Raw genomic sequence first — 53906 nt, 5'->3', positions numbered from 1 at the left:
ATCTGTCACCTTCTTGAGAATTGCCGAAGGGGAATGACATGACCGTATTCCGGGGAAGCTGCTTGTGCGGCGATGTCGCCTTCGAGGTCGAGGCTCCGTTCGACCGTTTCCTCAACTGCCATTGTTCGCGCTGCCGCAAGGCCACCGGCACGGCTCATTCATGTGAGGTGATCGTCAAGGCGGGCGCACTGCGCTGGCTCCGCGGCGAAGAATTGGTGGCGCGCTTCGATTTGCCGAATGCGAAAAGCTTTGCCTCCGCATTCTGCAAGACGTGCGGCAGCCCGATGCCACATCTGACGCGCAGCGGGCGCGAGGCGATCATCCATGCCGGCGCCTTCGACGAGCCGCTGGGCGCGACGCCCGACCGGCATGTGCAGTGGACGTCACGCGCAGCGTGGTATGTGCACGGGGACGGGATACCGGTGGAGGATTAAGACCCAGCTTCATGCATCGACGCCGTGGTGACGGTGATACGCACTCGGCATCGGCCAGGTCCAGTCCTTCAGCGTCGTTCGATCCGGCTCGAAGATTTCGATCTTGAGCGGATGGCACGCCGCGGCATCGCTGGAATGGGTTGCGCTGCAGTCCCCACCGGGACAGGCCGACAACGCTCCGAGCAGGTCGATCTCCGCGAAGAACTCGATGAAGTCGCCGGGGCGGACCGGACTTGCCTTCATGAAATACTGATGCGTGTCCCGCGTGAAGCCGGTGCACATGAAGACATTGAGCACATCGTGGACGTGATGCTCCACTGCAGCGGGATCGAGCTTCAATTCGGCGGCGAGCGCGCGGGACAGGTTGGAGTGACAGCAGAAATCGTAAGTCGTGCCGTTCAACAGGAGATTGGTATAGGGATCGCAGCGGGTGCCGATGACATCATGAATGCCGGCGCCATCGGCGTCGAAACCGTACCAGCCGAGCGTATCGTGGCTGATGGTCGCCATGGGCCGGAGATAAGGCATCGTGCTCCAGAGCCTGTTACCGAGGCCAACATGCGTGCCGTGGAGCGCCCGCGTCTTGCCGCTGAAGAAGTGCTCGGCGAGATCGGCTGCGTTCCAGAGATTGAGATCGCCGACCTGGGGGCCGTCAATGCTGACGATGCGGACAAACTGGCCGCGCGCCACACGAAAGGCTCGTGCATCGCGAGGCGGCACGATGAGCTCGTGCGTCTTGACCAGCGTCTGCCGCGCGGATTCGAGCGTGGCCATGTCAGGCCCTGGCATCGACCCGGCCGGATAGACGATGACCGGCTTGGCCGCGCGGCGCGAGGCTGCGTCAGTGGGGGCGGATGAGGTATTCAGGGACATCTCTGGCCTCGGATCGACACGGCAAGACAACAAGCGGCCGACATTGGACGCGATCGACTCTATCGCGGCACGTCAACCTGGAGCAACACAGCCGTCCATCAGCGCGTCGATCTCCGGCTTGGAGAGCACGCCGAGTTCGGCGATGAAGACGATTCGCGCGCGGGGCACGCCCGGTGCGGGCGCTTCGCCCGGCGCAAGCGTCGCGCGGCCGCCGGCGAACTGGAACACCATCTGGCGGCCGGGCTGCTCGATTGTCTCGAACAAACCTTTCGCGCGCGCGAGTTTCGGCGCCAGCTTGCCGATCGCCTGCTGCAGCCGCGGCAGCGAGAGCGGCCGGTCGGAGGTCCAGCTCAACGTCTCGAAGCGATCTTCTGCCGGGCGTTTCGGCCCCGGTTGGCGCGGCGCGGGCGCGCGATCGCTTGCGGGAAACAGCAGCGCGGACGGAATCCCGCCCTGCTTCGCATCGACCACCACGGCGGCAACGCGCTGCGCGCGGATGGCCTCGCGGATGCGCACACCGGCGCCTTCGCCCGCCAGGTCCAGCTTGCTCAATGCCACGATGTCGGCGACGCGCAGCTGCGAACGCTGAAGCGCATCGTTGAGCGCCGCCGGCGGCGTCGCGGCGTCCAGCACGCAGAGCACGGTTTCCAGCGGCGCCTCGCGCAGGATCACGGGATCCATCAGGTTGCGGACGATATCGGCGGGATCGGCGACACCGGAGGTCTCGATGACGATGGTGTCAGGCTTCGGATCACGCCGCAGCAGCGTCGCGAGCGTGCGCAGCAGATCACCTTCAAGCGAGCAGCAGATGCAGCCGTTACTGAGGCTCACCACTCCGTCGCTCGCGCCCGCGATCAACTCGGCATCGATGTTGATCGCGCCGAAATCGTTGACGACAGCGGCGATCCGCCGCCCGTCCGCGTTTGCCAGCAGATGGTTGACGACCGTGGTCTTGCCCGCCCCCAGAAAGCCCGTCACCAGGAGAATGGGGACCGGCATGGTCATCCTCCGACGACCGGGCGGCGTACGGGGCGGCCGGGCCGTGCCGCGACGTCGAGCACGCCGTCGCTGATCAGTACCTGACCGCTGACGACGAGATGCCGCACGCCTTCCGACGGGCGGTTCATCGCCGCGAACGTCGCGCGGTCCGAAAGCTTCTCATAGTCGAACACGACGATGTCGGCATCGGCGTCCTTGGCGAGCCGGCCCTTGGCGCGCATCGCGGGCGTGCTTTGCGACAGGATGTCTGCGGGGATCAGGGCGCATTTGCGCACGCCTTCGAGCAGCGACACCGCTTTGCGCTCGCGCACCCATTCGCGGATGAACTTCGTGAAGCAGCCGGCCGAGCGCGGATGCGAGGTGGCGTCATCAGGCAGCGGCCAGGCATCACCCTTGTAGGTGGTGCCGTCCGACAGGGTCCATGGCATCGCGTCGGACGCGATCGCGCCGCCGGGATAGAGCACCGACATGTCGAGAAGGTCGCGATGATGCGCATTGTTCTCGGTATCGAGGATGTGCCAGAGCACCAGCGAGGATGGCTCCTCGGCCTGCGCCTTCAAGAGCTCCTCGCGGTCGTGAAAGCGATAGCCGTCGGTCACGCGCTGCACGGAATCATAACCGGTGCCGTTGCGCTCGACGAACTGGGGATCGCTGAAGAACGCCGCCGCCAGCACCGTCGAGCCGGTGCCGTAAGGGTAGGCCTCGACCGTGATGGGAAGCCCTTGCGCCTGCGCCTTCTCGACCAGCACGCGGCAGCGTTCGACGTCGGTCTTGCTCGAGGAGTTGAAATGGCAAATGTGCATATGTGCGCCGGTGGCGCCGGCATAGCCGATCAGGCGGATATAGGCCTCCGCGGCGCTTTCCGGGTCGATGCGCGACATGTAGGCGACGTGGGTGAAGGTCGGCACGTTCTGCCTGGCCGCGAGCTGGCATACCGCGGTCAGCTCCTGCACGCCGGCTCCCGGCGCATAGGCGTTGAGGATGCCGATGCCGATGCCGCCCTCGTTCAGTCCGCGCGCCAGGCGCTCGAGGATGCCGGCGACCTCCGTATCGGTCGCGACGTTGTCCATCCAGCGGCGGTCGCGCATGGCATTGCCGAACGCCTCCAGCGAACTCTCGGCATTGGAGCCCGTCATCGCGCCGATGCGCGCGAAGGCCCAATTGGTGGCGGCGCCGTAGTTCAGCACGCGGCCTTTCCTGGCCTGACGCTCATACCAGGACGCGACCGGCAGCACGCCGGCCTCGAGGTCGAGCGTCGTCGTTACGCCGTCAAAGGCCTGCATGCGGTCAGCGGGAATGGATTGGCCGTGTGCGTGCAGATCGATAAAGCCGGGCGCGACCACGAGCCCGGTCGCATCGATCACGCGCTCGGCGCCGCCCAGCGAGGCGCCGACGGCGGCGATCTTGCCGTCGACCACCGCCACGTCGCCAGCGGCGTCCATGCCGCTCGCCGGATCCACCACCCGGCCGCCAGAGATCACCAAACCGCTCATATCGTCACTCCGCCAAGCTATTTCCAAAGTCTCCAAAGGTCCGGCAGCTACTTCGGAGGCAGAGACCGGCCGCATCGCTCAACCGTCCCGGCGCGCATCAAGGCAGATTTTTTGATGAACCACCACCGCCACTGAAGCCGACGAAGTATGCAGATTGCTGCACGCATCACGGCGGACGCGCAGGTGGGATGCAGTCCCCGGTTGCATCTCGGCCACGTCCAAGCTATCGGGTGCGCGCATTTTCATTTTGGAGGCGACCATGTCGACGACTGCACGCTTCCCGGGTTCGCCGCATTGCGAACCTGTTGTCATGACTTCCATCGTCTGCCGCCAGCGAAGCGATTGTCGATCACGACGGTAACCGCCGCTCTGCGAGGATCCGCACCGGCGGAAAGGAAACGCAATCGACTGTATCGAAGGTCACTTCGAAGCTGCGATCGAACCCTCGTGCATAGGCAATGGCATCACCGCACCGTTCGCCGGCGACGGCGGTGCCGAGCGTACAATGCGGAATCCATGCGCCGGGGCGGTAGTGAGGACGACAATGGGCCGGATCGATTGCGGCGCTGACGGCGCTGTGGATGCGGGCCAGCGCCCTGTCGACCACCGGCTCCGCCCAGAGCACAAGCGGAGAGCCTTCGAACCAGCGAATTCGCCTGAATTCGATGCGCAGCTGCGTTTCGCCAGCCACGGCTGCCAGCATGGCGTTCCACGCGACCTGTTGGTCGACCGCAGGCCCGTCGTAGATCGCAAATGTGAAATGCGGACGGTAGCCGAGCGCACGCATCGATGGCTTGGCCTCGAACGCGCCGACCTGATCCCACAACCGCTCGATCTCGCCTGCCGGATCGTTGTCGGCTCGGATGTTGATTGCCAATGACATAGGCTCACCAAAGTGTGGGACAGCCGTCTCCCTCGCAAGCCACCCGCGAAGAACATGAATTCTCGCGAAAATCAAGTTCTCCCATCGATTGGGCGGCGGATGCTTGATCGTCTGCTGAGGTGTAACGAATGAACTTTCATCACGAGAGCAGAACGATGTCCGGCAAGCAGACGCTCGATGGGCGACTGACAATTACAGCTTGAGAACAACCCGCCAACCGCTTCCGGAGTAGCGTCGGCGCTAATGCGTTCACCCGCGCCCATCGTTTCCATGCCTCGGCCGGTAGAGGATGTAAGGATGCGGAAAGCGGGAGGCGTTATTGGCCGACGGGGCGTCGGTTCATGCCCTCCAGGAGCTCGCGCATCGCATCGAATTGCGTGCCGAAGCCTTTCCAATCCCCTGCCTTCAATCGCTCCACTGCCTGGTTGTAGCGATCAAGCGCCTCCCTGGACTGATTTTCGGTACGGCTTGCCAGGGGCGCTTCCCCCGTCCTGCTCGAGGCGACCGGCGCCGAACCGGATTCCGTGAACAGAGCCGACAACGCCTCGGCGAGCGTTTCCTTCATCACGACGCGCTCACCATAAGCTGCGATCACGCGCTTCAGCTCCGGCAGGTGTCCGTGCTCCGCCCGCAAATAAAGTGGCGACACATAAAGGATCGAGTTGTCGATCGGAATCGCAAGCAAATTCGCGCCGCGGATCACCCGCGAGCCCATTTGATTCCATAGCGTGAGCTGTTGCGAGATCTCGGTAGTCTGATTGATCCTCGCCTCGATCTGGAACGGCCCGTAGACGAGCTTGTCCTTCGGGAACTCGTAGACGATCAATTTGCCGTAGTCGGGCGCGTCGCAACGAGCGGCGAGCCACGCGATCATGTTGTCGCGGCGGCTCGGAACCATGGGAAGCATGAGGAAGAACTCAGCCTGCGCTTCGCCGGGCAACCGCATGATGATGTAATAGGGGGTCATGGTCGAGATGCCGTCGCCGCCCGGCTGACGCGGGAATTGCCAGAGATCCTCGCGGTTGTAGAAAACGTCGGCCGACTCCATGTGATAGGCTTGGTACAGCCGGGCCTGGATCAGGAACAGGTCTTCCGGATAGCGAACGTGCTTGCGCAAATCCGGCGGCATCGTCGTGAACGGCTTGAACAGGCTCGGAAAGATGCGCTGGTAGGTCGCCGCAATCGGGTCGCGGGAATCAATCAGGTAGAAGTCGACAGTCCCATTATAGGCATCGACGACGACCTTCGCCGAATTGCGAATGTAGTTGAGATCGAGACCCTGTGCGGGCTGTGCATACGGGAAATGGGCGTTCGTCGTGTAGACGTCCTGTATCCAGAACAGGCGCCCATTGCTGACGACCAGATAGGGATCATGATCGAGCTTCAGGAACGGAGCGATCGCGCTGACCCGCTCCTGGATATTGCGCCGGATCATGATCCGGCTGTTGCTCGTGATGTAGTCTGAAAGAATGAGGTTCGGGTCGTTGAAATAGTAGGCAAACAGCGTTCGCGTGGCCATTCCTCCGATCGGAATGCCGCCTGCGCCGGCATAGGTCGCGTAGGCGTTCTCCTTCCCCTTCGGGTAATCGAACTCCGGCGTGGAGCCCTTGACGATGACGTAGTCGTCGGTCTGCTCGCCGAAGTAGATGCGCGGCTCGTCGATCCTGGGACCGACGTCTGCGACGGGAGGGATGTCCCGCAGATAGAACAGCGGCAGTCCTTCGGCACTCTTGCGTGTGACCGGACTCATCACCGCGCCATTGCCGTGGGTGAACAGCACGTGGCGATTGACCCAGGTCTGGGCGTTCGGCGGCAGCAGCGAGGAGCGCAGTTCGCGGGCCGAGAGCATCACGCTCTGGTAGGAGCCGTCGAGCCAGTAACGATCGACGTCGAGGTCGTGGAATTTGTAGTAGGTGCGGATTTCCTGCAATTGCGCGTAGGTATCCGACAGAGGCAGCCAGTCCCACAGCCTGATATTCTCAATGGTCGCCTTGTTGGCGTCGAGCACCTCGGGGGTCAGCTTCTGCTCGGCGGCAAACGGCTTGGCTGTGATCTGATCGAGATTATAGGCCTGCCGGGTGAGCGCGATGTTGTATTCAAGGTAGGGCCTCTCCAGTTCCAGCTCGCTTGGCTTGACGAAGAACTGCCGGAACAGCCCAGGGACGACGCCGGACAGCACGAACACGCCGACGCTAACGAGCGCGATCGCCACGACCGGAAGCCGGTAAGTGCGAACGGAGATGTTCGCCCAGGCGACAAGCGCCGCGATGATGGAAAGTCCGATCATCAGCCACAACGCCGGCAGCCCTACATGCACGTCGGTGTAACTTGCGCCGACGACGACGCCGTTGTCGCCGTAGAGCAGCAGATAGCGGTCGAGACCATAGGACCAGGCTTTTGTCGCGAACAGAAAACCAAGCAGGGCGGAGCCGTGAGCGATCGCTGCCGGCGACATTGACCGGCGATGAGCGTCGTATTCGATGTCGCCATGCATCCAGTAGATCGCCGCAGCGAAAAGCCCGCTCAGGACGAGTACGAGCATCATCCAGTTCTTGATGATGAGATAGGCGGGCAGCGAGAACAGGTAGAAGCCGATATCCTTGTTGTAGAGCGGATCGTCCGCGCCGTATGGCACCTGATAGACAAATCGCAGGAAGACGCCCCAGTTGCCGGCTTCGGCCGCGGCGACAAGAAGAGCGAGCAAGACCACACCGCCTGTAATCAACCAGGGCCACGACAGTTGATCGCGCACAAGCGCAAGCAGATCCGGCGGCGCGTTGCCCGCAGCACTCCACGGCGGAGCGGCGGCTGGCTGCGTCGGGTGCCGTCCGGCAAAGTGCAATGCGAGCCATCCGTTCAACCAAAGGACGACGGTGGTCCCGGTCCAGACTGCAAGAAATACAACGAGTTCAGTGCCGATTGTCGTCCAGAAAACCTGGAGATAACCGATCGAGGAAAACCACAGCCAGTCGACCAGGAGGTCGCTCGCGAGCGCGAGCAGGATGAGGCAAGTCCCGATGACGGCGGCCGCAACGAGGAGCCTGACCGCGGCACTTTGCCTTGGTATCTTTCGTTTGGGTCCGGCAATCCGGATCGTCATGGTGCCATTATAGCGGAAATGAGAGACGCCCGCCCGCTCGATTCCGGATTAGCACCTCGAGGCGAGGACACGGGTGTGTCAGAACCGGCAGCGCGGAACAGGCGCACAGCCGCCAGATCGGCCGATACAGCTAGCGCTGCCAGTCAGTCGTCATGCGGCATCGCGCTCTCGAAGCAAAGCCGCACTGCATCATATCATGGAACATGACGCGCCATGCTGAATAAAACTGCGAACCCGCATATAATTGCGGATGGAAGACGATGTTGGGTCTATAATCAGCGAGTGCCCACCGTATGGCGAGAGTCTGCCGGGGAAGCCACTACGGTGGATGATCTGCATCTTGCATCGGAGGTCATGTCATGGCCATTGCTCCCACCCTCCAGAAATACCTAGCCGCTGAAAACATCCAGTACGAGGTGATCCCGCACGAACTCAGCATGACGTCCGCTCGAACGGCTGAGGCTTGCCACATCTCGGGCGACCGCCTCGCCAAAGGCATCGTGTTGCGGCGCGACGACGGATACATGCTGGCGGTCTTGCCCGCATCGCATCACCTCCGCCTTTCGGATCTGAGGTCAAACCTCGGCGACAATGTCCACATGGCCGATGAAGCCGAGATCAATCAGCTGTTCCGCGACTGTGTACACGGTGCGGTTCCTGCCGTCGGCAAGTGCTACGGGCTCGAAATCATCGTCGACGACAGCATCGAGGCACAGCCGGACATCTATATGGAAGCCGGCGATCACGAGACGCTGCTTCATATGGGTCACGCGCAGTTTTCGCGCTTGACGGCCGACGCGCCACACGGGCGCTTTAGCGGGCACGATTGAGAATCTTGTGCACACGGTGGGACGTCACGCCAGGCCCGAAAAGGTCATTCCCGACTCACGTGTCAGGGCTAAAACCGCGAGGCACTCAAAGGCCCGGTCATCACCAGACGAGGCGCCGCGCGTCATCTGCCCGGCGTCGAATCGTCGTAGCCCCGATGCATTCGCGCATGGGTGCCCCTTCCCATTTGCCCGAGCGACCCAAGCGTGTTCATCTGACAGCGATCGCGCCACGCGGGATACTACCACAAGTCACGCTAAGCGACTCGCACGCATCCGACAACGCGCATCCGTCATCTCCACCACAGAAAAGGCGAAATGTGTTGCCGACGCAACGTTAGCACGAGGGAGTTAACATGGGGCCGCTCCACCACGCGCAACGGATATACGCCCGGCGCGCGTTTCGGCGCGGCGCATCACCCGAACGGCCTCAGCAAGATTTTCGCGAGAACGAGAAATCGGAAAATGGCGCGCCAATCAGAACAAAAATGCGAACTCGTAGATAATTGAAATTGCTGTATAATCCAGACGTAACCGACGGACGGTCAAGGGTGCCGGCTCCTAATCGAAGCGACCTGAGACCGCTTGCTCAGCTTAAGAGGAGGAGTGAAGGGAGGTTCGCATCATGGTTGCCAAGGATCTGAAATTCGCGACCGAAGCGCGCGAACGGATGCTGCGGGGCATTGATACGCTGGCGAGTGCCGTCAAGGTCACGCTCGGTCCCAAAGGGCGCAATGTGGTGATCGAAAGATCGTTCGGCGCGCCGCGTATCACCAAGGACGGTATCACCGTCGCCAAGGAGATCGAGCTTGAGGACAGGTTCGAGAACATGGGCGCCCAGATGGTGCGCGAGGTGGCGTCCAGGACCAGCGATATCGCAGGCGACGGCACCACGACCGCAACCGTGCTCGCAGAAGCGATCGTCAAGGAAGGCGCCAAGTCGGTCGCCGCAGGCATGAATCCGATGGACCTCAAGCGCGGCATCGATCTTGCGGTGGACGCGATCGTGCATGACCTGAAGTCTCATGCCAGGAAGGTGACGGCTAACGAGGAGATCGCTCAGGTCGCCACCATCTCGGCGAATGGCGACGCCGAGATAGGCAAGTTCCTTGCCGACGCCATGAAGAAGGTCGGCCATGAGGGCGTCATTACGGTGGAGGAGGCAAAGAGCCTCAGCACCGAGCTCGAAATCGTCGAAGGCATGCAGTTCGACCGCGGCTACATCTCGCCCTATTTCGCCACCAATGCCGAAAAGATGCGCGTCGAGCTTGAGGACGTCTATCTGCTGATCCACGAGAAGAAGCTGTCTGCACTGCAGTCCCTGCTTCCGCTCCTGGAGGCGGTGGCGCAATCGGGCAAGCCGCTTCTGATCGTCGCGGAGGATGTGGAAGGCGAAGCGCTCGCAACGCTCCTGGTCAACAAGCTGCGTGGCGGCTTGAAGGTCGCCGCGGTGAAGGCGCCGGGTTTTGGCGAGCGCCGCAAGGCGATGCTGGAAGACATTGCGATCCTGACCGGCGGCACCGCGATCTCCGAAGATATCGGCATCAAGCTCGAGAATGTCACGCTCGACATGCTCGGGCGCGCCAAGAAGGTCGTGGTTGATAAGGAGAGCACGACCATCGTCGACGGCGCCGGCGCGAAAAAGGACATTGAAGCGCGCACGACGCAGATCAAGGTGCAGATCGAGGAGACCACCTCTGACTACGACCGCGAGAAACTCCAGGAGCGTTTGGCGAAGCTTGTCGGCGGGGTCGCGGTGATCCGCGTCGGCGGCGCAACCGAGGTCGAGGTCAAGGAGCGCAAGGACCGCGTCGACGACGCGCATCATGCAACGCGCGCAGCGGTCGAGGAAGGCATCCTTCCCGGCGGCGGCGTCGCCCTGCTGCGAGCGCAGAAGACGCTCAAGGGCATGAGGACGGCCAATGCCGATCAGAAGGCAGGCGTCGAGATCGTACGTCGCGCGCTGCGGATGCCAGCATGCCAGATCGCGGAGAACGCGGGTGAAGAGGGCTCGCTGGTCGTCAACAAGGTGCTTGAGAACGACAACTACAATTGGGGGTTCAATGCTGCGACCGGCGAATATCAGGACATGGTGAAGGCCGGCGTGATCGACCCCGCCAAGGTCGTGCGTACCGCGTTGCAGGATGCCTCCTCCATCGCCGCGCTCCTGATCACGACGGAAGCGCTGGTCGCCGAAAAGCCGAAGAAGGCCGAGACGCATGCGCCGAACATGCCGCCAGTGGATTTCTGACGGCAACCAGCCGCTCTCTTCCGGGCGCGATCAAGCGCGCATCAGGCTTGCTCTTGCAATACTGCGGCACCGAGTTCGTCGAAACGAAACAGCTGAAAGATCCGCTGGCCATTGAAATCGAGGACCCTCAAGTCGTCTGTTTCGTGCAAATCGCTCTCGACCGCGTGGAAATGCCCGCCATAGCGCTCCTTCGCGAGATCAAGCGGCACATCGAAGGCGACAAACTTGTCGATTCCCTTGGCTTTGAGCCTGCCCAGGAACTTCGGATCGTGCAGCGTTCCGTGGGACGTGAGGACCAGCAACGGACCACTGGCCGTCAGCAGCAGAAAAGACCTCATCGATCAACTCCCTGGTCGTTGGTTTCATCAGCACCTATGCGGCGAATAAGGCCGCGGCAATCGTCGTGCTGGTGCGTATCGATGGATACATAAGAGCGAGCCGGCTCGACTGCACGGTTGCGATTGTTCAGAGAAAGGGGGCGGCATCGTCTTCGGCATGCTCAATCTGCGACACGACCGCACCTGCGCTTCGGCGAACCGGACCGCGGCAGCCGAGTGTGTCGTCGAGAGGTGTGCGCCGCGTGTCCTGATCCCAAGAGGGCGCCTTGTTTTCGAAGGCACGTCGGCGATGACGACCAGGCCTTTACCGGGCCTTTCGCGCAATCTGCCAGTCGAAGTTATTGCGGGGGGCCTAAGGCTGGCTGCGGTACCGCAACGGAAGGCAATGGCGCGCCACCGAGGATAAATCGACGAACACGTATATTGTTGAAATTACAATGTAATTCTTGATTGCCAAGCTGGATTGTATCCCGGCCTTGAGGGAGCAAGACTCCTCCGGAGCTGGGCTGGGACGGCGGCTGGATCGCCTGAATGGTGCGGCGGGGCGCCCGGCAGAACCGACGCTGTCCTGGTTTGGCGCCGGCTCGGGCGAGCTTCCGTCCTCTGCGCCTCCATCACGGAAATTGCGCGGGCGCGCTTGTATCTGAAGTCGTTCACGCCCAAGTCTTTCAGGTTACGTCCACGTCTGGGAAGGAGACTCAACCTACAAGATAACAGGGAGGACAGATCATGGCTCGCATAAGTCGGCGTAAGCTCCTTAAGCTTTCCGGCGGCGGCGCTGTCGCGGCAAGGACCGGAGGGATAGCGTCAATTCTTGCGCTGAAGCAGGCCCCCGCCTACGCACAAGGAACGACAGTTCACTGGCTGCGCTGGAACGATTTCGTTCCTGCCTCAGACCAAGTGCTCCGCAACGCGATCATACCCGATTGCGCAAAGGCGCTTGGCATCAAGCTCAACATTGAGATGATCAACGGGAACGACATCCAGGCACGCACGACCTCGGCGATTCAGTCTGGCACCGGACCTGACGTGATCTGCGCCCTCAACAACTGGCCGCAGCTCTACCCCGAAAGCGTCGTCGACGTGAGCGACGTGGCCGACGAAATAGGCAAGGCACAAGGCGGCTTCTACGAGGAATCACGCGTCGTCGCCAATGACGGCAAGAAATGGATCGCCGTCCCCTGGTGCGTGCTCGGCGCGCAGTTGGCATACCGCAAGTCCTGGTTCGCGGAGATCGGCTACGACGCGCCAAAGTTCCCGCAGACCTGGGAGGAATATCGCGAGGCGGGCAAGAAGCTCAAGGCGAAGGGCCGGCCCCTGGGGCAGGCGGTCAGCCACAGCTTCGGCGATCCGCCGACTTATGCCTATCCGTATCTTTGGTCATGGGGCGGCAAGGAGGTCGAAGCGGACGGCAAGACGGTGGTGCTGAACTCCAAGGCGACGGTCGATTCCGTCAACTTCGCCGTTGGCTTCTGGAAGGACGCTTATGACGATGGTGGGCTCGCCTGGGACGACAGCAGCAATAACCGGGCCTTCCTCGCTGGCACGATCAGCTCCACGTTAAACGGCGCCTCGATCTATATCGAGGCCAAGCGCAAGCCCGAGGTCTATCTTACCGAAACCGGCACCCCGCTCTGGAAGGACATCCTGCACGCGCCGCTGCCCAAGGGCGTCGCCGGCCAGTTCGGCTATCACCTGCCGATGTCGAACATGCTGATGAAGTATGTGAAAGACCCAAAGGCCGGCAAGGAGTTCCTGCGCTGGATCACCTCGAAACCGGTCTATCAAACATGGTTCGATTCGCAGCAGGGCTATTCCGTCGGGGCGACCACGATTTGGGAGCAGGATAAGCTCTGGGAAAAGGACCCCGTCATGCTGCCCTTCCGGACGGCGGCGCGGGCCGGACGTTTCCCCGGCTACGCCGGACCGGCCGACCGGCACGCAGCCGAGGTGCTGAGCAAGTACATCGTGGTCGACATGACTGCAAAGGCGATACAAGGCATGCCGGTCCAGGACGCCGTGAAATGGGCGCACGATGAGGTCGCAGGAATCCATGCCGCTTGAAGCGCCTGCCTTGGCGCACTAGCCTAGTGCTCGCCCCGGCGCTGCGGCCCGCGGCCGCAGCGCTCCGGCAGTTGTCCGGAGATGAGCTCGATGGTCGTCGACTCCGTTGCCGCCGTCAAATCTGCCAAATCCTACGTGGCCGCGCCACGGCGCGGGCCGGTCACGCGAATTCTCGAGAACGAGGGCTGGTTCGCTTTCTTCCTTCTGCTGCCGACCGCGGTGCTGCTCGGCCTCTTCATGGCCTATCCCTTCATCGAGGGCGTGCTGCTGGCCCTGAGCGACGCCAAGGTCGGCGTGCCCGGAAACTTCGTCGGACTGCAGAACTTCGCAGTCCTGCTGAACGACAGCATCTTCCGGATCGCAGTCTGGAATACCGTCCTCTACACGGCGGTGACGACCGTCTTCAAGCTGGCGCTCGGCTTGTGGCTTGCTCTGCTGCTCAACCGCCATTTCAGGGGAAAGGCCGTAACCCGCGCCTTCGTCCTGCTGCCATTCATCATCCCGACCGTGCTCTCGACCTTTGCGTGGAAGTGGATGTTCGATCCGACCTTCAGCGTCATCAACTGGACGCTCTTTCACCTCGGTATCATCCGCACTCGCATCAATTGGCTGAGCGATCCCGGACTTGCGCTCGTCTCGGTGATCATCGTCAATATCTGGCGCGGCGTGCCGTTCTACGCGATCAGCCTGTTGGCTGGATTGCAGACCATCAACCCGGAGCTGGCCGAGGCGGCGGCGATCGATGGAGCGCGACCCTGGCAGCGCTTCCGCTACATCACCTGGCCGCTGCTGCTGCCGGTCACCATGGTCGTCGTGCTGTTCTCAGTGATCCAAACCTTCGCCGATTTCCAGCTCGTCTATGTGTTGACCGGCGGCGGACCGGCCAACGCCACGCAGCTCTTCGCCACATACGCCTATCAGATCGGCGTCGGCACGGGTCTGCTGGGTCAGGGCGCGGCGATATCGCTCGCCATGTTCCCGGTGCTGCTGGTCGTCGTCGTCGTGCAGCTCCTCTATATCCGCCGAGTGGAGATACACTAATGATCGAGGGCGCGCGCTGGCGACGTTGGATCTTCTTCAATCTCCCGCTCACGCTGTTCGTGATCGGGCTGCTCTTCCCATTCTATTGGATGGTGGTGACGACGGTGCGGCCGGACGCCGAGCTCTATCGGCCATGGATGGCGCCGAACTACACGCCCTTCTGGACCCTCCATCCTACCCTCGACCATATCCGATACCTGCTCGACGAGACGCTGTTCAGCAGGTGGATGCTGAACACCTTCTTCATCTCCGTGCTTGCCACCGCGATCTCGCTTTTCTGCGGGCTCCTTGCCGGCTACGCGCTCTCCCGGCTCAAATTTCCGTTCGCCGGCAGTCTCGGCACCGGAATCTTCATCACCTATCTCGTGCCGCAGACGCTGCTGTTCATTCCGCTCGCCGATGTCATCCGCAACTTTCGCCTCGGCGATACGCCATGGGCGCTCATACTGACATACCCCACCTTCCTCATCCCGTTCTGTACGTGGCTGCTGATGGGCTACTTCAAGGCGATCCCACGCGAGCTCGAGGAATGCGCGCGCATCGACGGCGCGACGCGCTGGCAAGCGATGGTCTACATCGTTTTTCCGGTCGCCGTGCCGGGCATCCTCTCAGCCGGAATCTTCGCGTTCACCTTGTCGTGGAACGAGTTCATCTATGCCCTCGTCTTCCTGTCCTCGCCAGAGCAGAAGACAGTTTCCGTCGGCATAACCTCGGAGCTTGTCCGAGGTGACGTGTTCTACTGGGGCTCGCTGATGGCCGGCGCGCTGCTCGGTTCAGTGCCGGTGGCGCTGATCTATTCCTTCTTCGTGGAGTACTACGTCGCCGGCATCACAGGGTCCGTCAAGGGCTGACCGCAAATCCGCCGAAGGGTGAACCATGGCCCGGGTCATCATACGGAACTTGAACAAGAAGTTTGACGGTGTCCATGCCGTCAAGGACGTGAACCTTGAAATTCACGACAAGGAATTCGTGGTTCTGGTCGGTCCCTCGGGCTGCGGCAAAACCACGACGCTCCGCATGGTGGCTGGGCTCGAATCGATCACATCGGGCGAGGTCCTGATCGGCGACCGGGTGGTCAACGAGCTGCCTCCGATGGACCGCGACATCGCCATGGTGTTCCAGAACTACGCCCTTTATCCGCACATGAACGTCTATGACAACATGGCCTTCGGCCTGAAGATGCGCGGGTTCGATCGCGTCGAGATCACCAGCCGCGTGCAGGCCGCGGCCGAAATCCTCGGCATTCACGAACAGCTGAATCGCAAGCCGCGGCAGCTGTCCGGCGGTCAGCGGCAGCGCGTCGCGTTGGGGCGCGCCATCGTGCGACATCCGCAGGTGTTCCTGTTCGACGAGCCGCTATCGAACCTCGACGCCAAGCTGCGCATCCAGATGCGGGTGGAGATCAAGAAGATCCACGTCCGCCTCGGCACCACCGCGATCTACGTGACCCACGATCAGGTCGAAGCGATGACGCTCGGCGATCGCGTGGTCGTCATGAAGGATGGTGTGGTTCAGCAGGTGGGCGAGCCGCTCGAGCTCTACAACGAGCCTGCCAACCGCTTCGTCGCAGGCTTCATCGGCTCCCCAGCCATGAACTTCGCGACGGTGGAGATGGCCGACGCGGACGGCGCCCTCTGGGCACGCCATGAGGGCATCCGCATTAAGGTGCCGGAGGGGATCGCAGGCCGGCTCAGGCGGCATGCCGGAGAGAATGTCACGCTTGGGATCCGGCCGGAGGATTTGCGCGTCGCATCCGACGGCGACACGGCGGACCAAAGCTTCGATGCCGTGGTCGAGGTCATCGAGAAGCTCGGCTCCCAGATTCTCCTGGACGTGAAGGTGGGCCCGAACACGATGGTGGCGGCAGTGGAGCCGACCGTCAAAGCGAAAGTTCATGACCACCTTCGCCTCGCGCTGAATCCCGACCGGCTGCACTTCTTCGACGGTGTCTCGCAAGCGGCAATCTGACGTATTTTTTTACAATAGCCTGCTCGGGATCGCGCGACGTGTTCGCACGCCTTTGGATAACTACAAAACGTCAACGGTGGCGGCGGAGCGTCGATCGGGTCAGCATGACGACGCATCCGCAAACCGCTTGATAGACAAATTACTTGATACAAAGGGCTCTTCGGCGGCTCGCCGTCCGGCATGCATTGGTCCGAGGGGCGGAATCGAACCATCCGGTTTCGCCCCTTCGGGGCTACGCCGGGACGAGGCTTGGTGTGAAGGGAAAGTCCGTCTTCGCTCTCGCTTCGCTCGGCTTCGCCGCCGGACACGCGTTGCCCTTCAGTCCCGCATCGCTGCGCCACGCGAAGCCCGAAGTCTGGCGCTCCCTAGGGGAGGCAAAGCCCGACACTGTAAGCCCAAGGAAAATCAACGCAAATTAGCTTGGCTGCTTTGTCTTTGCTACCATGTACTGCTACCACCAGCAAGCCTGCCCCTAATCCTTGAGTGTCGTCAGGGCGCGGGTCTTCAGGCGGGCCGAAAGCAGCACCGTCCCATCTCGTCCCATCGGACCCTTTTTGAACATCATTGACGATGCGGTTTCAAGTTCCTTCGGTTAAAGGCTGCTGCCGCCGCCGAGCTTACGGCTGCAATGTGTGCCACGGGGGTGCGCCGCGCCTCGGCCGACAACATATCCGGGACGGTCGCATCCGATTTCGTGAAGCGAAGAACGAGCACCGCAACCCCATCAACATTGATATTCCCGTGCACCCGGCGCTGGCAGAGAGTATCGGGGCTGCGAACGTCAGCAACAACATGACGTTCCTGCTCACCGAATTCGGCAAGCCGTTTACGGCGAACGGGTTCGGAAACAAGTTCAAGGACTGGTGCTGCCAAGCCGATCCTCCGCACTGCTCGGCCCATGGTGTGCGTAAGGCGACCGCGACGGCGCTCGCCGAGGCTGAAGCAACACCATACGAGATCATGGCAATTACAGGCCACCAAACCTTGGCAGAGGTGGAGCGGTACACCAAGGCTGTGCGGCGAAGGAAAACGGCGGATGCCGGGATGCGCAAGTTGATCGTTTGACAGCGGGCGGGCGCCTCAAAATAGCCGATTCCGAATGCACTCTAAGGTAGTCGTTATCCACCACCGTTTCTTGAGCTTCATATTGCGCAAGGCATCTTTTCGAAGCGAAACTCCCCTGTAGTAAGAAATGGGGAGGTTGGAAGTGGAGGGAGCATTCAGCGGCAAGGATGGCTGGGATTTCGTTTTTAAGACGGTCACCATCATTCTGTCTTTGGCCGCTTTCTCAGTGGCTTTGTATACGACCACACTTGGTCCCAAAAATACGCTGCACGCTGAGCGCATAAAACTCGTCTCTAGAGCGCTCGAGTCGACGAATGCGTACGGCTGGGAGCTGGGAGCTTTTGTCGGGGTACCCGATCGCGAAGCGTTCACCGACGGTGAGCTTCATTCCGGCGAAGCCGACAAGATAGTCAGGCTGTTCAACCTAGCCGATGCCGACTTGGTTTCGCTCGAACTGATTTTGCCGGATCGTTTTACCGAGCAGATCAAAGAGACGAAGTCGCTACTTCTGGATGTTCAGTTGGCGTTCCAAGGTGGAAAGTTCTCTGAACTGGCTACAAAATTTGGAGCTTACCGAACGAAGGCCGATAACCTCCGCAGCACGCTTCGCGTATTCTTGGTGATAGATGGTGGGTGAACTTCCATCGAACAGACCGTGTCCCACCAGTTCTAGGGGTGGGACAAATCGACGAATTTAATTAGCAGATTCAATGGCTATTCTTGCGAATGGCGCGCCATTCAGAACAAAACTGCGAACTCATATATCATTGAAGTTATTATATAAAATGAACATGCCTGACAAGTGGTCGAGTTTAGGAAGCGAGTGCTTCCCGAACAAGTACCGGGGCTTGTGAGCGGGGCGGAGCCCAATTTGGGCAGCTGTTGAGTTGCACAATTGTCGGCCGAGGGACCGAAATGTGGACACGGACATTGTGTGGTGTCCAGGGCAGCTTTTCCGAATGCCGCGAGATTTCCAGATTGTGGCCCGCGGGGGAAGCCGGTCCATCCTAATTGCGGTCCCCGGCCAAGCCCACCTTAGCGCTACGCGCCTAGATATTTCCGAAATGGGGGAACGCCGGTCTGGGGGGACTATTGCCTCTGCGGCGGCGGAAATTTTGCGAGGAGCAGGACAGTCACCATCGCGGCCGGAGCGGCGTAATGCCCGCTTAGTCGCGATCAAGCCACCCCTCCAAGCAAGAGAAATATCATGAACAGGTCGAAGCCAACCCATTTCCGCAACTCGTTGAATTTGAGAGACAAGGTGCAGGTCAAGATCCTGCGCAAGCGGCTCAAGCTGACGGATGAGCAGTTTAGCAGCGTCCTTCGCAAATCGGGCATTTCAATCTCGGCTATCGCCAAGGAAGCCGCTACTTTGAAGTGACGAACAGCAGCGACGGGCATGAAGATAGTCTTGTCTCCATTGTCTTGCGACGCGATTGATTGTCTTTTCGATTGTCCCAGTAGCTCAATCGCGACAGATGCTTCCAGATTCGTCGGCGTATCGCCAACGATATAGCGCCCGGGCAACCGGATCACGCGGCGCGAACATGGCTGGGTTACTGACTGCCGGCCGGTCATCACTCATTGAACACCAGCCGTCCGCCTTAATGCAGATCTCGACTCGAGCGTCCCTTTGCGCTCGATACGGATTATTTGTCCCACCGTTGTGAGCTTCCGTCCATTTTGCCGCGTCGGAGGCCGTTAACTTGTCTGCATCATTCTCGCACTGCTTTGCGATCTGAATCAGACGGTCGCGGGGAAAAGCATAGTATCTCACGGCATGGGGAATCAGCGCGAGCGCAATGGCTGCTGCCAACGTGAGCTTGATCAATCTCAGCAAATGGCGCCCCAACCGACAAACAAAACAGTAGAAGAATGCTCGACAGGCTTCACCTCGGGGCCGCACGCTGCGCCAAGGTATTTCACCGCTTCACAGGCTCAGTCGGTTTCGCGGTATCCCATGGGCGTTTGCCGGACGCGTCACGATCCCATGGGCGCGCAACCGATGCTGATTTCTCTTCCAATACATCTTTAGCGCGTGCCGCCTTGATCTGGTCGCGAATTGACATTTCTGTTGCAGCAGGCGCTTGCTCGGCCGCTCGAACGTTAGCACTGGATGACAAGAAGAGGATCGCGCCGACCACCAAGATCTTTTCCATCAATGCCGATAGCACGATCACCCGTTGTTGTCCGATCTATCTTCGACCCCAGCGCGGAGCTAACAACAACGATCGCCTTCCACGCAACGCAGTCGACGCAGTGATAGTCAGCCGAAGGCTGCCGTGCAGCTTATGCAGGTGTGCCAGGCTAGACAGCGGACTTTGAGATCCTCGTGCGGGCCGCCGGACCAGCAACCATTTTCTGCCACATCTCTTGTCCTCCATCACCGATCGAGGCTGCACAAGGGGCATCGGTCGCTGGCACATGGAACTTCCGTCTGTCTCCGGAGTGCGTCATGACCCGGTACTATTTCGATCTCGTCGACGATGACGGCCTGTTCCTTGACGAGGAAGGTCTGGAACTTGCTGACTTTCGGGCGGCGCAGGTTGAGGCGGCAAAGTCATTGGCCGACATGGCACGGGATGCGACGTATGAATCTGGCAGTTCTTCAAAGCGCCATATGGCAATTGCGGTACGGGACGACGCCGGTCCCGTGATGCATGTGGGGTTCGAATTTGGCGACGGAGGGCGGCAACAGTGACAGGGCCTATGGGTGCCGGCGTTGCTCCTCGATCCACCTTCGAGCATCCATGAGGTGGCCCCTCGTCGCGCCGCAATAGCGGTCAAGCGTCCGCCTCACGCTTGACTGCGCCGCCTACCTCTTTTTTGCCGACCCGAAATCCGGCTGCCAGGCGACCTCTTTCCGGCTGGGCTGTGCTGCGATCACCTTGGCTTTTTCCTTCTTCGGCTTCTTGGCTTCGCGATTGCCGCGTTGCTGTCCCTTGCCCATGACGTCCATCTCCTGTTGGGGTTCAAGTTCTTTCAGTTCGTCCGACTGCAGGATGCGCCCGCGAGGCGTGCAGACGCGGACATCCATGTAACCGTCGCGCAGCAGCTTTCGCGCGAGCCGCAGTGCAACGATCGCGCTGCCACGGCCGAGATTGGCGCTGCCATATTCGTTGGTCCCCATGACCAGGTAAGGCACGCGCGTTGCCTTAGCCATTGAGGATGGCCGCAGCACACACCAGAAGCAAAAGGAACAACGGAACGATCACCGGCGGGACCATCCATTCCGAGGCGCGAAAACGCGACATCGAGCGCTCCTGCAACTCTGTCGGCGGGAGCGCACGTGACCCTCAGTCACCGGTCGATGCCGTTGAGAAGTGCGGTGATGCGACAACCCTACGCCTGCGAGGCGCCAATAGCGAGTGCTAAAACGCAGTTCGGGCAAGGCTGCACTGCGACGTCAGCGCGCGGCAATGGCGAATGTGCTGGCTATTGCTCAATGACGGGCGCATGGTCGTCGCTGTCGGTCGGTTAGGGCCCCTCTTGCAAAAAGGCAGGCGTGCATGACCATCCGCTCACGGCGAGAGACCGTCACGTTCAGACATCCGTTCCGAATCCGCGGCATCGAGCGGCTGCTGCCCGCCGGCGCCTACGAGGTCATCACTGATGAAGAAACGATCGAGGGTCTCACCTTCTCGGCCTATCGCCGCATCGCCACGATGATTATGGTGCCGGCGGAAGGCGTTCGCGACTCAATGGAGATGCTCTCGATCGGCTCAGTCGATCTCGCCAATGCGCAGGCTGCGGATGCGAGCGCCGCATGACTGACCATCCCGTAGATCTCGACAAGCATCGCGGCATGGCTGCGCAGAAGGCTACCGATCTGCGCCGCGCGCTGGCAGACGTCGAGGCCCGTGTCAGGGAATTGCGTGAGCGGGAGGCCGAACTTGAACACCGCATGATGACGGTGCCCGCCGCTTCCTGGCCGGAGGCTGCGGTCAAGGCGCGGCACCTGCTCAACCTCTATGCCGCGAGCCTGCCCGCCGAGGATACGAGGCGCTGGTCGCGTCGTTGCTCGACGACTTCGTCCGGCTCTCGGGCGAGGACTGACGGCAGAGCAACTCTCCGAACGCGCGAACGTGCCAGCAACGGTCACTTAAAGGAGGAAGCCATGACGCTCACGAGCGGTCGCTACATCGGCCACGAATATGACCGGATGATCGTGCTGTTCTCGATGCAGGACGGCGGTAAGGAAATTCCCTGCGCGATCTCGACCACCGCGATGGACTATCTTGAGCGCGGCCCGCAGGTCCGCCCCGAGCAGCGCGAAGCCCAATTCGTCCGCCTACGCGACCGCATCGAGGCCCGCGCGGCCAGCAAGTATCGAGCGACGGAACTTGAAGGAGATCCTCGGGGTATCGTGCTGCGCGGCATCGATTTCAGAACCTAACAACATGCCATGTCGTGATCTGGGAATCGCTTAGGCGAATTCTTCACAAGTTGGCCCCGGCGCCCGATAACTCGCCCGGCAGAGACGGACAGGCCGATGCTCAAGACAACGTCAATGCGTTCTGGACGTCGCAAGGAACCCGTAAGCGACTGAAGGCCAGTTAACGATCAATAGTTTTTCTTGAACGATCGACGCGGACGGCCCTGAACTCCGATGGTCCCTCGATCAAACCTTCGCATCGCTTGATCATCGCCCTTCGCAGAATTGTCCGCCCTCTCGTCTATAACTTTGCCAGCCAGGTGAGCGGCACGCGCGCGTTGGGTCAGAATGCGATGATCACTCGTGCCCGTCTTCGTCATCTCGATCTCCTGGATTACAGACCGCGACTGAAATCTGGCAGCTACGCACCCCCGCTTTTGCTGCGTCGAACTCGGCGCAACCACCATGGCAATCTATGGCAATAACGTTCCTCTACGCGCATTCCCGTTACGCGCGCTCCTTGCCGGCGATCTGCGGCAAGGGAGGCTTGCGCTCGGGAAGCTTCTTTTTCGGGGGCGCCGGCAGCAAACCTTCCCTGATGGCCTGCTTCCGAGCGAGCTTACGGGCCCGGCGAATAGCCTCGGATTTTTCGCGCGTCTTTCTTTCGGAAGGCTTTTCGTATGAGCGCCGCTGCTTCATTTCGCGAAAGACACCCTCGCGTTGCATCTTCTTCTTCAGAACACGAAGGGCCTGGTCGACATTGTTGTCGCGAACAAGTACCTGCAATTGACATTCCTCGCTGGGCTGCGAATGCGCAAGTCCTGCATGCAGCCAATTGCGCAGGAGTCTCGTGGCGATTGCGATGATGGGAGTGACGGCGTCTTCTTCCGCCGGCCTCGAACAAGCCGGTCTATGCGTCACGGCAATCAAGTTCGGTAGAGCAACGTGACCACTGTCAGCCGCGCTGTCAATGGATAGAGCCGTTCCCACACGTCGTTTGGAGCCCTCGATCGCAAAGGAACGTTCGCCCACACGCGCTCGTGTAGCAGCGCTCTCGGAAACAATTTTGAGTGTTGCCTTGCAAAAAGCCGAAAATGATATATATTAAAGAAATTCGATTAGCCGCTGTGCCTTGTTGAACGCGCCCGCGGGCTCCTTTTCCAAAGACATCGACGAAGTTGAAGTAATCGCGTGCTCGTCACGCGATACGCGCTCGCGCGCTTTGGAGAATGAAAATGACGACAGGTACTGTTAAGTGGTTCAACGGCCAAAAAGGCTTTGGATTTATCCAGCCGACCGACGGCAGCAATGATGTGTTCGTTCACGTCAGCGCGGTCGAACGGGCTGGCCTTGCGGGTCTCGCCGAGGGCCAAAAGGTTAACTTTGAGGCCAAGACCGACAAGATGCGCGGCAAAGTGAGCGCCGAAAACCTCTCGCTGGCTTGATTTGTCGACGCCGCTTTCACGGATGTACTGAAACGGCAGGCTGCCCGCTCGATCTTCGGATGGAGCGGGTTTTGTTTTTCATAATGCGGGTTGAGGATGATCGCCAGGAAATCGGCAGAGCCGTCGCCCGAAGGTATCGCGCGCTCGAACCGCAAGCGATTGGCTGCTGAAGACGGCGCGCGGGCATTGGCTGACGCGGAACGGCAGGCCATCGAGGTGCGAAAGAACATGGCGCGCCTCCGCGAGCTGCGTGAGGCCAAGGAAGTTGCCGACATCGCGTTTCGGGCATCGCTGCCTGCGCCCGCACCGACGAAGCGCAAAAACAGGTCGGCGCGATAGTCGAACTCGCGATCGCACGGCATCATCGTGAAACCGAATTGCACGGGCTGGGTGGATGCCTAGAGTCAAAGCAGACGGCGGGGGAACGATCACTTTCATGCTTGCGCTTGGCGCAGCACGGCAGATGTGCAGGCTTACAACGACGTTTCAGACCGACAAGCAGGCCTTCAGTTATCTTCACAAATATCGAAAAGAATTCGAGCATATAGCCCGTGCGCGGCTCGCCTCCGGCGAGCTCGAAAACGGAATCGTCGTGCTCTCGATGCTCTAAATCGAGAGCGACGATTATGCCCGGGAGTCTTTCGGCTTGGCTTCACGCGCCAATCGGGCCGCCTTCAGACGCTCGTGATTATCGTGCAGGGATTGCTGATCTTTCGCGTAATCGGTCATTGGTTTTTCTGTTCGCACCAATTTGAACGCGTTGTTCGCCTCCCGCAGATGCCGGGCAGCCTTCGCTTCGTTTTTCATCATTTTGATCTCCAGGAATTGGATCAGCGCCGGTCTGGGGCTCGGATATTCGCCATGACAGCCCAAGCGATATTTGCCGGGAGCGGATCAGCGTGAACGCTCCGCTTTGCGCCAGATCTTTCGCGAGGTCTCAGCGCGTTGTCGAACAACGGCAAGCGGACGCTGCCTATGGTTATCAACGCTTTCGCGGGACGCATGTTCCCGAGGGGCGAGCCGAAGCCCACGCCGCCGCTCGTCTGCCAGACGTTCAGCTAAAATCGCAACCAGTGGGGCGCCGCTCACGAGCTAAGCGCTTCCACCAGAACTCAGGTTAGCACATCATCGGCGTTGTGTGCGCGTTTCCTTGCCGATTCCTGAAGGCGGTAATCGCCATATGCACCAAGTGCAGTTTGCCCTCGACTGCGGGTGAAATGTCGAACGGGTACGCGTCGGCAAGACCAAGTGAGCGGTTGAGGCGGTTGATCGTCAGAGCGAGTGGGGTCCACAACTCAAGGAGCGCACCGAAATCGCTTTCTAGATACGGGTCATTCAGCGTGTGCGTTCCGCGCGCGTCCAACGACAACGGAAGTCCTGCCAGGGAATCCAGGGTCGAGACGATGTGCAGGAAGTGAGCGAAAGTCTCTGCCCAATCCTCCCAGGGATGAGACGTCGCATACATGCTAATGTGACTCGCCGGATCGCAAGACCAATCCTGACGGGCATAATAATAGGCAAGCGCTGCCTGGTAGTTCTCTGTCTCGTCGCCAAACACCAGCCGAAACGGCGCTCGAAAACCCGCTTCGTGGATCAGGGCATTCCAGTAAAAGTGCCCTATCTCGTGTCGAAAGTGACCAAGCAGGGTGCGATAGGGTTCGCGAAAGGAAACACGCCTGATCTCGCGTTGTACATCATCGGCCTCCGCAAGGTTGAGTGTTATCAGGCCGGATTCGTGACCTGTCAGGACCGGCCCATGCTCGTCCGAGAGAATCTCGAATGCCAGGCGAAATCCACCCGCGAACGCGATCGGCACGCGAAGCCGTCTCAGGTCGTAGATCAGCCTGCGCTTGGCTTCCTCCACGCGCTTCCAAAGGGCTACGTTACGGGGATTCTGTGTGGCGGGAATGACATGGGTCAGGGAGCAGGACATGCAGTAGGAAGTCGTGGAAACCGCGCACCAGTTGCAACCGATGATATTCCGATTGACGCATTCAAGGGCACTTTCCGCACCGATCATCGCCATATTCTCGGGATCGAAGATCAACGGCTGCATGCAGCCGTTGCATTTGGAGAGCTCGAAGGCCGATAGTTGCCCGCAATGAGGACATTTGAAATCTCTCATGATGGCGCACGACCATTGAGGGTGTCGATCAACGCACGCTGCTTCTTCAACGCGCGCTTCCTCAGAATATCAGCATCAACCTCGCTCACGGTTCGACGCGCGCCCTGGTAAGAGGCCTTCTCAGATACAGGCCGCGCCCCCCAGTCTGGCGTGGGTTGAATCGACATGGGCGTGACTCCGGATCGCATTTTCATCTTCAACAAAGCCTTCAGTTTGAAACGGGTTCCGGTCAGGCGCTGGGCGGATGTTCTCCACTCAATCGAGCATACGGCTGGCGGTCGGGACAGCGATGGCATACTGTTCACACCCGAGCGCTCGCAGCCTTCATCGGTGACGATGCCCAAATGGGGGTTCGTAACGGTCGCAATCATCTCTTTGGAGCTACTTCCATGAAGATCCGCGTCGGCTTCGAGATGATCTACGACTTTCCGCAACCGACCCCTCTTATCGCAGTTGTCGGCACTCACTTCACACGGGCATCCGACATTGTCCTGCCCGATCATCTTGTCAGCGAGCCGTCGGTGCCGATCACGCCCTACCGCGACGGTTTCGGGAATTGGTGCAGTCGTCTTGTCGCGCCAGCCGGCCGCATGCGCCTCTCAGCGGACGGCACAGTCCGAGACAGCGGTCTACCCGACGTGATCGTACCATCGGCCCAACAGCACGCAGTGGAAGATCTTCCGTCGGACACCATCGTATATTTGCTCGGCAGTCGGTATGTCGAGACTGACCGACTTACCGACGTGGCGTGGAAGTTGTTCGAGAAGACCGCGCCCGGTTGGGCACGGGTCAAGGCGATCTGCGACTTCGTGCATAACCACATTGCTTTCGGCTACGAGCACGCCCGCCCGACCAAGACCGCCTGGGAAGTGTTCAACGAAGGCAAAGGCGTTTGCCGGGACTATGCACATCTGGCTATAGCGTTCTGCCGCTGCATGAACATTCCTGCGCGCTACTGCACCGGCTATCTCGGTGACATCGGCATGGCGCCTCCATATGCCGCCGGCGATTTCGCGGGCTGGTGCGAAGCCTATATCGGTGGTCGCTGGTACACGTTCGATCCACGTAACAACATTCCGCGGATTGGTCGCGTCCTGATCGCGCAGGGCCGCGATGCCGCCGACGTTCCGATCACCCAGACATTCGGACCCAACACGTTGCTAAGTTTCAAGGTTTGGGCCGACGAACTCACCGGCTGATCGCAAAAGCGCTGCAATGCGACGGTCCATATCGAATCCCCGGAACCGCGAAAGACAGAACTATTGCCCGGCCTTATTCGCTTCGAAGGTCAACGCGGCTTGAAATACGTGCCCGGCTTCCGTTCGAACCTCGATAGCAACGTCCGGCCGGTTTTCCTCACCGGCCAAATCGCGGGCCAGTCCCGCCAATGTGTGAGCCGCCTCCATCTCAGCCTCACGTTGCGTTGAAAACTCTATTCCGTCTTCGTCCGGATACAGTTCCCGATCGTCTCTGATATCGAAGAAATATCGGATCATCATGAGCGCCTGTTGGAAAGATGTCTGCGCCAGCGCGAGAGGTCCGCAAGCCGATCCAGGATTCGAATTACATTGGCGGCTGAAGTCCCGGAGAACTGAGCCACCTGTTCACCTCCAGGGCAACATCGATCTGCCGGGCCTTCTGAAGTAGTTCGGCGCGCCGGACGCAAACAGGCATCTCTTGAGCCTGCTGGCGCAAATTGATCGCCTCTTGAGTGAGACGGTATTCGAATGTCGAAGATTGAGACTCGCTACGAACCTGCACGGCTTTCTCCCTTGAATGGGCGGGAGCGCGACAGGCGTTCTCATCACCGATGGTTGCCTCGGGTGGGGCGGTGACGACCTTGATATATGTGCTCCAAGGCGCTCCGACCAGACATGATTGAAGAAATGTTTTTGGACAGCCTTACGGCTAGTCGAGTACTCCAACTGGAGCCGGAGACCCAGTCGAGATGGAGGCGTCTGTTCTCACAGGCAGCCTCAATGTTTCGTGCTCTCACTTCGATAGACGATCGATACGCAGAAAAGCCGTTCAGTCATCGAGCGCACTTCAACCGCCAAATCTGGACGACTGCCTTTGAACACGGACTCTCTGGCGATCCCCGTCAGCGTTTGCATCGCTTCAACTTCAGCAGCCTTCTGATTGGGCAGTCGTAGTCCTTCCTCGTCGGCGAAAAACTCGCGGCCACTCTGGATGTCAAAGAAATAGCGTTCCATAAGAGCACTCCACTTCCGTGCAGGCGGGAGCGCTCTCGGTCTCTCAGTCACCGACGCCTACGGGACAAGCCTCGGCCGGTGATCGGAAGACAATACGCCAGCTCTAACTTGGTTGCCAGAGATTCCGGGGCCAGCCGGGTCTAAGCAGCGGCAACTTGGACAGACTGCCTCCGTAAGCGCCTCAGAATCGAATTCGAGCCATCGGGCATCGACCACCATCACCTGACTTGGTCAACGGATTGTTCCGACGACAAGACTATCAGACCGGTAGCTGCAATTCCGGCGAATGCGACCATTCATCCAGGTGGCAGGCGACATCGGCCTGACGGGCCTTCTTGATCAGCGCATCCCTTTCTGGTCCCGGCGGGAGCTTGGCGGCCTGGTCAAGAACTTCTTTGGACCACGCTGTTAGTCGCTCCTGCAACGTGAGTTGTTGTTTGAAACGACGTCGCTTCTGCATGGCGTTCATTTCCAAGTTGATGGCGACAACCGGCGATCTGCTCCGGGCAAAGCCGCGGGCTCACGGTGAACATAACGCTACAAAACAGACAGGTTCAAACCATAACAAAGATCAATGCGACCGAAAAAATCTGGCGCAGGCCGCACACAGCAGCTCTCCGTCCTAATGCATCCAGATTCGGCTGGCCGACAGGCCGATACAGAGAGCTTCTTGGTGTCTTGAGCTACTTACTCAATCTACTCTATCTACCCGCAGGAGCGACCTTACCCATAAACCCGGCGACGTGAGGTGACTAAGCAATGTCTGCTTTGCCCCTATAGCGACCGACTTCGGGCGGCAGCGCAATATGTCGCGATGGGCCAACTCCGGATCTACGTAACCGGCCCACAACTCCAGCGCACGTGCACACGAAGTCCGAGCAAGGGTCGGGTAGAGAGACCCCCGGCTCGGCGAACTGTGCGCCGCCGCTGGCTCTGGGCCGCAAGCTGGACGTATCTCCGCCAAGTGATTTCGGAACGAAGTGCCTCGGGGCGACTTGGCTCGGTGAGACCGTCGCTCGCCGCCAACCAAACGGCGCATGTCGCGGATAGCCAAAGGTCCACCACCGGACCTGCCGTTCTCCGAGCGCTCGCGCAGACAGCCAACAGTGGCTGTCTCCAGTTCCATAGATTGGGCAGCCGTGCCCGCACACGGAAAGCTGCGGAGGAGCAGGCGCTATTTCTGAATCTCGGCGCCGCGTTGGCCGAAGGAGGCTTCGCTATGCCCCATCCCAAGGACATAGACCGCAGCCACAGTCGAGCAATTATGAAAGTGATTGGCCAGCAACTGCGTGCGTCGCTGAAGCTTGAGCCGGAACAACCGGAAAGCTTTAGAGGCCAAATCGAACGGCTGCGGGAATTGGAGGAGCGGTCACCAGCAATTGTTCCCGCTGACGAGGATGGGCAACAACGCGGCTGAGGTCGGCTCTGTTTGAGTTGCTGCCGGCGCGACGGACACCGAAATTACGTGTTTCATGAAGCCGGGGTAAGCTGGAAATTTACTTGCGCTAATGCAGACCAGCCAAAGCGGTGACAGAATGGCTGTGCTGATTTTGGAACCTTGGATGACCATCGTTAGAGGCCGATCCAATCTGCGACGGAGCCAGCATGCCGCGCTACTTCTTCCATATCTCTGATAGCTCTTCGCTGGATGATGCCGGCACTGAGCTCCCCGACATTGCAGCCGCACGAGCTGAAGCCGTGCAAATGAGTGGCCAAATCATCAAACAAGGCTCAATGGGAAATCTGTGGAAGGACATTCCGTGGGAGATGAAGGTAACCGACGGTCCATTACCACACGGCCGGACGCTCTTCGTTCTGCGGTTTACCGCACTTCAATCTGAGCCTCCCTCCTAAGGGCGTGGTTTGCTGCCGAGAATGCTAACAGCTCCGAGGTCATGTTCCCCCCGGAGTTTTGTGTTAGCGTATCAGCATTGCTGGCGTTAATGCAGGGTAGCTGGCAACTGAGAGTGTTGTGCTCCCGCCCCAGAACTCGGGTGCTGCAATGCCAAGCAAAATCTTGATCAAACGGCTGCAAGCCGTTGTTGGACTCTCCGACGAGGACCGGACCAAGCTCGCGAACATGCCCCATACGGTGAAGGAATTCACTGACGGCGAATACATCGTGCGTGAAGGAGACAGAGCGTCCCGGTGCGCCATCGTGATGAGCGGGTTTGTGTTTCGTCATAAGGTCGTCGGCACCCGAGCCCAGATCCTGTCGATCTACCTGGCTGGCGATATGCCCGATCTGCACACTTTGCAGCTACCCGTCATGGACCACAATATTTGCAGTGCGGGTCCATCGACCGTTGGCTTTGTGCCGCACACCTATCTCAATGATATCCTGAGTAGCTCTCCCGGACTGGTTCACGCCCTCTGGCGCGAGACCCTTGTCGATGCCGCGATTTACCGCGAATGGATTGCAGGCCTTGCCCGCGACGCGCGCTCACGAGTGGGGCACCTCATCTGCGAGCTTGCGGCGCGACTCGAAGTCGTCGGATTGCTGGAGAACGCCAGCTTTTATCTTCCTTTCACCCAGCAGAACATCGCGGATGCCTGCGGTTTGTCCGTCGTGCACATCAATCGGACTATACAGGAGCTAAGACAACTGCGACTCATTGAGTGGGAGAGGCGCACGTTGACGCTGCTCCGACGGAAGGAGCTGGAGGAGCTGGCGGACTTCACGCCAGAGTATCTCCATCTCAGGGATGAAAAACTTTGACAGCCCAACCTGCGCAATTAGGGGTATTGAACCTTGAACTGAAGCCCTTCCGAGCACATGCGTACTATGCAGCTCGACGCGAGACACGTCTGGACGACACGGCGTTCGGCCCCTACAGGCCCCCTAACGCTAACAGCATAACGAGTCAGTCTGGGTCAATCGCGATGCTTTAGCCCCGTTAAGTTAGGTCGATAGCCGACATATCCTCGGCCGTGGATCGCGGCAGCGATGGGCCCAGGCTGTGTGAAAACGCAGCGCAGAGCAAATTGCAGAGAAAAGCATTCCTTCGGAAGCCCGCTCTGGGAGCTTGAGGAGCATACTAAACTGCGGCGCAGCGGCATCTGAGAAGCAGATTCTCTGGCCTTCGCGAGATTTCGCGTTTTCACACAACCTGGGCCATAAGCGGAAGCCAGCGTTGAGAGCCCCCAACTGAAGCAGCATTACTCGTCCCATATCAGCTGGTGGCATGCTTGGCAGCGATAGACGTAAGTCATGGTGCCTTTGGCAGTGTTGGGAAGCGTCAGGTAAAGTCGCGGAACCCCATCACAGCGGGGACAATGGCTGGGTGGTTCTCGCAGAGGCTGTTGAATCGGAGCCACGATCTTCTCCCAGTCAGAAGGCGGCGGGAGCACTCGTGTCTCTCTCGTCACCGACGCCTGGGCAACCTCGGCCGGTGATGTGGTACCTAACCCGAGCCGATCCTAGTTGGTTGCTAAGCTCTGGATTCGCGTGGAGGTACAAGCAGCCCGACCAACGATGCAGATTTTACTTTCCTTCAGATTTCACGATATCTGCAAGGTTTTCAAGCTGGTGCCCCAGTGCTACCCAGCTCCTTGAAATGCTCATGAGTACCGCAGAGCGCCTTGCTGAATTTTTCGAATCGGCTCCTTGGATTTTAAAGTCAGCCGCATACGCTCTGCATTGTTCAATGGATGGCATTTGCGCTCCTCCGCATAGATGTGGAAAGTCTCGCCGATAGGTGGCTTTATTGCTTGTATCGTTCGGTCTCAAACGAGAAACCGGCTGTTAGCACTGGTCCGACCGCGTCGCGGACTTCTACTGCCATCTGATGGCCTAGCTGAGATTTCGCTTTCGTCCATATCGTTTGCTTAGTCATACTTCCCAATGCCCGTGCGGCCTCGATCTGCACTGCTTTGAGATTGGATAGTTCCAGCCCCTCCTCATCGGGATAGAGGTCTGCGCCATCGCGCATGTCGAAGAAGTAAATTGTCATCTTGGCGCTCCCAATTTTAGGCGGGAGCACACGCGGTCTCTCAGCCACCGACGCCTCGGACTCGGTCGGTGATGCGAATGCAATTCAGGGAGCCTCGGTTGGTTGCTTGCTAACTGAATATAGGTGCACAGAGGTCAGACTTTACGATGGCGGCTGCAGTCCCGGTGAGGTCAGCCATTTGTTCATCTCTCCAGCAACGTCGATCTGCTTGGCCTTCCGTAAAAGTTCCGTCCGCCGGACTCCAAGGGGCATTCCCTTGGCCTGTGCGCGCAGACTGTTTGCCTCTTGCGCGAGACGATACTCGAAGGTCGATGAGTGTGCCGGGGATCGTTGAGTCGACATACTTATGCTCCGCTGCGGGTTGAGCGGGAGCGCAATACAATGCGTTCACATCACCGATAGATGCTAAGGGCCGCTCGGTGGTGGCGAGAGAGTGCGCTCTTTTCGGATAGATAGCCACCGCATTGTTTTAATCTGCGACCGGAACCATGCGGAAGGTTCCGCTTTTTGGTCGCCTCCGACTGCTCAAGATTATCTCCCGCCAGACACCCTTGGAAGCCTGTCGGACCTGATGATGTAGCGAAAACCACCCCTCCGTTGGCCGCAGGCATGGTCATTCGCGTCGATTTGTGTGATTACTGACAGCGGCGAGCGCCAGATATGGCTTGCGGCCACGGGGCGCAACGAAGCCGTTGACCATGTGCTTGATGCCATTCCCGAAGGCTGGACCGCCTCCTTAGTTCAGCGGGAGCTGGGGCGGACGACGCCGCAGCGTTGAACATGACGCCAGGAGAGGTCCGACAGCATAAAGTGTCCTGAAATCGTAACTGCGGGCTAGGTCGAAAGCATGGGCCTATTGAGGTGTCGGAAATGATTGCGACCGGTCGTGTGACTTGGTTCAGATTGGAGAAGAAGTTTGGTTTTGTAACTCTGGACTCGGGGGAAGACGCCTTTCTGCATATAGCTGTCCTAAAGACCGCAGGGTATGTGACGCTTCCGGCGGGGACCACTGTGCAAGTTAGGGTCGCTAGGGACGGGTCTAAGCTCCGGATTGCCGAGCTTGTATCGGTGGATACCAGCACTGCTGATGGCGGTGAGCCGCAGCCTGTGATGCGAAAGCGTGGAAGGGAGCCCACCGCTGAGGGATAGACGTCAACGCAACCACCTAGCTCCTGCTAGCGGCTTTACGCGATCTACCTCTTGGTACGAGCCTACATCCGCGCTGAGTCCGCTGCGGGTCATTTTCGACGCATTTGGCAGGGATTGAGGACTGGTTGATGTCCGCTCCTGTCCGTAAGCGCCGTACCAAGAGCGGGCCAGGAGAGTTGCGTTTGGCCGGACTGCCGTGATTCAAGGTCCCGAACTGGGGACTCGAATCATGCGCTACGAACTCGCCGACCATGAATGGACCGCCATCAAGCCGATGCTGCCGAACAAGCCGCGTGGCGTTCCTCGGGTGAACGACAGTCGGGTCCTGAATGGCATTTTCTGGGTCCTCCGATCAGGAGCACCCTGGCGTGATCTGCCGACGGCGTTTGGCCCATACACCACTTGCTACAACCGTTTCGTTAGGTGGCGGCGGGCCAACGTTTGGGGCCGCATCATAGAAGCGCTTGCCACTGCCCATGATGCCGCTGTCCAAATGATCGACACCTCCATTGTCCGCGTGCATCAGCATGGAGCCTGCATCAAAAGGAACCAGCGCCAATCGATGGGAAGGTCCCGCGGCGGCTTGACGAGCAAAATCCATGCGATGGTCGATGGCAATGGTCTGCCGGTACGGCTGGCGCTGAGCCCGGGTGAGGCCCATGACGTTCGACTCGCCGGAAAACTGCTGTCTCGTCTGAAATCCGGGTCGATGCTGCTTGCTGACCGTGGGTATGATGCGGACTGGGATCAGGGAGCTTGCCATGAAGAAGGGCGCGTGGGCAAACATCTCGCCGAAAAGCAATCGCAGCGATCCGATTTGCTTCAGCCCTTATCTCTCTCGTGCTCGCAACCAGGTCGAGCGGTTCTTCAACAGGATCAAACAATGTCGTCGGGTGGCGACGCGCTACGATAGGCTCGCCGCCAACTACCTCGCATTCATTCAACTCGCGTCAATCCGGCTATGGCTGCGCCTTAATGAGTCCGCGTCCTAAGTCGTTGCAGGCATGCTGAACTCAAAAATTGTCTCTTTGCCGCTCGAGACGACCTTAAGCGTCCCGTCATGGGCTCGCGCAATCTCGGATGCGATGTAGAGGCCGAGACCTAAACCTTGCTGGCTGGGACGGTCGCCGCGGGTGTAAGGCAGAAACAGGCTTTGCATCGCCTTGTCCGAGATCGGCGTACCGTAATTTGTCACCCTGAGGGTAAAACTTCCATCGCTCGTCCTTGCCGAAACAATGATTGGCTTGTCGATGTCGCCATAGGTGACCGCATTCCCGAGTAAATTGGAGAACAATTGGCTGATTTTGATGCGATCGCATCGAACCGGCTCGTTTAGGGCAATATCGGTCTCGATGTTAAGGCTTGGCCACGCCAGACGCATTTCGTTGATGACGTGTTCGATCACGGGGGTCAGTGGCTCGTTTGCGTCGGGCCTGATCGTCAATCCGCCGCCGAGGCGGCCGCGGGCAAAATCCATGATGTTGTCCACCAGACCCGCCATTCGCATCACGGATTTCTGGATTGATGCGACGATGTCGGGCGCTCGCTCGCTATTCGCATTCTTGAGGAGAACACGCATGCCGCCGGCTATTGACGCCAGCGGATTGCGGAGGTCGTGTCCCAGCACGCCGATAAATTGCTCGCGCAGCTCCGACGTCTTCCGTTCGTCAAGAAGATCGGCTCGGGTGCTTTTCAGGTCCGCTTCGGCAGACTGCCGCCCCACCTCACTGGCCAGCAGGCTTTCTGATCTCTTGGCAAGGTCGGCCTGAGATTGCTCGAAGCGCTCGTTGAGATCCAAATGCGCAGCGATCAATTCCCCAAAAAGCCGCAAGCTTTCGACGATCTCAGGTCGATTTAACTCACGCGGTCGCGGATCGATCGCGCAGAGCGTGCCCCAGATGTCTCCGTTCGCACGCTTGATCGGAGCTGAGATGTAGCTCCTGAAGCCATACATGCGTGGCGTCGGGTGATTGCAAAATCTGGAATCCGTCTCGACGTCATCGATGACAACCAGTTCGCCGTGGCCGCGAATTTCATTGCAGATCGTTGTTTCGACGTGAAGCTCGCTCCCTTCCACGAGGCCGAAATCTATGCTGTCGCGAACAGCACAGCACAACCAGCGATCGCTGGTCACCCTGGCGACCGCTACGAAGCCCATGCCCGTTAAGCGGGTTACGGCATCCAAAATTTTCGGAACAGCATTGATTTGCTGAACGGCGGTGATTTCGCCGCTAAGTTCGGTTATCATTGAACTATACTCAGGGGAGCATCTGGGTTCCTGACCCAACTCTGGAAGAGATAGAATGTTCTCGGAACAACGCGAGGCGGGAGCCGTTGCGTGTTGACCTCTAGAGTAAAGTACCCCTATTCGGTGGCTCACAAATCTGTTGTTTTGATAGTCGAGGACGAGTTCCTCATTCGTCTGAATGCGGCTGAGATGGTACGCGAGCTGGGCTACGAGGTCATAGAGGCCGCCGATGCGGATCACGCAATCGAGCTCCTGGAGAACACCGCCGATATAGCGATCGTATTTACCGATATCCAGATGCCCGGCTCGATGGATGGCCTGGGACTTCTAGCCACCGTTCGCGACCGTTGGCCTCCGATCGCACTGCTGGTCACTTCGGGCCAGGTAGAACCTGCCGTCGACGATCTTCCCGCCGGAGCCCGCTTCCTGGCCAAGCCCTATGTGCAGAGGCAGCTCGGCCAGCATCTCCATGCTCTCACCGGATGATGGCCAGCCGCCCGTCCCCTGTGTTTTGATTTCGATGCGGGCCTGCGAAGGTTTGGAAAATGGTCAATCATGCAGCGTGCTTAAAGCGTCTATCTGGGTCAGAAGGACAGCTTACACTCTTGCCTTGGCGGGAGTTCCCAATGCCTGGCGAAATTGGCTTCCGCATAGGCGTGACCGTACTCGGGACTATCCCGGTCGTGTTGGTGATCGCCGCCGTTTTTTGGAAGTGAGCCGCCCGATCCGGAGACGCAATCGACTGCCAATCTACTTTCGGCAGCAATGGACCAAGATTGATCTGGCTCGGTGGTAAGAAGACTGCTATAGGATTGGTATCACCGCGCGCTTCGTGGCTGTTATCGGTGACTGAGAGCTTTGCGCTCCCGCCTCAACCCAGTGAAGGCGGTAAGATGTCAAAATCCGACAAATTCGAAATCCGTGAGTGGCTTGTGCCGCCGCTGTTGGTGCCGGTCTTCCTCGCACTGCTGATCGCGGTTGTGGCTATTCTATAGCTGCAAGCGGTTCAGCAACCATGCGTTCAAAATGCAAATCGAATGCCTGGAGCAAGTTTGGGCCAATGGGAGCCGATAATGGCAAACACCGCAATCATCAGGGATGCCTACGGCGTTCCGGCAATTTTCGTTGGCTCGAAAACAGGCCGGGACGATGCGCCTTTTGTTTTCGTGAGCGTCGGGGGTGAGGAGCGCCGGATGCGCTGCTCTGAGTGGGATGCTCTTCCAATCTGGACCGGCCAGCGTCCTTCTTGGGTCAACAAAGGTGGATCATGACGGGACCTTCGGTGTGAGCAGAACTCGATCCGGTATGCGGACGGCGGCGCTCCTGCTCGCGTCGGGATTAAGCACATCTGCGTTATCCGCTTCCGTAGCGGAACCGAATTGCAGCGCGATCGAGAGCACCAGTGCCCGGCTCTCTTGTTACGATGCGGCGTTTCCGCCAAAGGCCAAGAAGCCCGCCGAAACCGATAGTGCCCCATCGTCAGGGTACAAGGACCCATTCGTTGCGGAAGAGGCTCGAACCGCCGCAAAGCTGAAGAACATTTGCCGCGGTTGCTGAGCTTCGCCGACCGAGCGGGCGTATCCGATCATGTACGCTCCTATTTGAGGGTTCAATTTGATGACGAACGAGGATGCAAGAGGTCGTCGGACGGGCTGCCAACGAAGGCGAGCCCTTCGTTTGGCGGGTGCGGTGTTGGATGACAGGGCCGACAGCTCCGCGAGTTCGCAGGAGCACCAGATGCGCAAGCAGCGTCTTCTCGACGGGCCCGCGGAGTTTCGGGAAGTTCGAGTCGATCGTTCAGAGAAGACTTCAAGCGACGCTGATTGATCAGCGTTTCTCGCTGCCTACGTGTTGTTTCGTCGCGGAGCGATGACGGTGCATGGAACATCAGGGTATTGAGTATACGGTGGTTCAAACGATCAATCCACCTGGCTGGAAATGGTCGTTTGAGCGAGCCGGTCGGTCATCGAAAACAGGCATCGGCTTCAATCGAGCAGAGGCTATCATCGCAGCTCAACGTGCCATCATCCAATGGCTCAGGGAAAAGCAGCTTCGATCAAATACGCTCGGTCTGCGACCTACCGATTCTTGAATTATCTTTGACCTCGGGCGTTGCCACTCGATGCCGATGAACCTTAGGGCGACACGTCGGGACTAACCTTTGTCGGGATTTTACCCTCACCCTCCCGGGGCTGGTGATCCGCCGCCTGCGCTTTATTTAAGCGGGTGGCGTTTTTTGTTCCCTTTGTCCCAAGCGATGACTCTCTGACAGATGTTTGGGTTTGCTATCGGCGCATCGCCATATATTGCGCTGCCGGCGCGCCTCCACCGGCACAGGCTGACGTCGCTCGTATCATCGTCGTTCAAGGTCAGCGACCGATCCGTTTCAAGCCACGGGTAAAGCACCTCATGGTGCACAGGTGTGGTCTGGTCTCCGCAAACTTCTGCATTTTTCTGCTCGGCAGGCAACCGGCTTCAGGGCTTTGTAGAAGTGATGGGGGCCGAGAGGTCGAGCTGTCTTTCTATTCTAAATTCCGAGCCCGCGTTTTCGGCCAAATTGCCAGGAAATGTCATCGCCACGCATGATGCCGACGACCTCTCGGCCGATTTCCTTCTCAATAGCCGGGCGCCACGGTACGAGGCTGAAGCCGAGTCCGCCATCGATCATGGCGAAGCGGCCGCTGGCGAGTTGGGTGGATCCGATCAACTTGCCGCGAATGGTTTGACCATCTTCGATCGCTTGGAAAGCAAGGCCTCGTTCAGCGGCGAGCTTCCGTCCAACTCGCTCGACCTCTCGACGTTCGAGCGTGGGCAGAAGGTCGGCTCTCGCACGGACGCCACCATCGGGCATGCGCCGGGCGTGGCCCCGCCGGATCAATTCGTCCTTCCGCCGTTCCAAGGCGTCCCGCACCTCAGCGCCGAAGCCTCCCTCGGCCAGCATACCGCGGTTGGGATTGACTAATTGCCGGTCGAGCCAAGTAGCGCCGTCGCTGGTCACCTGGCGATCAAGATCGAAGGCCGAGTGGACCCGCAGACTCGTCCGCCGGCCAACGCCGGCCTCATAGGCCTGTGCGCGGGCTTCGAGATCGTCCGGTATAATCCAACGGTCGGGACCTGCCCGCTCGACGATACCGGCCCGGCGCAACGCCTCCAGGCGGCGGATGTGGCTTTCGACATAGGCCTGATAGTCGCTGCCGGGAACACGCACGTGACCTGCCTCGGCAAGCGCCCGATGCTCGTTCGGGTGGTACTCGCCGGTGCCTCTCGCAAGCTCAGCGATATTGCGGTCGGCGGGACGTGGGCCGGCCGGCGCGCGCCCAATCTCGACGATCGCGCCGATCCTCGCCTCGTCGGCAATCGCAGCGTCCCTCAAGGCCACGTGGTGGACGCGTCCGTCGATGCCATCGACGATGATTCCGACCCTATCGGCGAGCTCATCAGCCAGCTCCTTGCCGATGACCCTGCCGATCACCGGGGCCGATGTCGTATCGCCGTGGAGGAGGATGTTCTCTGCGCCTCGTGCTTGCCCCCGCGCGGCGAGGGAACGGTTGATGGACTTGATGATATCGCCGCGTTCGCCAAGCTCTCTCAATGCCGGCTCGAGCCGATCGGACAGGTGCCAGACGCCGGGTTCAATCTCCCTTGCCAATCCGAAGCGCCCCAGCACCTGCAATCGTCCGATCCGGAGCGTCCGATCGAAGTCGGCGTGGCGCTGACCGGCGTCCGGCCGCAGGTCGAGGAAGCCATTATCGGCCGCCCCCACCATCGCGCGATCAATGCGGGTGAAGCGCTCGGCGGCGATCTCCGCCTGAAGCTTCGTCCGCACCTCAATATCCGTCTCAGGTCCTAGCTCTAGGGTCGCCCGGTCCTGGGCGCGGAGCCGCAACCCATCGGTGATGTAGTCCTGGGCGATAATGAGATCCTTACCGAGATCGTCCTTGCCCCGGATCACGATATGGCTGTGAGGATGGCCGGTGTTGAAGTGGTCGACCGCGACCCAATCGAGGCTCGTGCCGAGATCCTCTTCCATTTGCCGCATCACGTCCCTCGTGAAGCCATGGAGATCGGACAGACGATCGCCGTCCTCGGGAACCACGATGAAGCGGAATTGGTGGCGGTCCTCGCGCCCCTGCTCGACGAAGGCCCGGCCATCCACCCGCTCGTCATCCGGTCCATAGAGCTGACCTCGCCCGCCGTCGCGGGTCGTCCCATCGCGCTGGAGGTAGTTGAGATGCGCATGGGCAGCTCTGCTGCCGATCTTCAACCGGACGATCCGTGCCTTGACCACGACACGGCGCATACGCTGGCTCGCGTCCCGCTGCCCCGCCGCCAACTTCAATCGATCGGCCGCGGCTTGGCCCCGACCGATCCGCGAGCAACGACCTTTTTTGGGACGCGTCGACCGCGAAGGACCTCTGTTCTTGCCGCGCGACCGTCCCGGCGTCAGGGGGCCTCCATTGGCCTTCACGGCAGCCTTCATGACCTGCGCGAAGAACGACTTCGGCCGCCGCGCGCTGCCTCCTCTGTCACGGATGCGGCCGGGGCGGGGGCGGAAATCTGATTTGTCGTCGCGGCTCATGCAAGCGATGTCGCAGCCTGCGTCCTCGAACGCAATCATCGGCATGCCGCCATCGCATCAACGGCAGCAAAAACAAGGAATTGGCGGATTCAGCGCCCCCGCTCTGGCGACATCGGCTCTAAAACCAGTGTGCAGACAAGGGCTTCGAGCAAACGCTAGTTTGCTTTAATCTTGCCCTCCACCGTAGCTTCGCCGATCATGCGCCAATCCACGCTAGATCACGACTGCCATTCGAAAGAAAGTCTCAGCATCTGTGAGATTGATCGCGCAATGCCAAGCAATATCTCGACGTTGAGAGTACGTCTTCGCCAATACGAGTACATTCCTAGTGATCCGCAACGATCGAGTAATCAACGTAGGTCTCGCGATCTCCAACTGCACACATCCGGTTTTCCTTTCGCAAATTCGTAGCGCCAATCCGCGTCTCCGAGCTGCGAGGCAAATGCTCTAGCGGAAGCCAACGTCTGTCAACAAACAGTGTTGCGCCGGCAACATTCTGGCATCAACGACGCAGCGCAAAAGTCGGCGCGGAGCGTATACGGTTGTTGTCGGATGTCGTATAGCGATTGTTAGCACGGCCAAGACCCTGCCCAGGCCATGCCGCCGCCTCGGATGTTCACGAATGCTTCGATCGCCGGTAGGAGCACGCATGTGGTCATCGTGGTGGCGGCAAGATCTCCCCGTTGATCGCTTGGCCGCGCGATTTCCGGGCAGCGGGCGCGGTCAATGACGCGCTCACTTGGGAGCGCGCCGCGAAGCGGTCGAAGATCATTGACCGCGACCGTTGCCCGGAACACGATGGCTCGCTTGCGGTCAGCAAGTGGTGGTGAACCACTTGCAGCGCTGCGAGCCGGGCAGGCGAAAACCACCCGCTTCGCCGAGCGGACGCCCACCCAAAGTAGCTCAGTCCTACATGACAGACGCAAGTGAGACTGTATCCCAGGATCGTCCTGGCGGTGGGACAAACGGAAGCCACTCCGCCGTTCGCTTGTCATCGTGCGCTATGCTGCGAAGGCCGCCACCATCGATTGCGCCGGCGCTCCCATTGCATTCCCTAGCGGGATGGCTCGCAACGATCCGCATCGAACCAAGCGCAAGCTGCCGACAACAGCGCAAGGCAGCGCGGCCGCCGGCCCCCTTCCGTCGACCTGCGATGGCGGTGATGACCCAGCCTGCGAAACCATCGCTGTCGTCGACGACTTACCGACAAAGATCGCCATATCTTCGCGCGAATTGGACGTCATTGACGCGTTCTTGGGACCGCTGCTCGATGACCTGCTCAAATGATTTCGACTCGCGAAGGAGCCGTTCGTGAATTTGCAAATGTCCATCCCCTCGCGTGCTGCACTCTACCTGCGAGTCTCGACCATGAGGCAGGCCGAAGTCGATCTCTCGATCCCTGACCAACGCTCGCAGACAGCCTCCTATTGTGAACGGCAAGGGTGGCAGGTCATCGCGGAGTATGTCGAGCCCGGCGCATCTGCGATGGACGACCAGCGCCCGGAATTCCAGCGCATGATTGAGCGCGCGTCCGACGACGATCGGCCCTTCGACGTTATCGTGGTGCACAGCTTTAGCCGTTTCTTCCGCGACGCGTTCGGGCTTGAGATGTACATCCGCCGGCTGGCCAAGTACGGGGTTCGGCTAGTGTCGATCACCCAGGAGTTGGGCGATGATCCCTCGCAAGTGATGATGCGGCAGGTGATCGCGCTGTTCGACGAATATCAGAGCCGCGAGAACGCCAAGCATGTGCTGCGAGCGATGAAGGAGAACGCTCGTCAGGGCTTTTACAACGGCTCTCGCGTGCCACTCGGCTACACCGTCGCGGACGTCGAGAAACGTGGACACCGGACAAAAAAGCGCCTCATCATCGACCCTGTCGAAGCAGAGACTGTGCGGTTGATCTTCAAGCTCTACCTCAACGGTGAAGCAACGAGTGGGCCTCTTGGCGTCAAGGAGATTGCCAAAACCTTGAACACGCGCGGCATGCGAACGCGGCTCGGCGCGCGCTTTGGCGTGGGGCCGGTGCACAAGATCCTGACCAATCCAATCTATATCGGCGAGTGGCGCTTCAACCGGCGCCATGCAAAAACCGGACGCGAGAAACCGGTCACGGAAATCATCGCCGTGGAGGTGGCGTCCATCATCGAGCGCGCCGCCTTCGACGAAGTCCAGCGCACGCTCGTCGCGCGCAATCCACGAACGACGCCGCCAAGGGTGACCACGGGACCGATTCTACTGACGGGGCTCGCGCACTGCGCTAGTTGCGGCAGCGCCATGACGATGCGCAGCGGAACCTCCAAAACCGGGCGAGTTTATCGATACTACTCCTGCTCAGCTGCTGCACGTATGGGCAAGACCGCGTGTAAGGGGCGGTCGATCCCAATGGACAAGCTAGACCAGTTGGTGACCAGCCATATTGCCGATCGTCTGCTGGTTCCAGATCGTATCACCGCTCTCCTTGCGGAAATCGTTCAGAAGCGAGCGGTGGCCGGTGGCGAAGTCCAGGACCGCATCGACCAATTGTCACGGCAGGCAAGGGCCGCTGAGGAAAAGCTCCGGCGCCTCTATGCCCTGGTCGAAGATGGCATCACGGATCTGGACGAGGTCTTGAAAGCTCGTCTTGCCGATATCAAGGCAGATCGAGATCAGGCGCAAAGCGCGCTTGACCGGATCAAAAGCCGATCGTCAACCGCGTGCATCGACCGGAGCAAAATCGAACGCTTCGGCTCCCTGATGCGCGAAAGCATAACCGCGGGCAGCGTTCCGTTCCGCAAATCCTATCTGCGCTCACTGATTGATGCGGTCGAGGTTGATGACCGCGTCATCCGTATTCACGGGTCAAAAACGACCCTCGAACAAGCCATTATGGCCGGCGATCAACCGGAAAGGAGGGTTCGCGGTTTTGTACGCAAATGGCGCTCCCTAGGGGAATCGAACCCCTGTTTCAGCCTTGAGAGGGCCGCGTCCTAACCGCTAGACGAAGGGAGCGTGAGGGCTAGCCAATAGCCTCGAAATTTGTCCGCCGCAAGGACTGAACCGGCCTTTTATGGCTCATTGGCAAATTTCAGCTTTCCGGCCGGCTTGAGCGTCTGGGCATCGAAGGTGCGAATCTCGGTAACCCCGCCGATATCGAGCGTGACGACGAGACGGTCGCCGGCAACGCCGGTGGAGACGATTTTGGCGCCTTTCGGCAGGGTGGCGATGACGTCGCCCACGGGCCCGGCCACCCTTCCCTCCGACTTGAAAAGGCGGTAGCCCACCGCAATCAGGACGGCGCAGACGGCCAGCGCCGTGGTCAATCCCGCGATCAGCATCATCCGCCGCACCCGCGCGAACAGCGCGGCCTGCTCGGGGGTCGGTTCGGGAACAGCGGTATCAGACGTCGTCATGGAAAGCTCAGGTTCAGCGCAGAGGTTGGAAGTCGTGGTCGAAGGCGACGAGGGCTCGGCCCGGCTCGACCGCGTGCTGGCGGCGCGCCTTCCCGAGTTGTCGCGATCAAGGCTCAAAACCTTGATTCTGGCGGGCGCGGTGAGCCTGAAGGCCGCCGAGGTCCGCGACCCCGCTTATCACGTCACTTCCGGCGATACGATCATAATCGACGTGCCGGAGGCGGCCCCGCCCGAGCCTAAGGCTGAGGACATCGCGCTCGATATCGCGTTCGAGGACGACGACATCATCGTCATCAACAAACCCAAAGGGCTGGTGGTGCACCCCGCGGCCGGCCACGAGACCGGCACGCTGGTGAACGCCCTGATCGCCCATTGCGGCACCTCGCTGTCGGGCATCGGCGGGGTCCGCCGGCCCGGCATCGTGCACCGGCTGGACAAGGACACGACCGGGCTGATGGTGGTGGCCAAGAATGACCTCGCGCACGCCTCGCTGACCGCCCAATTCGCCGACCATGGCCGCACCGGGCCGATGCGGCGCGGCTACATGGCATTCGCCTGGGGGCTGCCGGGCCGGCACCGCGGCACCGTCGATGCGCCGATCGATCGCCACCCGCATGCCCGGGAAAAAATGGCGGTGCGCCAGGGCGGCCGCGAGGCGGTGACGCATTGGGAGCTGCTGGAGAGTTTTAACGGGCGCGACGGCAAGCCGGTGGCGGCGCTGCTGGCCTGCGAGCTAGAGACCGGCCGAACCCACCAGATCCGCGTCCACCTCGCCCATATCGGCCATCCTTTGATGGGCGACGCTGTCTATGGCCCCCATTTCAAGACCAAGGCGAACCAGCTCGGCCCCGAGTCGCAGGCCGCCTTGACGGCGCTTGGCCGCCAAGCCCTGCATGCCTATTTGCTGGTATTGGAACACCCCAGAACCGGAGAACTTCTTCACTGGGAGGCAGGCGTGCCGGAGGATTTGCTTCTCTTGGAGAGCACGCTGAAAGCGGCGCTATGACGCAGGGCTTTTGAAAAACCCTTACCTTACAAAAAGTTATAGCTGCCACACGGGGACGTGACGTCAGCAATCCTTCCCTTTTTGACCCCCGATAGGGTATATTGCGCCTGCGTTGGAAATGACCAACGTGGAACATCGCAGCTACGGCCGGCTTTAACAAAGCGGTCGTCTGCCTGGCCCGCCGCTATCGGGGGCCTGAACCTTGGAGGGCTTACATATGGCCCGTACCGCTGCTTTGCCGGTCCTCAATGGAGAATCCGGCCTCTCTCGCTACCTCGCCGAGATCCGCAAATTCCCGATGCTGGAACCCCAGCAGGAATACATGCTCGCCAAGCGTTGGCGCGAGCATGACGATCGCGACGCGGCACATCAACTCGTCACCAGCCATCTCCGGCTCGTGGCCAAGATCGCCATGGGCTATCGCGGCTACGGCTTGCCGATCTCCGAGGTCGTCTCGGAAGGCAACGTCGGCCTGATGCAGGCGGTGAAGCGCTTCGAGCCTGAAAAGGGCTTCCGTCTTGCTACCTATGCGATGTGGTGGATCAAGGCGTCGATTCAAGAGTACATTCTGCGTTCCTGGTCGCTCGTGAAGATGGGCACCACCGCGAACCAGAAGAAGCTGTTCTTCAACCTGCGCAAGGCGAAGAGCAAGATCAACGCGCTGGACGAGGGCGATCTCCGCCCCGATCAGGTCAAGATCATTGCTAAGCGCCTCGGCGTCACCGATCAGGACGTGATCGACATGAACCGCCGCCTCGGTGGCGATGCGTCGCTCAACGCGCCGATCCGCGACGACGGCGAAGCCGGCGAATGGCAGGACTGGCTGGTGGACAATACGCCCAACCAGGAAGCCATGATGGCGGAGCACGAGGAGTATGATCACCGCCGTGACGCGCTGAACGGCGCCATGGGCGTGCTCAACCCGCGTGAACGCCGCATCTTCGAGGCCCGCCGCCTCGCCGATGAGCCGATGACGCTGGAAGACCTTGCCGCCGAGTTCGGCGTGTCGCGCGAGCGCGTCCGCCAGATCGAGGTCCGCGCCTTCGAGAAGGTGCAGTCCGCGGTCAAGGGCACGATCGCAAGGCAGGAACAGGCTGCGCTGGAAGCCGCGCACTAAGCGCGCGGCTTTTCGCGCCGGACATTGGCGGATCGAGACGAGACGAAAAGCCGGCGGCGACGCCGGCTTTTTTGTTGTGTGAGCTGGAGCATGGTCGCGGGACATGCCGGCGGGTGTCTTGAACGCCTGTGACGGGTCGATCGACCAAAGATTATCGGGCCAGATCCAGAGAACGCGCCGTGTCGATCATCCTGCAATCCACCGTCGGCGGCTATTCCGCCCAGTTCATGCGCAAGCTACCGCTGGTCGAGCAGGCCATGCGCGACCACGGCCTCGACCCGTCGGAGTTCGTCATCTCGAAGGACTATGCCTCGACCGCGACGATCCCGATCATGGGACCGTTCTTCTTTAACTACAGCGTGTATTTCGGCGAGGAGGAGTTCACCATCACCGAGCCGAACGACATGGTGTTTCTGGATTACTTCTTCAAACGCGTGCTGGCTGCGGACGGCCCACCGGAATTGCCTGAGCAGCCGGGACTGATTCGGCGCTTGTTCGGCTGGATGGCGCAGCCGATGTAGCTCGCTATTGCGACCGGCGACATCATTCCAATCCATCACGCTTGTCGCAGAACGCTTGCTGGTGTATGTGCTGCCGCCCCGGCGCGAGGTCGCGCCCTTTTTGTTCAGCGCTTTCGAGGGAGGCGGCATGATCAGCAGTTCGATACGTTCCGGCCGCCGCCCATCTCCGATCGGCCATCGGCCATAGGCTGAACGCCGCTTTGCGGCTGCGCTCCATTCATTTTATCCAGCTACGAGGGGCGTGACGCAACACGGCGTCGCGCCGTGTCGTCATGTATTTGCGGTTCGTTACACCGCTCATCCACCCGTACAGCCGCGTGGAGAGCGGCTTCTTTCGCGCGTCCTGGTATATCCAGCGCAACAACTGCCCGGACTGGATCCGGCACGAGCTCGCGGACCAGTTCGACTGGTTCGGGAAGCACTTGCCGATTCCCGGACGCATCGCGCGGCACTTCAAGGGGCGCGACACGGTCTGGGGCATCTGCTGGTTCGACCCCGGGGCACGCGAGGCTATCAGCCGCGCGCATTATTGCGCCTGGCTGCTCGAAGAGGGAGGCCTGCCGGTGCGCGCGATCAGAACCGCGCGTCAGCGCGAGGTGATCTGGCGCGACGCGCATCAGATCGTCACGAAGCCCTGCGCCGATCTTCCCAAGGGATTTGCCTGACCTTGGGAAGGCTCGCTGCGCAGAAGATCCTAATTGCCCCATGTCCGCGCCAGCGTCGCGAGCCAGCAGCCTTCGCAATAGCGGGCATCCTTGAAGTCGATCCAGTTGTGGGCATAGACGTGATCGAGCGGGATGCCGTAACGGGCGCGCAAGACCTGGACCAGGATCTTCCAGGCTGCGACCTGCGCTTCGGTCGGACCGACCGTGACATCGGGATAGTTGCCGGCGAACTCGACACCGATCGAATTGTCTCGCACGACCTGATGATAGGTCGCGCTGTTGTCGACGTATTTGTTGTCATTGCGGTTGGCGCCGTCGGTATGAGTCGGCACGAGATTGTCCGCGACCGACCAGTAGACCGTGCCGTCAGTCTCGACCCAGACCATCACGCCGCGCCGGGTCGGATTCCTGGATTGCTCCTGTGCACCGCCGCGCGCCGAACCGGCCGGCCCCTCGGTCTGGTGCACGATGATGTTGCGCCAGGGACGGGCATTGGCGACGTCGCCCCACGGGGCCAGCCATACGATCTTCAGCCCGGGAATATCCGGCGTGCCGGAGCTGCGCGCGAGCCTGGTGAGCTCGGCGTCCATTGCAAAGCCGGGAGCGATCAGAAGAGTGGCGAGAACCGCCGCGACAAGACGAGATATCATCACCGGAATCCGACTACGGACTCGAGCGTAGCAGTATCCAACGCGCGAAGCGATTAGGATGAATCGTCATCGCGCTTTAGGCTGTTGTTTGAGCATGATCTTTTCGGAAAACCGCTGCGCACTTTTCCGTATCATGCTCTAGGCGAATTTGCGCGCGGGTTCGACTGGCTCGGGCGACAGCGGCGGGGCCGGATCATAGGTGGCAAAATCGTTCTTGCCGTTCTTCTTGGCGGCATAAAGCGCGTGGTCGGCATGGGCGATCAGCTTGTCCGGGAATTGGCCGATGCCACGATCCCATTCCGCAACGCCGATCGAGATCGCGATCGGGATGTCGTTGCCGGAGCACCCGGCGGCATCCCGGCGGCAGGCCTCGAGGATGCGGCGGGCGATCAGCGCGCCTTCGCGCAAGGAGGAGGATGGCAGCACGACGCAGAACTCATCGCCGCCGGTACGGGCGAGCATGTCGCCCGGCCGCAATCGCGTCTGCGCCATCAGGGTGAAGTGCTGGAGACAGGCATCGCCCGCAGCGTGACCATAGGTGTCGTTGATAGTCTTGAAGCCATCGAGGTCGATCACCAGCAGGGAGAACGGCTCGCCGCTGCGCTCAGAACGGGCGCATTCCTCCGACAGCCGCTGCAACAGATGGCGGCGGTTGGCGACGCCGGTGAGATCGTCGAGCAGCGCGAGGTCGGCGACCTCGTTGCGCAGGCGATCCATCGCCATCAGCAGGAAGCCGAAATTGAGCGTCATCGACAGGAAGAGCAGTCCGAGCACCAGGAAGCCATGGACCTGACCGGCGCCTCGCGCCGAGAAGTCGTAGCCGAACAGATTGCCCGCCGTGCGTATCACGAACATGGCGATGATGGCGAGGATGACCGTGCCGGACAGCCGCGCGCCCGGGCTGACACGGCCTTCCGGCGGCGACAGCAACAGGGGCAGTGCCACCACCAGCGGCACGGCCTGCCCGAGCGTGTAGCTCGCCATGCGCAGCAGCATGTGATCGAAGACGAACAGAAACACCAAGATGCCGGCGAAGCTCAACACGGTCGTTGCGATCATGAGGCGCCACGTCACCGGCTGGTCGTAGAAGCGCTGGATGCCCATGGCAGCAAGGCAGCACGCCGTGATGATGCCGACAGCCCCGGCCGCGGTCGGCACGGGGGAATCGACGAGCAGTCGGACCAGCGCGGTCATCGCGCCGCCGGCGCCGACGAACGCCGATGCCATCCAGAATCGCGCCGCCGCGAATTTGGGATAGGAGCGCGCCACATAGGCCCAGATCAGGCCGAGCGCGAGGAAGTTGATGATGAACACGGTCCAGAGTGTCAGCACGCTCAGCATGACGACATCGGGACATGCCGCGTCCCGCCCCTTCCGATTGGCAAACGTCCGTCCATCACCGCCCCCGTGTTCTTGCGGTGATCATGCGCGAGTTGCACTTAACGGAACCTCACGGCGATCGTCGAAAGCGTGCCTTTTGGTTTTGGATTCGTGAACGCCGCGTCTCGGTTATCAGATCGTTAGGCACGTCGCCGGCCTCGGTGCACGCGCGTCGAGGCGCACCGCGAAGCGGATTCGCGGGCGAAAATCACCTGAAAATGCATCTGAGCTGTGGATAACGGGATGACACAGATGTGACGACGCGGGGCAGCGCCCCGCGAATCTGCTGAGTTTGTCATCGAGGATGTTGCGAGGCTGGCCCTCCGCCGAGCGTTCCTCGTGTCGCGTTTCACCATTAACCCTTAAGAGGATCCTATGGCTAAGAAAGCGAAGAAGGCCACGAAGAAGAAGGCGAAAAAGGCCAAGAAGGCGAAGAAGAAGTAACGCGGCTTCTTTTTCTTTGCCCGGGTGGAGCACGCTCCGCCCGGGCGTCGGGTCGAAAAGAGGTTGAAGGTTGCGGGCGAACGGCCCGCTTTTTTATTGGCTACCGCTCGGCAAAAGCGAGCTTGGCCCCCAGCAGGGCAAAGCCGGCGGCAAAGGAGCGGCGCAGCCAGGCCATCACACCGGGGCGGGAGATGACGCGCTCGCGCACGGACGCCGCGCAGAGGCCGTAGACGACGAACACCGCGAAGGTCATCGCCATGAAGGCGCCGCTCAATTCCAGCATCCGCGCCAGCACATGCCCCTCGTCCGCCGCGATGAACTGCGGCAGGAAGGCGAGGAAGAAGATCGAGAGCTTCGGGTTGAGGATATTGATCAGGAAGCCGGTGACGATGACGCGGCCGCTCGAGCGCTCCTTGATATCAGCCTCGACCGCAAGCGCACCACTCTCGCGCAACGTCTGCCACGACATGTAGAGCAGATAGACCACGCCGCACCATTTCAGCGCGGCGAAGGCAAGCGCGCTGGTATGGAGCACGGCGGCAAGCCCGAGCATCGCGGCACACATGTGCGGCACGATCCCCAGCGTGCAGCCGAACGCCGCTGCCACGCTGGCGCGCGAGCCGCGCGTGAGTGCGGCAGCCAAGGTGTAGAGCACGCCGGTGCCCGGTGAGGCGACGACGATCAGCGAGGTGAGCAGGAAGGACCAGGACATGTCGTGTTCCTACCATCCCCGGCGCGGACGGAGAAGTCACGACACGGTCAGCGAAGCGCATTCGCGCCTCAGTTCAACTGGGCGATTTCGGCTTCACGCAACACGTCGAGCGGCGCCCACGGCTTGGCCCAGAACTTTGCGCCGGCGGGCAAGGGCTGCATCAAGGGGCGGCCGGAGGTCACGACGACGTCGAGCTTCGGATTGCGATCCTTGGCGACGTGGGCGAGCTCGACGCCGTTCATCTGGCCTGCGAGTTGGACGTCCGTCAGCATCAGGCAGAGCGCACCGGCATTCTTCTCCAGCACACGCTCGGCGGCCTCCGCGCTTTCGCACTGAATGACCTCATAGCCACTCTCTTCAAGGAGGAGACACAGCATCTCGCGCTGCATGAGGTCGTCCTCAACGATGAGTGCCGTCGCCGTGAATGGCTTTGATTGTCCCATTGGTGGCTCCCAATGCTTGGCCTTGCCCAAGTAATGCATGTTAAGACCGGAACCGGACGACAGTTCTGTTCCAATCTGAAAATATGTAAATTCTTGTTCCCCTTTCGGGTCTTGGCGGGAGATCTCATGACGGCGATTCGCGGCGCGGCCGCTATCACGGGAGCGGCGAGCGGCATCGGTCGTGCGCTCGCAATCGAGCTTGCGCAACGCCGCTGTGAGCTCGCGCTCGCCGACCGCGACGAGGCCGGGTTGAACAGCCTCGCCGCCGAGATCGGTGCGCAACACAAAGTCAGCGTGCATCGCGTCGATGTCGGCGAGGCCGCCGACATCGCGCTATGCGCGCGCGAGGCGGTCGCGGCGCATCCCGCGCTCAACATCCTCGTCAACAATGCCGGCGTGGCGCTGATGGGAACATTCGAGGAGATCGACCAGGCGCAGATGGACCGGCTGTTCGACAGCATCGCCTGCTCCTCACGCACCGGCGTCGGCGTCACCGACAATGCACGCCGCGCGCAGATGATCGACCGCTTCGAGGCCGCGGCCCGGACGACGCCGAAGGAGGCGGCGCTGCGCATCATCAGGGGCATCGAGAGAAACGAGCCGCGCATCCTGATCGGCAACGACGCAAGGTTCATGGATATCCTGCAGCGCTTCCGTCCGGGGAGCTATTGGGCGCCGTTGCAGCGGCGGCTGGAGAAGATGGCGAAGGGGACGTGAAGTGGAGGGACGCGCAGGCATCCACCTCATCCTCCGCTGTCATGCCCCGGCTTGACCGGGGCATCCAGCACACCGTGGCTTCCCAATTCTAGCCGCGCCGTCTCGGAGTACTGGATCGCCCGGTCACTTCGCGGGCGATGACACCGAGTATGTGGCTACTGCCCCACGAGCCGGTCCGCAAAGTACCCGATCGTCTTGCGGTAGATCACCGCCCTGTTCCACTCGCGCATCGCCTCGAAATTGGCCGAGCCTTCGCCGTAGGGCTGGCCCATCTTGAAGCCGCTCGAATGCAGCAGGTTCGCGGTCGAGGCGAGCACGTCGGGGACGCTGTGGCGGAGATCGACATGGCCGTCGCCGTCGAAGTCGACGCCGTATTTGATGTAGGACGACGGCAGGAACTGGGTCTGGCCGATTTCGCCGGCATAGGCGCCGATCAGGTCGCGCAGCGGCAGGTCGCCGCGCTGCACGATCTTGAGCGCGGCGAGCAGCTCGCCCTGGAACAGCTCGGTGCGGCGGCAATCATGCGCGAGCGTCGCAAGCGTGCGGATCACCGGCAGCTTGCCCATGTCGCCCTTGCCGAAATCGCTCTCCAGGCCCCAGATCGCGACCAGGATCTGCCGGGGCACGCCGAACTGCTGCTCGATGCGCGAGAGCAGCGCGGCATGACGCTGCAGCAGCGCGCGCCCGCCATTGATTCGGCCGGCGCCGACGCGGGTCGAGACATACTGCTCGAAAGTCTTGTTGAAGGTGTAGCGCTGGCGCCGGTCGAAGGCGAGCACGCCACCATCGGGGGTGATGCCGCTGAAGGCCGCGCTGGTCACGCCCGCCGAGACGCCCGCGGCTTGCGCGTCCGCGCTCATGCCGGCGATGAAGCTGTTGAAGTCGCCGCCGCAACGCGCGGCCTCGGCCGACCCGCCGGCGAGGGAAACAATGACGGCGGCGGCGAAAAGCGGTCTCAACATCCGAAGGAGTCCTCATGCAATGGGCGCGAAACAGAAGGCGATCATGCCCGGGAACGGGATTCGCGTCAAAACGACCGCAGCACCGATCGTGCCGGATGGCCGCGCCTGACACCGCCGAGACAAAAACCGCAAAACAACCCCATGCACAGTAGACGCGACGCGATCGTAAATTTTGCTTTTCCGAATTTAAATTGACCCGTCGGGCAAAACAGCGTTATTGTGCCAGCATCGCAGACTTCGGACGTTGGCGCCCGCCCGCGAAGCGCCCGTTGAAAGCGAACAGCGTCAAGGCTGCGGGTTTGATCCGCATCAACGTGCCTCATGGCTTCGTTCATAGACTGGGACAAACAGCAGCGTCCGCGCAGGAGACCAGCCATGACCGGAATTACCCTCACCGCCGATCAGATCCGCAACGCGCCCGCACCGGTGCGGCAATGGATCGAGCAGGAGGTGATCAATTCGCTCGGCCTTGCGCCGCGCCCGCCCGTCGCCGCGCCGGCTCAAACCGCCCATCTCGTCGCCTGCAGCGTCGACGACGTGGCCGGCGTGCTCGAGCACATCCGCGGCACGTTCCCGGCGGTCAACGTGCTGTTCGAGTTCGGCCGGCCCGGCATCAATTACGGCCAGCCCGCGGTGATGACGTTCCGCCTGATGGATATCCTGCACCACACGCGGCTGCAGGAGATCGGCCAGCTCATGACCTGCCTGGAGATGATCAATCAGGCGCTGACCGTGGTCAGGAAAGACCCGTCGGTGCGGTTCTGCGGCTACGACAATGAGGGCCATTGCCTGATCGCGCCGCAGACGCAGGCCAGCATCGCGACGCTCTGGCAGAGCATGATGGAGCGCCAGCAGTCGCAGCAGATCAAGGCGGACGAACGGATCGCGCCGGCAGCCTGAGCCTGGTGGCGCGGATCGGACAACCGACAGGCGACAGCTCGGTTTGCGGAGAATTCATCGTGCCGAACGCCAGACCACGGCTGCCCTCCTTCCGCGTGCTGCGCATCCCGCTGCTCCGCCTGCTCGCCATCAATCTCGCAATCGGCGCCTCCGCTGCCACGCTCCTCGTCGGCGGACTGCTCTGGCTCAACCCCGGACATCTGCGCGAACTGATCTTCGCCGATCGTGCGCCGGGCATCGGACTGGCCTTGCTGTTCGTATCCTTCGTCATCACCCTGGGCTCCGCCGCGATGGGCAGCGCGATCATGGCGCAGGGGCGCAAGCAGGAAGACAGTGAAGGCGGGGGCGGCCATACATTGAAGCTGGCCGCAAAGAAGGTCTCACGCCGCACGCGGCCAATGTGACGTGTGCAACGCACGATGGCCCTTGCCTGGAACCGCTGGGTGAGATCACGTGCATGCAACGCCGACAAAATGAACGAGCGATCAGGGTTCCCACGGCATGCGCCGGCGCACGATGAACAAAGTGCTTCGGAGATCCAAGCATTTGTTTTTCAAACATGCGGGAACCCGCGCGCATATCGGTTGCATATCTGATGCACCTGCTGCGACATCGAGACCACGATGATTTATCTTGCCATCGCAGAGCGCAAGCGATAATCTTCTATCTCAGGTTGTTACCCCGCCAGCCCCGGGTGACGCTGAAGACGAAGATAAGCGGCGGGCTTTATCGGCCCGCCGTTTATTGAAGTGAAGGGCCGCTCAGCGCGCGCCAGGATTCCGCTCCCGCCAAGCATTCAAACGGTTCCAAGGCCAGCGCCGCTGGTCATCAATCGTGAGTCAATATCGGCGACCCCGCGCGAAGTCATTTGACTGCGGCGCCTTGATCGACGACAAGCCGCCATGGCCAAAAAACCCGGTACCAATCCGAAGGGCGAATTCGCCTTTTTCAGCGTCGTCTACGAAGACGGCTCCCAACGCTCCAACCGCCGCGTCCCCACCGAGTTGCTCGGCGGCCTCGACGGCGACGAACCCGCGCGCACCTTCATCATGGAGCAGGACCGCGAGATCGCGGAAAAGAGCGGGCGGCCGGCGCTGGAGATCGAGCGGATCGAGCGGGTGGGAGCGAAGAAGAAGTAGGCTTCAGCCGCAACCACGTCATTGCGAGTTAGAGATGCCTCTGCGGAGATAATCTGGATTGCTTCGTCGCTTCGCTCCTCGCAATGACGGGGCGAGAGCGGGGGCAATCGGGATAGGGGGCGTCTTGCGACGCCGCCCCTCCCACACCACCGGACATACGGGTCCGTATCCGGCGGTTCAGCGGATTATGCGGGCCGCGGTGCCGCGACGGAAGCCAAGCCGAGTGATCTGAAGAAGAGCTTTGACAGGGCGCTGTTGAGCGCGAGGCTCGCTGCTAGCCGCCAAGGGCCATGTGGGCTGCCAGCGGTTTGTGCCGCCAGGTCCCGGCCGACGCCGCGGCGCCGCAGTTCGCGATAACGAGTCCGTCCACGCTTCCATTGCTTCCAGGCGATGGCGCGCAACCGTCGCCTGATCCACTCATCAAGCCCACGCAAC

Annotated in this window: 64 protein-coding genes, 1 tRNA gene and 2 pseudogenes; 37 read left to right on the top strand and 30 right to left on the bottom strand. The window is 60.6% G+C overall.

The window, feature by feature from the left end; genetic code table 11:
* Nucleotides 1–38: 38 nt before the first annotated feature.
* The gene (locus XH88_RS10535; protein ID WP_271615293.1) at nt 39–434 is read left to right on the top strand and encodes a GFA family protein; all 396 of its coding nucleotides are present in this window, start codon (nt 39–41) and stop codon (nt 432–434) included.
* Between the two features lie 9 nt (nt 435–443).
* On the opposite strand, the gene XH88_RS10530 is transcribed toward XH88_RS10535, so the two are convergent.
* The 6 genes from XH88_RS10530 to XH88_RS10505 form a co-directional block, all read right to left on the bottom strand.
* Nucleotides 444–1307: an urea carboxylase-associated family protein gene (locus XH88_RS10530; RefSeq protein WP_271615292.1), complete on the bottom strand. Its 864-nt coding sequence runs from the start codon at nt 1305–1307 to the stop codon at nt 444–446.
* A gap of 72 nt (nt 1308–1379) precedes the next feature.
* Nucleotides 1380–2306 (bottom strand): CobW family GTP-binding protein, encoded by a 927-nt coding sequence (locus XH88_RS10525; protein ID WP_271615291.1) that lies wholly within the window; start codon nt 2304–2306, stop codon nt 1380–1382.
* A 2-nt stretch (nt 2307–2308) separates the two neighbouring features.
* On the bottom strand, nt 2309–3799 hold the full coding sequence (locus XH88_RS10520) for an amidohydrolase family protein (RefSeq protein WP_442868434.1): 1491 nt from the start codon (nt 3797–3799) through the stop codon (nt 2309–2311).
* 78 nt (nt 3800–3877) lie between these two features.
* Nucleotides 3878–4120, bottom strand: a complete 243-nt coding sequence (locus XH88_RS10515; protein ID WP_271615289.1) for a hypothetical protein — start codon at nt 4118–4120, stop codon at nt 3878–3880.
* 28 nt (nt 4121–4148) lie between these two features.
* A complete protein-coding gene (locus tag XH88_RS10510; RefSeq protein WP_271615288.1) occupies nt 4149–4874 on the bottom strand; it encodes a 2'-5' RNA ligase family protein in 726 nt (241 codons plus the stop codon).
* Nucleotides 4875–4998: 124 nt separating this feature from the next.
* Nucleotides 4999–7782 (bottom strand): UPF0182 family membrane protein, encoded by a 2784-nt coding sequence (locus XH88_RS10505; protein ID WP_271615287.1) that lies wholly within the window; start codon nt 7780–7782, stop codon nt 4999–5001.
* Between the two features lie 359 nt (nt 7783–8141).
* Between XH88_RS10505 and XH88_RS10500 the strand changes: the two genes are divergently transcribed.
* A complete protein-coding gene (locus tag XH88_RS10500) occupies nt 8142–8612 on the top strand; it encodes an aminoacyl-tRNA deacylase (RefSeq protein WP_271615286.1) in 471 nt (156 codons plus the stop codon).
* Nucleotides 8613–9234: 622 nt separating this feature from the next.
* Nucleotides 9235–10860, top strand: a complete 1626-nt coding sequence (gene groL / locus XH88_RS10495; RefSeq protein WP_271615285.1) for a chaperonin GroEL — start codon at nt 9235–9237, stop codon at nt 10858–10860.
* 41 nt (nt 10861–10901) lie between these two features.
* On the opposite strand, the gene XH88_RS10490 is transcribed toward groL, so the two are convergent.
* Nucleotides 10902–11198: a cytosolic protein gene (locus XH88_RS10490; RefSeq protein ID WP_271615284.1), complete on the bottom strand. Its 297-nt coding sequence runs from the start codon at nt 11196–11198 to the stop codon at nt 10902–10904.
* Between the two features lie 729 nt (nt 11199–11927).
* Here XH88_RS10490 and XH88_RS10485 point away from each other — a divergent pair.
* The 7 genes from XH88_RS10485 (at nt 11928) to XH88_RS10455 (ending at nt 18717) form a co-directional block, all read left to right on the top strand.
* The gene (locus XH88_RS10485; protein WP_271615283.1) at nt 11928–13262 is read left to right on the top strand and encodes an ABC transporter substrate-binding protein; all 1335 of its coding nucleotides are present in this window, start codon (nt 11928–11930) and stop codon (nt 13260–13262) included.
* 90 nt (nt 13263–13352) lie between these two features.
* Entirely contained in the window at nt 13353–14303 is a 951-nt protein-coding gene (locus tag XH88_RS10480) for a carbohydrate ABC transporter permease (RefSeq protein WP_271615282.1), read from the top strand.
* Nucleotides 14303–15154, top strand: coding sequence for a carbohydrate ABC transporter permease (locus XH88_RS10475; protein WP_271615281.1), 852 nt, complete (start codon nt 14303–14305; stop codon nt 15152–15154). The genes XH88_RS10480 and XH88_RS10475 overlap by 1 nt, the downstream gene beginning before the upstream one ends.
* A gap of 25 nt (nt 15155–15179) precedes the next feature.
* Nucleotides 15180–16271: an ABC transporter ATP-binding protein gene (locus XH88_RS10470; protein WP_271615280.1), complete on the top strand. Its 1092-nt coding sequence runs from the start codon at nt 15180–15182 to the stop codon at nt 16269–16271.
* A 570-nt stretch (nt 16272–16841) separates the two neighbouring features.
* The gene (locus tag XH88_RS10465; protein WP_271615311.1) at nt 16842–17336 is read left to right on the top strand and encodes a tyrosine-type recombinase/integrase; all 495 of its coding nucleotides are present in this window, start codon (nt 16842–16844) and stop codon (nt 17334–17336) included.
* A 142-nt stretch (nt 17337–17478) separates the two neighbouring features.
* Complete coding sequence (locus XH88_RS10460; RefSeq protein WP_271615279.1) at nt 17479–17973, top strand: hypothetical protein; 495 nt, start codon at nt 17479–17481, stop codon at nt 17971–17973.
* A 570-nt stretch (nt 17974–18543) separates the two neighbouring features.
* Nucleotides 18544–18717: a DUF3606 domain-containing protein gene (locus tag XH88_RS10455; protein WP_080669711.1), complete on the top strand. Its 174-nt coding sequence runs from the start codon at nt 18544–18546 to the stop codon at nt 18715–18717.
* A 541-nt stretch (nt 18718–19258) separates the two neighbouring features.
* Here XH88_RS10455 and XH88_RS10450 read toward each other — a convergent pair.
* Nucleotides 19259–19516, bottom strand: coding sequence for a hypothetical protein (locus XH88_RS10450; RefSeq protein ID WP_014491568.1), 258 nt, complete (start codon nt 19514–19516; stop codon nt 19259–19261).
* A gap of 275 nt (nt 19517–19791) precedes the next feature.
* On the opposite strand from XH88_RS10450, the gene XH88_RS10445 reads away from it, so the two are divergent.
* On the top strand, nt 19792–20037 hold the full coding sequence (locus XH88_RS10445; RefSeq protein WP_014491569.1) for a DUF6894 family protein: 246 nt from the start codon (nt 19792–19794) through the stop codon (nt 20035–20037).
* Between the two features lie 114 nt (nt 20038–20151).
* On the opposite strand, the gene XH88_RS10440 is transcribed toward XH88_RS10445, so the two are convergent.
* Complete coding sequence (locus XH88_RS10440) at nt 20152–20499, bottom strand: hypothetical protein (RefSeq protein ID WP_128968229.1); 348 nt, start codon at nt 20497–20499, stop codon at nt 20152–20154.
* 346 nt (nt 20500–20845) lie between these two features.
* Between XH88_RS10440 and XH88_RS10435 the strand changes: the two genes are divergently transcribed.
* The 3 genes and pseudogenes from XH88_RS10435 (at nt 20846) to XH88_RS10425 (ending at nt 21732) form a co-directional block, all read left to right on the top strand.
* Nucleotides 20846–21106 (top strand): hypothetical protein, encoded by a 261-nt coding sequence (locus tag XH88_RS10435; protein WP_028160512.1) that lies wholly within the window; start codon nt 20846–20848, stop codon nt 21104–21106.
* Nucleotides 21103–21392 (top strand): annotated as a pseudogene (locus XH88_RS10430) (hypothetical protein). The gene XH88_RS10435 and the pseudogene XH88_RS10430 overlap by 4 nt, the downstream one beginning before the upstream one ends.
* Nucleotides 21393–21453: 61 nt before the next feature.
* The gene (locus XH88_RS10425) at nt 21454–21732 is read left to right on the top strand and encodes a DUF1488 domain-containing protein (RefSeq protein WP_014491573.1); all 279 of its coding nucleotides are present in this window, start codon (nt 21454–21456) and stop codon (nt 21730–21732) included.
* 486 nt (nt 21733–22218) lie between these two features.
* Here XH88_RS10425 and rpsU read toward each other — a convergent pair whose 3' ends face one another.
* Complete coding sequence (gene rpsU, locus XH88_RS10420; RefSeq protein WP_014491574.1) at nt 22219–22497, bottom strand: 30S ribosomal protein S21; 279 nt, start codon at nt 22495–22497, stop codon at nt 22219–22221.
* 449 nt (nt 22498–22946) lie between these two features.
* On the opposite strand from rpsU, the gene XH88_RS10415 reads away from it, so the two are divergent.
* From XH88_RS10415 to XH88_RS10405, 3 genes are all read left to right on the top strand, one after another.
* Nucleotides 22947–23156 carry a cold-shock protein gene (locus tag XH88_RS10415; protein ID WP_128968230.1) on the top strand — a complete coding sequence of 70 codons (210 nt, stop codon included), beginning with the start codon at nt 22947–22949 and terminating at the stop codon, nt 23154–23156.
* Nucleotides 23157–23252: 96 nt separating this feature from the next.
* On the top strand, nt 23253–23495 hold the full coding sequence (locus tag XH88_RS10410; protein WP_014491576.1) for a hypothetical protein: 243 nt from the start codon (nt 23253–23255) through the stop codon (nt 23493–23495).
* A gap of 55 nt (nt 23496–23550) precedes the next feature.
* Nucleotides 23551–23766, top strand: a complete 216-nt coding sequence (locus XH88_RS10405) for a hypothetical protein (RefSeq protein ID WP_014491577.1) — start codon at nt 23551–23553, stop codon at nt 23764–23766.
* A 14-nt stretch (nt 23767–23780) separates the two neighbouring features.
* Here the strand turns inward: XH88_RS10405 and XH88_RS10400 are convergent, their stop codons facing one another.
* The 3 genes from XH88_RS10400 to XH88_RS10390 form a co-directional block, all read right to left on the bottom strand.
* Nucleotides 23781–23963 (bottom strand): hypothetical protein, encoded by a 183-nt coding sequence (locus XH88_RS10400; RefSeq protein ID WP_014491578.1) that lies wholly within the window; start codon nt 23961–23963, stop codon nt 23781–23783.
* Between the two features lie 310 nt (nt 23964–24273).
* The gene (locus tag XH88_RS10395) at nt 24274–25281 is read right to left on the bottom strand and encodes a zinc-binding metallopeptidase family protein (protein WP_128968231.1); all 1008 of its coding nucleotides are present in this window, start codon (nt 25279–25281) and stop codon (nt 24274–24276) included.
* Nucleotides 25278–25652: a hypothetical protein gene (locus tag XH88_RS10390; protein ID WP_128968232.1), complete on the bottom strand. Its 375-nt coding sequence runs from the start codon at nt 25650–25652 to the stop codon at nt 25278–25280. The genes XH88_RS10395 and XH88_RS10390 overlap by 4 nt, the downstream gene beginning before the upstream one ends.
* A gap of 18 nt (nt 25653–25670) precedes the next feature.
* Between XH88_RS10390 and XH88_RS10385 the strand changes: the two genes are divergently transcribed.
* On the top strand, nt 25671–26480 hold the full coding sequence (locus XH88_RS10385) for a transglutaminase-like domain-containing protein (protein ID WP_035701104.1): 810 nt from the start codon (nt 25671–25673) through the stop codon (nt 26478–26480).
* Between the two features lie 60 nt (nt 26481–26540).
* Here the strand turns inward: XH88_RS10385 and XH88_RS10380 are convergent, their stop codons facing one another.
* The 3 genes from XH88_RS10380 to XH88_RS10370 form a co-directional block, all read right to left on the bottom strand.
* Nucleotides 26541–26780, bottom strand: a complete 240-nt coding sequence (locus tag XH88_RS10380) for a DUF6894 family protein (protein ID WP_014491582.1) — start codon at nt 26778–26780, stop codon at nt 26541–26543.
* Between the two features lie 477 nt (nt 26781–27257).
* Nucleotides 27258–27494 carry a DUF6894 family protein gene (locus XH88_RS10375; protein ID WP_014491583.1) on the bottom strand — a complete coding sequence of 79 codons (237 nt, stop codon included), beginning with the start codon at nt 27492–27494 and terminating at the stop codon, nt 27258–27260.
* 259 nt (nt 27495–27753) lie between these two features.
* Nucleotides 27754–27954 (bottom strand): hypothetical protein, encoded by a 201-nt coding sequence (locus tag XH88_RS10370; protein WP_128968233.1) that lies wholly within the window; start codon nt 27952–27954, stop codon nt 27754–27756.
* Between the two features lie 759 nt (nt 27955–28713).
* Between XH88_RS10370 and XH88_RS10365 the strand changes: the two genes are divergently transcribed.
* The 3 genes from XH88_RS10365 (at nt 28714) to XH88_RS10355 (ending at nt 30213) form a co-directional block, all read left to right on the top strand.
* A complete protein-coding gene (locus XH88_RS10365) occupies nt 28714–28911 on the top strand; it encodes a hypothetical protein (protein WP_128968234.1) in 198 nt (65 codons plus the stop codon).
* 188 nt (nt 28912–29099) lie between these two features.
* On the top strand, nt 29100–29348 hold the full coding sequence (locus tag XH88_RS10360; RefSeq protein WP_128968235.1) for a DUF6894 family protein: 249 nt from the start codon (nt 29100–29102) through the stop codon (nt 29346–29348).
* A 148-nt stretch (nt 29349–29496) separates the two neighbouring features.
* Nucleotides 29497–30213 (top strand): Crp/Fnr family transcriptional regulator, encoded by a 717-nt coding sequence (locus XH88_RS10355; protein WP_128968236.1) that lies wholly within the window; start codon nt 29497–29499, stop codon nt 30211–30213.
* A gap of 985 nt (nt 30214–31198) precedes the next feature.
* On the opposite strand, the gene XH88_RS10350 is transcribed toward XH88_RS10355, so the two are convergent.
* The gene (locus XH88_RS10350) at nt 31199–31447 is read right to left on the bottom strand and encodes a DUF6894 family protein (protein WP_128968237.1); all 249 of its coding nucleotides are present in this window, start codon (nt 31445–31447) and stop codon (nt 31199–31201) included.
* A gap of 870 nt (nt 31448–32317) precedes the next feature.
* Between XH88_RS10350 and XH88_RS39215 the strand changes: the two genes are divergently transcribed.
* The 3 genes from XH88_RS39215 to XH88_RS10340 all read left to right on the top strand — a co-directional run bounded on the left by XH88_RS39215 (nt 32318) and on the right by XH88_RS10340 (nt 33588).
* On the top strand, nt 32318–32596 hold the full coding sequence (locus XH88_RS39215; RefSeq protein ID WP_128968239.1) for a cold-shock protein: 279 nt from the start codon (nt 32318–32320) through the stop codon (nt 32594–32596).
* Nucleotides 32597–32825: 229 nt separating this feature from the next.
* The gene (locus XH88_RS10345) at nt 32826–33509 is read left to right on the top strand and encodes an IS5 family transposase (protein WP_244659485.1); all 684 of its coding nucleotides are present in this window, start codon (nt 32826–32828) and stop codon (nt 33507–33509) included.
* Complete coding sequence (locus XH88_RS10340) at nt 33490–33588, top strand: hypothetical protein (RefSeq protein ID WP_244659486.1); 99 nt, start codon at nt 33490–33492, stop codon at nt 33586–33588. Before XH88_RS10345 ends, XH88_RS10340 begins: the two co-directional genes overlap by 20 nt.
* On the opposite strand, the gene XH88_RS10335 is transcribed toward XH88_RS10340, so the two are convergent.
* A complete protein-coding gene (locus tag XH88_RS10335) occupies nt 33585–34844 on the bottom strand; it encodes a GAF domain-containing sensor histidine kinase (RefSeq protein ID WP_128968240.1) in 1260 nt (419 codons plus the stop codon). The two genes, XH88_RS10340 and XH88_RS10335, sit on opposite strands and share 4 nt — an antisense overlap.
* 90 nt (nt 34845–34934) lie before the next feature.
* On the opposite strand from XH88_RS10335, the gene XH88_RS10330 reads away from it, so the two are divergent.
* Complete coding sequence (locus XH88_RS10330) at nt 34935–35330, top strand: response regulator (protein WP_128968241.1); 396 nt, start codon at nt 34935–34937, stop codon at nt 35328–35330.
* 587 nt (nt 35331–35917) lie between these two features.
* On the top strand, nt 35918–36115 hold the full coding sequence (locus XH88_RS10325) for a hypothetical protein (RefSeq protein WP_080669694.1): 198 nt from the start codon (nt 35918–35920) through the stop codon (nt 36113–36115).
* Between the two features lie 1256 nt (nt 36116–37371).
* On the opposite strand, the gene XH88_RS10320 is transcribed toward XH88_RS10325, so the two are convergent.
* Entirely contained in the window at nt 37372–38874 is a 1503-nt protein-coding gene (locus XH88_RS10320) for a DUF3363 domain-containing protein (RefSeq protein ID WP_271615278.1), read from the bottom strand.
* Here XH88_RS10320 and XH88_RS10315 point away from each other — a divergent pair.
* From XH88_RS10315 to XH88_RS10305, 3 genes and pseudogenes are all read left to right on the top strand, one after another.
* Nucleotides 38812–39405 carry a hypothetical protein gene (locus tag XH88_RS10315; protein ID WP_271615277.1) on the top strand — a complete coding sequence of 198 codons (594 nt, stop codon included), beginning with the start codon at nt 38812–38814 and terminating at the stop codon, nt 39403–39405. The two genes, XH88_RS10320 and XH88_RS10315, sit on opposite strands and share 63 nt — an antisense overlap.
* A 1014-nt stretch (nt 39406–40419) precedes the next feature.
* Nucleotides 40420–40710 carry a hypothetical protein gene (locus XH88_RS10310; RefSeq protein WP_128968243.1) on the top strand — a complete coding sequence of 97 codons (291 nt, stop codon included), beginning with the start codon at nt 40420–40422 and terminating at the stop codon, nt 40708–40710.
* 36 nt (nt 40711–40746) lie between these two features.
* A pseudogene (locus tag XH88_RS10305) lies at nt 40747–41784 on the top strand (recombinase family protein); the annotation flags it as partial.
* Nucleotides 41785–41817: 33 nt separating this feature from the next.
* On the opposite strand, the gene XH88_RS10300 reads toward XH88_RS10305, so the two are convergent.
* The 4 genes from XH88_RS10300 to XH88_RS10285 all read right to left on the bottom strand — a co-directional run bounded on the left by XH88_RS10300 (nt 41818) and on the right by XH88_RS10285 (nt 42815).
* A complete protein-coding gene (locus tag XH88_RS10300; protein WP_256440010.1) occupies nt 41818–41946 on the bottom strand; it encodes a hypothetical protein in 129 nt (42 codons plus the stop codon).
* Between the two features lie 3 nt (nt 41947–41949).
* Nucleotides 41950–42081 carry a hypothetical protein gene (locus tag XH88_RS10295; RefSeq protein ID WP_256440011.1) on the bottom strand — a complete coding sequence of 44 codons (132 nt, stop codon included), beginning with the start codon at nt 42079–42081 and terminating at the stop codon, nt 41950–41952.
* Nucleotides 42082–42339: 258 nt separating this feature from the next.
* A tRNA-Glu gene (locus XH88_RS10290) sits at nt 42340–42414 on the bottom strand.
* A 56-nt stretch (nt 42415–42470) separates the two neighbouring features.
* Complete coding sequence (locus tag XH88_RS10285; protein ID WP_271615276.1) at nt 42471–42815, bottom strand: hypothetical protein; 345 nt, start codon at nt 42813–42815, stop codon at nt 42471–42473.
* Between XH88_RS10285 and XH88_RS10280 the strand changes: the two genes are divergently transcribed.
* The 3 genes from XH88_RS10280 (at nt 42814) to XH88_RS10270 (ending at nt 45459) form a co-directional block, all read left to right on the top strand.
* Nucleotides 42814–43821, top strand: coding sequence for an RluA family pseudouridine synthase (locus tag XH88_RS10280; RefSeq protein WP_271615275.1), 1008 nt, complete (start codon nt 42814–42816; stop codon nt 43819–43821). The two genes, XH88_RS10285 and XH88_RS10280, sit on opposite strands and share 2 nt — an antisense overlap.
* 217 nt (nt 43822–44038) lie before the next feature.
* A complete protein-coding gene (rpoH, locus tag XH88_RS10275) occupies nt 44039–44938 on the top strand; it encodes an RNA polymerase sigma factor RpoH (RefSeq protein ID WP_128968255.1) in 900 nt (299 codons plus the stop codon).
* A 179-nt stretch (nt 44939–45117) separates the two neighbouring features.
* Nucleotides 45118–45459, top strand: coding sequence for a hypothetical protein (locus XH88_RS10270; protein ID WP_271615274.1), 342 nt, complete (start codon nt 45118–45120; stop codon nt 45457–45459).
* Nucleotides 45460–45481: 22 nt separating this feature from the next.
* On the opposite strand, the gene XH88_RS10265 is transcribed toward XH88_RS10270, so the two are convergent.
* The gene (locus XH88_RS10265; RefSeq protein ID WP_271615273.1) at nt 45482–45676 is read right to left on the bottom strand and encodes a hypothetical protein; all 195 of its coding nucleotides are present in this window, start codon (nt 45674–45676) and stop codon (nt 45482–45484) included.
* Between the two features lie 55 nt (nt 45677–45731).
* Between XH88_RS10265 and XH88_RS10260 the strand changes: the two genes are divergently transcribed.
* Nucleotides 45732–46124, top strand: a complete 393-nt coding sequence (locus tag XH88_RS10260; protein WP_271615272.1) for a hypothetical protein — start codon at nt 45732–45734, stop codon at nt 46122–46124.
* Nucleotides 46125–46153: 29 nt separating this feature from the next.
* Here XH88_RS10260 and XH88_RS10255 read toward each other — a convergent pair whose 3' ends face one another.
* The 4 genes from XH88_RS10255 to XH88_RS10240 form a co-directional block, all read right to left on the bottom strand.
* The gene (locus XH88_RS10255) at nt 46154–46774 is read right to left on the bottom strand and encodes a peptidoglycan recognition protein family protein (RefSeq protein ID WP_442868433.1); all 621 of its coding nucleotides are present in this window, start codon (nt 46772–46774) and stop codon (nt 46154–46156) included.
* Between the two features lie 138 nt (nt 46775–46912).
* Entirely contained in the window at nt 46913–48115 is a 1203-nt protein-coding gene (locus tag XH88_RS10250; protein ID WP_271615270.1) for a GGDEF domain-containing protein, read from the bottom strand.
* Between the two features lie 583 nt (nt 48116–48698).
* Nucleotides 48699–49310 carry a LysE family translocator gene (locus XH88_RS10245; protein WP_271615269.1) on the bottom strand — a complete coding sequence of 204 codons (612 nt, stop codon included), beginning with the start codon at nt 49308–49310 and terminating at the stop codon, nt 48699–48701.
* Between the two features lie 68 nt (nt 49311–49378).
* Nucleotides 49379–49753: a response regulator gene (locus tag XH88_RS10240; RefSeq protein ID WP_271615268.1), complete on the bottom strand. Its 375-nt coding sequence runs from the start codon at nt 49751–49753 to the stop codon at nt 49379–49381.
* A 126-nt stretch (nt 49754–49879) separates the two neighbouring features.
* On the opposite strand from XH88_RS10240, the gene XH88_RS10235 reads away from it, so the two are divergent.
* On the top strand, nt 49880–50470 hold the full coding sequence (locus tag XH88_RS10235) for an SDR family NAD(P)-dependent oxidoreductase (RefSeq protein ID WP_271615310.1): 591 nt from the start codon (nt 49880–49882) through the stop codon (nt 50468–50470).
* Nucleotides 50471–50625: 155 nt separating this feature from the next.
* Here the strand turns inward: XH88_RS10235 and XH88_RS10230 are convergent, their stop codons facing one another.
* Nucleotides 50626–51432, bottom strand: a complete 807-nt coding sequence (locus XH88_RS10230) for a lytic murein transglycosylase (protein WP_271615267.1) — start codon at nt 51430–51432, stop codon at nt 50626–50628.
* Between the two features lie 375 nt (nt 51433–51807).
* Here XH88_RS10230 and XH88_RS10225 point away from each other — a divergent pair, with 375 nt between their 5' ends.
* From XH88_RS10225 to XH88_RS10215, 3 genes are all read left to right on the top strand, one after another.
* A complete protein-coding gene (locus tag XH88_RS10225) occupies nt 51808–52332 on the top strand; it encodes a hypothetical protein (protein ID WP_271615266.1) in 525 nt (174 codons plus the stop codon).
* 59 nt (nt 52333–52391) lie between these two features.
* Complete coding sequence (locus tag XH88_RS10220) at nt 52392–52736, top strand: hypothetical protein (protein WP_271615265.1); 345 nt, start codon at nt 52392–52394, stop codon at nt 52734–52736.
* Nucleotides 52737–53234: 498 nt separating this feature from the next.
* Nucleotides 53235–53471, top strand: coding sequence for a hypothetical protein (locus XH88_RS10215; RefSeq protein WP_271615264.1), 237 nt, complete (start codon nt 53235–53237; stop codon nt 53469–53471).
* A gap of 185 nt (nt 53472–53656) precedes the next feature.
* Here XH88_RS10215 and XH88_RS10210 read toward each other — a convergent pair.
* Nucleotides 53657–53906, bottom strand: a 250-nt coding sequence (locus tag XH88_RS10210) for a group II intron maturase-specific domain-containing protein (protein ID WP_271615263.1), incomplete at its 5' end; no start/stop codon positions are given.

Origin of the sequence: Bradyrhizobium sp. CCBAU 51627 (assembly GCF_028128765.1) — a bacterium.
Classification (GTDB): Bacteria; Pseudomonadota; Alphaproteobacteria; order Rhizobiales; family Xanthobacteraceae; genus Bradyrhizobium.
Note: the sequence above shows the minus strand (reverse complement) of the source record. Positions and strands in the feature narration are given on the sequence as shown.

Coding starts and splice junctions, on each gene's coding strand:
- XH88_RS10535 (WP_271615293.1), top strand. CDS start 39: ATGACCGTATTCCGGGGAAGCTGCTTGTGCGGCGATGTCGCCTTCGAG.
- XH88_RS10530 (WP_271615292.1), bottom strand. CDS start 1,307: ATGTCCCTGAATACCTCATCCGCCCCCACTGACGCAGCCTCGCGCCGC.
- XH88_RS10525 (WP_271615291.1), bottom strand. CDS start 2,306: ATGCCGGTCCCCATTCTCCTGGTGACGGGCTTTCTGGGGGCGGGCAAG.
- XH88_RS10520 (WP_442868434.1), bottom strand. CDS start 3,799: ATGAGCGGTTTGGTGATCTCTGGCGGCCGGGTGGTGGATCCGGCGAGC.
- XH88_RS10515 (WP_271615289.1), bottom strand. CDS start 4,120: ATGGAAGTCATGACAACAGGTTCGCAATGCGGCGAACCCGGGAAGCGT.
- XH88_RS10505 (WP_271615287.1), bottom strand. CDS start 7,782: ATGACGATCCGGATTGCCGGACCCAAACGAAAGATACCAAGGCAAAGT.
- XH88_RS10500 (WP_271615286.1), top strand. CDS start 8,142: ATGGCCATTGCTCCCACCCTCCAGAAATACCTAGCCGCTGAAAACATC.
- groL (WP_271615285.1), top strand. CDS start 9,235: ATGGTTGCCAAGGATCTGAAATTCGCGACCGAAGCGCGCGAACGGATG.
- XH88_RS10490 (WP_271615284.1), bottom strand. CDS start 11,198: ATGAGGTCTTTTCTGCTGCTGACGGCCAGTGGTCCGTTGCTGGTCCTC.
- XH88_RS10485 (WP_271615283.1), top strand. CDS start 11,928: ATGGCTCGCATAAGTCGGCGTAAGCTCCTTAAGCTTTCCGGCGGCGGC.
- XH88_RS10480 (WP_271615282.1), top strand. CDS start 13,353: ATGGTCGTCGACTCCGTTGCCGCCGTCAAATCTGCCAAATCCTACGTG.
- XH88_RS10475 (WP_271615281.1), top strand. CDS start 14,303: ATGATCGAGGGCGCGCGCTGGCGACGTTGGATCTTCTTCAATCTCCCG.
- XH88_RS10470 (WP_271615280.1), top strand. CDS start 15,180: ATGGCCCGGGTCATCATACGGAACTTGAACAAGAAGTTTGACGGTGTC.
- XH88_RS10465 (WP_271615311.1), top strand. CDS start 16,842: ATGCGGTTTCAAGTTCCTTCGGTTAAAGGCTGCTGCCGCCGCCGAGCT.
- XH88_RS10455 (WP_080669711.1), top strand. CDS start 18,544: ATGAACAGGTCGAAGCCAACCCATTTCCGCAACTCGTTGAATTTGAGA.
- XH88_RS10445 (WP_014491569.1), top strand. CDS start 19,792: ATGACCCGGTACTATTTCGATCTCGTCGACGATGACGGCCTGTTCCTT.
- XH88_RS10440 (WP_128968229.1), bottom strand. CDS start 20,499: ATGGCTAAGGCAACGCGCGTGCCTTACCTGGTCATGGGGACCAACGAA.
- XH88_RS10435 (WP_028160512.1), top strand. CDS start 20,846: ATGACCATCCGCTCACGGCGAGAGACCGTCACGTTCAGACATCCGTTC.
- XH88_RS10425 (WP_014491573.1), top strand. CDS start 21,454: ATGACGCTCACGAGCGGTCGCTACATCGGCCACGAATATGACCGGATG.
- XH88_RS10415 (WP_128968230.1), top strand. CDS start 22,947: ATGACGACAGGTACTGTTAAGTGGTTCAACGGCCAAAAAGGCTTTGGA.
- XH88_RS10410 (WP_014491576.1), top strand. CDS start 23,253: ATGATCGCCAGGAAATCGGCAGAGCCGTCGCCCGAAGGTATCGCGCGC.
- XH88_RS10405 (WP_014491577.1), top strand. CDS start 23,551: ATGCCTAGAGTCAAAGCAGACGGCGGGGGAACGATCACTTTCATGCTT.
- XH88_RS10400 (WP_014491578.1), bottom strand. CDS start 23,963: ATGAAAAACGAAGCGAAGGCTGCCCGGCATCTGCGGGAGGCGAACAAC.
- XH88_RS10395 (WP_128968231.1), bottom strand. CDS start 25,281: ATGAGAGATTTCAAATGTCCTCATTGCGGGCAACTATCGGCCTTCGAG.
- XH88_RS10390 (WP_128968232.1), bottom strand. CDS start 25,652: ATGATTGCGACCGTTACGAACCCCCATTTGGGCATCGTCACCGATGAA.
- XH88_RS10385 (WP_035701104.1), top strand. CDS start 25,671: ATGAAGATCCGCGTCGGCTTCGAGATGATCTACGACTTTCCGCAACCG.
- XH88_RS10380 (WP_014491582.1), bottom strand. CDS start 26,780: ATGATGATCCGATATTTCTTCGATATCAGAGACGATCGGGAACTGTAT.
- XH88_RS10375 (WP_014491583.1), bottom strand. CDS start 27,494: ATGGAACGCTATTTCTTTGACATCCAGAGTGGCCGCGAGTTTTTCGCC.
- XH88_RS10370 (WP_128968233.1), bottom strand. CDS start 27,954: ATGCAGAAGCGACGTCGTTTCAAACAACAACTCACGTTGCAGGAGCGA.
- XH88_RS10365 (WP_128968234.1), top strand. CDS start 28,714: ATGCCCCATCCCAAGGACATAGACCGCAGCCACAGTCGAGCAATTATG.
- XH88_RS10360 (WP_128968235.1), top strand. CDS start 29,100: ATGCCGCGCTACTTCTTCCATATCTCTGATAGCTCTTCGCTGGATGAT.
- XH88_RS10355 (WP_128968236.1), top strand. CDS start 29,497: ATGCCAAGCAAAATCTTGATCAAACGGCTGCAAGCCGTTGTTGGACTC.
- XH88_RS10350 (WP_128968237.1), bottom strand. CDS start 31,447: ATGACAATTTACTTCTTCGACATGCGCGATGGCGCAGACCTCTATCCC.
- XH88_RS39215 (WP_128968239.1), top strand. CDS start 32,318: ATGATTGCGACCGGTCGTGTGACTTGGTTCAGATTGGAGAAGAAGTTT.
- XH88_RS10345 (WP_244659485.1), top strand. CDS start 32,826: ATGCGCTACGAACTCGCCGACCATGAATGGACCGCCATCAAGCCGATG.
- XH88_RS10335 (WP_128968240.1), bottom strand. CDS start 34,844: ATGATAACCGAACTTAGCGGCGAAATCACCGCCGTTCAGCAAATCAAT.
- XH88_RS10325 (WP_080669694.1), top strand. CDS start 35,918: ATGGCAAACACCGCAATCATCAGGGATGCCTACGGCGTTCCGGCAATT.
- XH88_RS10315 (WP_271615277.1), top strand. CDS start 38,812: ATGGCCGGTGTTGAAGTGGTCGACCGCGACCCAATCGAGGCTCGTGCC.
- XH88_RS10320 (WP_271615278.1), bottom strand. CDS start 38,874: ATGGAAGAGGATCTCGGCACGAGCCTCGATTGGGTCGCGGTCGACCAC.
- XH88_RS10280 (WP_271615275.1), top strand. CDS start 42,814: ATGGAAAGCTCAGGTTCAGCGCAGAGGTTGGAAGTCGTGGTCGAAGGC.
- XH88_RS10285 (WP_271615276.1), bottom strand. CDS start 42,815: ATGACGACGTCTGATACCGCTGTTCCCGAACCGACCCCCGAGCAGGCC.
- rpoH (WP_128968255.1), top strand. CDS start 44,039: ATGGCCCGTACCGCTGCTTTGCCGGTCCTCAATGGAGAATCCGGCCTC.
- XH88_RS10265 (WP_271615273.1), bottom strand. CDS start 45,676: ATGGAGCGCAGCCGCAAAGCGGCGTTCAGCCTATGGCCGATGGCCGAT.
- XH88_RS10260 (WP_271615272.1), top strand. CDS start 45,732: ATGTATTTGCGGTTCGTTACACCGCTCATCCACCCGTACAGCCGCGTG.
- XH88_RS10255 (WP_442868433.1), bottom strand. CDS start 46,774: ATGATATCTCGTCTTGTCGCGGCGGTTCTCGCCACTCTTCTGATCGCT.
- XH88_RS10250 (WP_271615270.1), bottom strand. CDS start 48,115: ATGCTGAGCGTGCTGACACTCTGGACCGTGTTCATCATCAACTTCCTC.
- XH88_RS10245 (WP_271615269.1), bottom strand. CDS start 49,310: ATGTCCTGGTCCTTCCTGCTCACCTCGCTGATCGTCGTCGCCTCACCG.
- XH88_RS10240 (WP_271615268.1), bottom strand. CDS start 49,753: ATGGGACAATCAAAGCCATTCACGGCGACGGCACTCATCGTTGAGGAC.
- XH88_RS10235 (WP_271615310.1), top strand. CDS start 49,880: ATGACGGCGATTCGCGGCGCGGCCGCTATCACGGGAGCGGCGAGCGGC.
- XH88_RS10230 (WP_271615267.1), bottom strand. CDS start 51,432: ATGTTGAGACCGCTTTTCGCCGCCGCCGTCATTGTTTCCCTCGCCGGC.
- XH88_RS10225 (WP_271615266.1), top strand. CDS start 51,808: ATGACCGGAATTACCCTCACCGCCGATCAGATCCGCAACGCGCCCGCA.
- XH88_RS10215 (WP_271615264.1), top strand. CDS start 53,235: ATGGCCAAAAAACCCGGTACCAATCCGAAGGGCGAATTCGCCTTTTTC.